We start from the raw sequence: 57,021 nt of genomic DNA on the forward strand, positions 1-57,021 counted from the left end.
CGCCGGCCAAAGCCAGGCCGGCCGCCGTGACGGCGAACGACCAGCCAAAGGTTCTCAGGAGCACTGCCTAACCCAATCCCTCGCTGTATGGGGTCCCCCGCGCGCAGTGCGCGGCGCTTTACGAAACGTTGACCCCGAAGTCTAGAGCGATGCCTCGCAACCCCGACGCGTACCCCTGGCCCACCGCGCGGAACTTCCATTCACCGCTGTACCGGTAGACCTCACCGAAGATCATTGCGGTTTCGCTGGAGGCGTCCTCGCTGAGGTCGTAGCGCGCCAGCTCGCTGCCGTCCGCCTGGTTGACCACCCGGATGAATGCGTTGCTGACCTGGCCGAAGCTCTGGCCGCGGACATCCGCCTCGTGGATCGAGACAGGAAAAACGATCTTGTCGACCTCTTCGGGGACCGTGCTGAGGTCCACGAGAATCGACTCGTCGTCCCCTTCACCCTCACCGGTGAGATTGTCGCCCGTGTGCTCGACCGAGCCGTCCGGACTCTTGAGATTGTTGTAGAAGACGAAGTACTCGTCGCCGAGCACCCGCCCCGACCTGCACAGCAGCGCGCTGGCATCCAGGTCGAACGGCGCTCCCGTGGTCGAGCGCGCGTCCCAGCCGAGACCGACCATGACCTGCGTGAGATTCGGAGCGGCCTTGGAGAGGGAGACGTTGCCTCCCTTTGCGAGCGTGACGCCCATGGTGTTCGCATCCTCCCCGGTGACGGTGGTGCCGCGGTTGCCCACGGCTTTCATACGGGTTCGTACCTGGCCCGTACGGCACGGACACGGCCCCGGATACGCCATCCTTACGGCTCTCACCTGGACTCCGTGCGGTGCGCGTCCGCCGCGCGCCGGGATCCGGGTACCGCACGGCCTGCGTACGGGCTTCAAGCGCGCCCGGCGTCGTACTCCCCGGACAGGGGGCACGACGCCGGGCGCGAAAGGGTGATGACTCGGGTCAGACGTTGACGCCGAAGTCCTGCGCGATGCCGCGCAGGCCCGAGGCGTACCCCTGGCCGATGGCCCGGAACTTCCACTCCGCGCCGTTGCGGTACAGCTCGCCGAAGACCATGGCGGTCTCGGTCGAGGCGTCCTCGCTCAGGTCGTAGCGCGCGAGCTCGTTGCCGTCGGCCTGGTTCACGACGCGGATGTAGGCGTTGCGGACCTGGCCGAAGCTCTGCTGGCGGTTCTCGGCGTCGTAGATGGACACCGGGAACACGATCTTGGCGACGTCGGCGGGCACGCCGGCGAGGTTCACCTTGATGGCCTCGTCGTCGCCCTCGCCCTCACCGGTGGTGTTGTCGCCGGTGTGCTCGACCGAGCCGTCCGGGCTCTTCAGGTTGTTGAAGAACACGAAGTTCTGGTCGTTGGCGACCTTGCCCTGGTCGTTGGTCAGCAGCGCGCTGGCGTCCAGGTCGAAGTCCGTACCGGTGGTGGTACGGGCGTCCCAGCCGAGACCGACGAGCACCGCGGTCAGATTGGGGGCTTCCTTCGTCAGCGAGACGTTTCCGCCCTTGCTGAGGCTGACTCCCACGAGTCCTCCCTGGGTTCGAGGGGTACGAATTGCTTTGCGCCCCCATCGTGCATGGCATCAGATCAACGATTTGATCCTAGTGACCGGTTCCCACCGATTACAGGTAGCGGTACGGACACCGCGCCGATGTCGTGGCGGGAGCCGGTCGCGGCGGGAATCAGAGGGTGCCGAGCGCCTTGAGGTAGTCGTTGAGGTCACGGGCGTCGGGCAGGCCGTTGACGACCGTCCAGCGCACCACGCCCTCCTTGTCGATGATGAAGGTCCCGCGCACCGCGCAGCCCTTCTCCTCGTCGAAGACGCCGTACGCGCGCGAAGCCTCACCGTGCGGCCAGAAGTCCGACAGCAGCGGGTACTCCAGGCCCTCCTGCTCGGCGAAGACGCGCAGCGCGAAGGGCGAGTCGTTGGAGACGGCCAGGAGCTGCACGTCGTCGTTGACGAACTTCGGCAGCTCGTCGCGCAGGGCGCACAGCTCGCCGGTGCACACGCCGGTGAAGGCGAAGGGGTAGAAGAGGAGGACCACGGCCTTCTCGCCGCGGAAGTCGGAGAGCTTGATCAGCTCACCGTGCTGGTTCTTCAGCTCGAACTCCGGAGCCTTCGAGCCGACCTCGATCGCCATGGGGACCGTTCCCTTCGCAGACACCGTGCGCGGACGCCTTTGCCGTGCCCGGCGCCGTCACCGGCGTGCGGCGCGGGGCACCGCCGGCAGCGTCCGCTCCGGCGGATTCCAACAGGTTGCGGCCAACCCTACGCGCCGGGGCGCACACGCCGAGCCCCCCACCGGATCATCCGGCGGAGGGCTCGGTACGGAACGTGGGGGGCGCGGCTCAGCGCTTGCCCGACTTGGCGCCCTTGGGGGTGACCAGGCGGCTGCCGCTCCAGTCCTTGCCGGCGTTGATGCTCCTGGTCTGGGACAGGCCTGCGGTCTGCGCGGCTTCGTTGATGTCGCTCGGCTCGACGTACCCGTCGCGGCCGGTCTTGGGCGTCATCAGCCAGATCTCGCCGCCCTCGTCGATCAGACCGATGGCATCCACCAGCGCGTCCGTGAGGTCGCCGTCGTCATCGCGGAACCACAGCACGACGACGTCGGCGACGTCGTCGTAGTCCTCGTCAACGATCTCCTGGCCGATCACGGCCTCAATGGCTTCGCGGAGCTCCTGCTCGACGTCGTCGTCGTAGCCGATCTCCTGGACCACCTGTCCGGGCTCGAACCCCAGCTTGATGGCCGGGTTGGTCCGCTCCTCCGCGTGGTCCGCGGTCGCGCTCACGGATTGCCTCCTGTCATGTTTCGGTAAATGACGTGCACCCACGCGTGCGCGGGGCATTGGGCGTAGTCCACACGGGCCGGGCGGATCGCGCAAGTACCCGGCGGCCGAGACCGTCGAAACGGTGACGTTTACCGCCGTCTCGCCGCAACTGCGACCCCGCACACACGGCAAGAAGTGATTCACCCCACACCCTTTTATTGCCTTTATTACGTTTTGGCGGGGGACTGGGCTCTTTGGGGGGCGGCGCCCGTCACACGTACTTCTTCTCGGGGGTCGCACGACCGTACGGCAACCGGTTCCGGCGTGGGCGTATGGTTGCGATTTGGCCGACCTCAAAAACCGGCCTGCGAGCGCCCGTCTCTTAGGGGGTGGTTACCCACCGGTAGAGATGACGTATCCCGGTGAGCCGGTACACGATGGAAGACGGCGCGACACCAAAGCAGAGCAAGACCGAACAGCGAAGGAACAGCGTGGCTTCCGGATCCGATCGCAACCCGATCATCATTGGCGGCCTTCCCAGCCAGGTCCCGGACTTCGATCCCGAAGAGACCCAGGAATGGCTCGACTCGCTCGACGCAGCCGTCGATGAGCGAGGCCGGGAACGTGCCCGCTACCTCATGCTCCGCCTGATCGAGCGGGCCCGCGAGAAGCGCGTGGCCGTGCCCGAGATGCGCAGCACGGATTACGTCAACACCATCGCGACCAAGGACGAGCCGTTCTTCCCCGGCAACGAGGAGATCGAGCGCAAGATCCTGAACGCGACCCGGTGGAACGCCGCGGTCATGGTGTCGCGGGCGCAGCGCCCCGGTATCGGCGTCGGCGGCCACATCGCCACCTTCGCGTCCTCCGCCTCCCTGTACGACGTGGGCTTCAACCACTTCTTCCGGGGCAAGGACGACGGCAAGGGCGGCGACCAGATCTTCTTCCAGGGCCACGCCTCGCCCGGCGTGTACGCCCGCGCGTACCTCCTGGACCGGCTCACCGAGAAGCAGCTCGACGCCTTCCGCCAGGAGAAGTCGAAGTTCCCCGACGGCCTGTCCAGCTACCCGCACCCGCGGCTGATGCCGGACTTCTGGGAGTTCCCGACCGTCTCGATGGGCCTCGGCCCGCTCGGCGCGATCTACCAGGCCCGGATGAACCGCTACATGGAGGCGCGCGGCATCGCCGACACCTCCGACTCGCACGTGTGGGCCTACCTCGGCGACGGCGAGATGGACGAGCCCGAGTCGCTCGGCCAGCTGTCCCTCGCGGCGCGTGAGGGCCTGGACAACCTGACCTTCGTGGTCAACTGCAACCTGCAGCGCCTGGACGGCCCGGTCCGCGGCAACGGCAAGATCATGCAGGAGCTGGAGTCGCAGTTCCGTGGCGCCGGCTGGAACGTGATCAAGCTGGTGTGGGACCGCAGCTGGGACCCGCTGCTGGCCCAGGACCGCGACGGCATCCTGGTCAACAAGCTGAACACGACCCCGGACGGCCAGTTCCAGACGTACGCGACCGAGACCGGTTCGTACATCCGCGAGCACTTCTTCGGTGACGACCACCGCCTGCGCGCGATGGTCGAGAACATGACCGACCAGCAGATCCAGCACCTGGGCCGCGGCGGTCACGACCACAAGAAGATCTACGCGGCGTACGCGGCGGCCAAGGCCCACAAGGGCCAGCCGACGGTGATCCTCGCGCAGACCGTCAAGGGCTGGACCCTCGGTCCGAACTTCGAGGGCCGCAACGCGACCCACCAGATGAAGAAGCTGACGGCCGAGGACCTCAAGCGCTTCCGCGACCGGCTGCACCTGCCGATCTCGGACAAGGAGTTGGAGGACGGCAACCCGCCGTACTACCACCCGGGCCGCGACTCCGAAGAGATCCAGTACATGCACGACCGCCGCAAGGCGAACGGCGGGTACGTCCCGACCCGTGTCGTGCGGGCGAAGCCGCTGCCGCTGCCGGACGAGAAGGCGTACGCGGGGGCAAAGAAGGGCTCCGGCCAGCAGAAGATCGCCACGACCATGGCGTTCGTGCGGGTCCTGAAGGACCTCATGCGGGACAAGGAGATCGGCAAGCGCTTCGTGCCGATCGCGCCGGACGAGTACCGCACCTTCGGTATGGACGCGTTCTTCCCGTCCGCGAAGATCTACAACCCGCTGGGCCAGATCTACGAGTCGGTCGACCGCGAACTGCTGCTCGCCTACAAGGAGTCGCCGACCGGCCAGATGCTGCACGACGGCATCTCCGAGGCCGGCTGCACCGCCTCGCTGATCGCGGCGGGCTCCGCCTACGCCACCCACGGCGAGCCGCTGATCCCGATCTACGTCTTCTACTCGATGTTCGGGTTCCAGCGCACCGGTGACCAGTTCTGGCAGATGGCCGACCAGCTCGCGCGCGGCTTCGTGCTGGGTGCGACCGCCGGTCGTACGACCCTGACCGGTGAGGGCCTCCAGCACGCGGACGGCCACTCCCAGCTGCTCGCCTCGACCAACCCGGCGTGTGTCGCCTACGACCCGGCGTTCGGGTACGAGATCGCGCACATCGTCAAGGACGGTCTGCGCCGGATGTACGGCGAGAACAGCGAGGACGTCTTCTACTACCTCACCGTCTACAACGAGCCGATCCAGCACCCGGCCGAGCCGGCGGACGTGGACGCCGAGGGCATCCTCAAGGGCCTGTACCGCTTCAAGCAGGGCGAGAAGGGCGAGCACGCGGCCCAGATCCTCGCGTCCGGCGTGGCGGTGCCGTGGGCGCTCGAAGCGCAGCGGATCCTGGCCGACGAGTGGAACGTCAAGGCGGACGTCTGGTCGGCGACCTCCTGGAACGAGCTGCGCCGCGACGCGGTGGAGGCCGAGGAGCACAACCTGCTCCACCCGGAGGAGGAGCAGCGCGTCCCGTACGTGACGCGGAAGCTCGCCGACGCCGAGGGTCCGAAGGTGGCCGTCTCCGACTGGATGCGTGCCGTTCCCGACCAGATCGCGCGCTGGGTGCCGGGCACCTACCAGTCGCTGGGCGCCGACGGCTTCGGCTTCGCGGACACGCGGGGCGCGGCCCGCCGCTTCTTCCACATCGACGCGCAGTCGATCGTGCTCGGTGTGCTCACCGAGCTGGCCAAGGAGGGCAAGGTCGACCGTTCGCTGCTGAAGCAGGCGATCGACCGGTACCAACTGCTGGACGTCGCGGCCGCGGAGGCCGGCGAGGCGGGCGGCGACGCGTAGTCGCCCCCAGGACAGCTGACACCGAGGCGCCCCCGGCCGGAGAGATCCGGCCGGGGGCGCCTTTTCGCGTCGCTGTCACCGGTCGGCCCGGCCCCTCGGTGGCTCCGGGGGCGGGCAGGTGATCACGTACGCCTGCCGCGGGGCCCGCTCAGAACGGTGCCCCGACGGCCGTGGTGGTGATCCGGATGATCGCCAGCACTGTGTCGATCACACCGAGGACGACGGCCACCAGTGCCGGGAGCGCGCTCCCGCTGTTCCACCGGCGGCCCATCGCGAGCCAGCCGAGGAGCACGGACACCGGCCCGAGCACGATGCTCAGGATGAAGAATCCGGCGACCGCGCAGATCAGTCCGATCACGCCCAGCGTCGCGCGGTCCGGCCCGGTCCGAGGCCCCGTCCGGCCTCGTGAGCGGGGGTTGCTCCGCAGGTGGGTCCGCCATCGGGTGCGGCTGTGCTGTCCGAGGCCCGCCATCATCCCTCCCGAGGGTCGCGTGGTTCGGGCTCGGGCTCCGAGTACCCCGCGTCGCCGTACCCACTCCCCCGGTCAGCTCTCCCAGATTTTGAACGCCCTGACCTGGTAAGGGGATTCGGGCACCCAGCTACCCCCGCCCGGGTAGGTGTCGTACTCCCCGGTCTCCTCGCACTCGGCGCTCTGGTACGTGGTGACGGGCCGGCCGGTGCGGTTGGCGAACGAGGCGCCGCGGATGCCGGCGGGCAGCGTGACGCAGCTTTCGATGTCGGTGCCGGACAGTTCGTAGCTCTGCCGCTTGCCGCCGAAACCGCGGCCCGGCCAGACGCAGAACTGACCGGTGGCGCAGTCGCCCGCGGCCGGTCCCGGGTGCGCCCGGGGCCGTTGCTGCGGTGCTCCGTGCGCGGTCGGGACGCCGAGGTGGGCGGCGGCCAGCGCGGCGGCTCCGGTCAGCAGGGCGACGGCGTGGATCGTACGCATGTGCATCACTCCCCCGTGGAGTACGAAGTGGTCTGCCGCGGCGGGGTGGTCCGCCGCGGGCCGGTGATCCGAGCTTGGCCGCGTGCGGGTGCCGGAGCCAAGCCCGCGCCGGGCGTCCCACCCTGATAGGCGACGCGCTGCTGCCGGGCCGTCAACGGACGTACGGCGGCGAGCCGTTGACGTCACTTCGTCTGCGCGCGGCCGGGCGTCGTACGCCGGGGTGCGGTAAGCCTCAGGCCCGTACGGAGGACGGCACGCCTGTGGAGAAACGAAACGCGCGGCCGGCCGGAGCGGGAAGCTCCGGTCGGCCGCGCGTCGAGGCGCCCCGGCCGCCCGGCGGACGGCCGGGCACTCAGGCAGTCGGACGGCAGACGTCAGATGTGTCCGACGCCCGCGCCCGCCTCCGCGTTGGCGCCGCGCTTGGTGAACAGCGCGACGACGGCCGCGACGACCGCCACGGCACAGGCGACGGTGAAGGACAGCCCCATGCCCGACACGAACGTGTCGTGCACCGCGGTGCCGATACGGTCGACGATCTGCGGCGTCATGCCCGGGGCCTGGGCCACCTGCGGCGGCACCGCGCCGACCTCGGCGGCGGCCTTGAGCGCCGGGTCCGGCGCGCCCGGGAGCCCGGCCTTGCTCCAGTTGCCCGCGAAGTCCGAGCTGACCTTGCTGGACATCACGGCGCCGAGCACCGCCGTACCGAGGCTGCCGCCGACCTGCATGGCGGCCTGCTGGAGGCCGCCCGCCACACCGGACAGCTCCAGCGGCGCGTTGCCGACGATGACCTCGGTGGCGCCGACCATGACCGGTGCGAGGCCCAGGCCCAGCAGCGCGAACCACAGGGACATCGTCAGCGTGCCCGTGCCGGTGGACAGGGTGGTCATGCCGAACATGGCGACGGCGGTGAAGACCATGCCGCCGACCAGCGGGACACGGGGGCCGAACTTGGTGATCAGCGCGCCCGCGGCCGGCGAGCCGACGATCATCATCGCGGTCAGCGGCAGCAGGTGCAGACCGCTGTCGACGGGGCTCAGGCCGTGCACGTTCTGCAGGTAGAAGGTGACGAAGAAGAGGCCGCCCATGAAGGCGAAGGCCATCAGCACCATCAGGATCGTGCCGGCCGTCAGCGGTACGGACCGGAACATCCGCAGCGGGATCAGCGGCTCGCGGACCTTGGTCTCCAGGACCGCGAAGGCGGCGAAGACGACGACCGCGGCGGCCAGGAAGCCCAGCGTCTTCGCGTCGCCCCAGCCCCACTCACCGGCCTTGATCAGGGCCCAGATGAGGCAGAACATGGCACCGGAGAGCAGCACGATGCCGGGGATGTCGAAGGAGCGCGGGGCGTTCACGGCGCGGTGGTCCTTGAGGATCACCAGGCCCAGTACGAGGGCGAGGACGCCGACCGGCACGTTGATGAAGAACACCGACTGCCAGTTCACGTGCTCGACGAGGAGACCGCCGACGATCGGGCCGCCGGCGGTGGAGGCGCCGATGACCATGCCCCAGATGCCGATGGCCATGTTGAGCTTCTCGGCCGGGAAGGACGCGCGCAGCAGTCCGAGGGCGGCGGGCATCAGCAGCGCGCCGAAGATGCCCTGCAGCACACGGAAGGTGATGACCAGCGAGACCTCGCTGGACAGCCCGATGGCTCCGGAGGCGATGGCGAAGCCCACCACGCCTATGAGGAACGTCTGCCGGTGGCCGAAGCGGTCACCGAGCTTGCCGGCCGTGATCAGCGAGACGGCGAGCGCCAGCAGATAGCCGTTGGTGATCCACTGGACGTCGGCGAGCGACGCTTTCAGGTCCGCCTGGATGGCCGGGTTGGCGATGGCGACGATGGTGCCGTCGAGGGCCACCATCATCACGCCGATCGCGACGGAGAACAGGGTCAGCCACGGATGGCCCCGGAGTCCCTTGCGAGGCTCCGGTACGGAAAGGTCCGGCGCGGCTTGGGCAACCGGGGTCTGAGAGCTCATTCCACGAGGCTAATGTCAGCCACTGACAGTTGACAAAATAATTCAACAGTCGGTAACTGTCATTTAGCTCACAGGTATTCTGAGCAGCGGCAACAACGAGAAAGGCGGCGCAGGATGACCGGCTCCACGCCGCAGGTGACCCGACCTGAAACCGTCTGGACCGGCGGAGGTGAACCCTCCGGCGGCACCGGGACCGGCGGCCTGCGTGAGCGCAAGAAGCAGCGCACCCGCGACGCACTGATCCGCTCCGCCCTCGAACTCTTCACGGCGCACGGCTACGACGAGACGACGATCGACGAGATCGCCGAGGCCGTCGACGTATCGCAGCGCACGTTCTTCCGCTACTTCGCCAGCAAGGAGGAGGTCGTCTTCGCCGTCCACGAGATGGTGGAGGCGCGCTTCGTCGAGGAACTGGAACGGCGCCCGGCGGCCGAGACCCCCCTGGAGGCGCTGCACAGCGCCGTGATGACCTCGTGGGACGACCTCGGCGGCGTGATCCAGTCGGTGATTCCGCTCGAACTGCACATGCGGACGTACCAGATGATCGAGTCGACGCCCGCGCTCATGGCCGCCCACTGGCGCCGCTACTCGGAGCTGGAGGAGCAGATAGCCCGGCTCGTCGCGCGGCGCGAGGGCGTGGACGTGGCGACCGACCCGCGGCCGCGGGTGGTGGTCGCGGCGTTCAGCGGCGTGATGCGGGTCGCCGGGAAGGTGTGGGGCGAGGGCGAGGACGTCAGCGTGGAGTCGATCCGCGAGATCACCGAGGAGTACCTGGCGCAGATCGGACCGGCCGTGTGCGGCGACTGGCGCGGCTGAACGGAGAGCCGAGCACCCTCCGGAAGCGACGCGGCCGACCGGAAAGCCGACGCGCGCCCCGGGAGCAGCGCGGCCGACCGGAGAGCCGAGCCCTCCGAAAGCGCGCCCGTCGGAAGCGGCGCGCCCGTCGGCCGCCGAGTGCCTGCCTGAGTCCGTTTCCGCACGTCTGAGCGACGCCCGTTACCGCACCGTGTCCGAAGTGGTCCCATATGACCAGCGTGAAACGTGATATCCCTCACCCCCTCGGCGGGCACCCCGTCACGTCTCCTAGGGTGGCCCGCGGTGACTTCTTCCTTTCCGGGCCTCGGTGCCCCCTCCTTCGGTTTCCTGCAGTCCACCGCCTGGCGTGCCGCGCTCGCCCTGCTGGTGGTGTTCGTGATGCTCGCGATGACCGGCTGGACGGCCGTCAGAGGCAGCAAGGACGACGCCAACCCGCTGGCCACCGCGCGGTCCGCCTGGGAGCACGCCTCCTTCCGCGGCCACCGGCTGCCGGACACCGACTCCGCGCCCGGCGCGCTCGCCGCCTTCTTCCGGAAGCTGAGCCGTGCCGACCGGGCCACGCTCGCCGACCGCTACCCGCTGGTGGTCGGCAACATGGGCGGAGCCCCCGTCGACCTGCGCTATCAGGCCAACAAGCAGGCGTTGCGGCAGGCCGGTGAGCTGGAGCGGAAGCGGATGCACGACCGGCGGCTGACGCCGGTGGGCCGCCGGGAGGCGAGCCGGCTGATGCACCGCTTCGCGTCGATGCGCGGCCCCGGCCGGCAGATCCTCGCGTTCGACCCGGCCGGCGGCGGCCGGGCCGCCGAGGTCTTCGGCGACCTGCGGCAGGCCCGGCACGTCTCGGTGGTGGTGCCCGGCGTGGACACCAACCTCGCGACCTTCGAGCGCACCGCGCGGGCGACGAGCGCGCCCGCCGGCATGGCCAAGTCGCTCTACGACGCCGAACGGTCCGTACGCGGCGGCGACTCCCGTACGGCCGTGATCGCCTGGGCCGACTACACCGCGCCCGCCGGGCTCGGTGTCGGCGCGGCCACCGGGCAGCTCGCCGAGGCGGGCGCCGTACGGCTGAACGCGCTGGTGCGGGCGCTGCCGAAGTCGGCTTCCGTCTCACTGATGTGCCACAGCTACGGCTCCGTGGTGTGCGGCGTCGCGGCCCACCGGCTGCCGTCCGGTGTCACCGACATCGCGGTGGCGGGCAGCCCCGGGATGCGGGCGGAGACCGCCGCGGGGCTCGGTACCGGCGCCCGGGTGTGGGCGATGCGCAACCCCGACGACTGGATCCAGGACGTGCCGTACCTGGAGGTCGGCGGGCTCGGCCACGGCGCCGACCCGGTCACCGAAGCCTTCGGTTCCCGGGTGCTGTCGGCCGCCGGCGCCCAGGGGCACGCCGGGTACTTCGTGCCCGGCACGGAGAGCCTGCGCAACTTCGCGAAGATCGGGGTGGGCGCGGTCTCCTCGGTGGACTGCGCCGCGCAGGACCGGGAGTGCTCGGCCGACCTGGCCTGAGTGACGGCACGCGCTGCCGCGCCCGGGTTCGCACCGGTCCCCGGGTCCGGTTCCGTACGGCGTGAACCGGACGCGCCGGGCACGGGGGTGACATGGGGCAAAAGCGGCTTGACGCGCGTAGCGCATGATGTCCGGAAGGGGGACGGGCGGGCGACCGCCGCTTACGATGAGCCGCATGGGTGATGTGCTGGCCGGTTTTCACGCCGTCTGGGAGTTCGACACGGACTCCGTGCTCATCCGCTTCGAACGGGGGATACGCAGGCCGAAGCTGTTCCAGGCGCTCGGCGAGCGGCGCGTCCCCTACGAGGCGCTGAGGTCCGTCGAGCTGTCGCCGGGCAGACGCGGCACGGTGGTGCTGCGCGCGGTGCCCCGGCCGGGCGCCGACCCGCTGATGGAGGCTGCCGACGGCCAGCTCAAGGACGATCTCGACCCGTACCGCCTGGCGCTGCCGGCCGACCGGGAGACCCTCGCCGAGTACTACCGCGACGAGCTGCGCACCGTGCTCGGGCCCGCCGCCGCGCTCCCCGCCGACGAGCACCTGGTGGCCGCGCCGGAACCGCCGCTGACCTTCAAGGCGTACGACGGCAAGGCGTCCTTCGACGGCAGTTCGGTGGCGTTCCGCTGGTTCTGGACGGGAGCGTCGTCGGCCAAGTGGAAGTGCGGCGACCAGCACTTCCCGGTCGGCGGGCTGACCGGGGTGGAGTGGCGCTCGCCGGAAAGCGGCGCCGGGGTGCTGTCGGGCAACGGGTACCTGCGGCTGGTGGAACGCGGCGCGGAGGACCGGCGGCCCGGCGAGGCGGACCAGGACCCGGCTTCGGTGGTCTTCGGGCTGGGATACGGGCCGGTGCACGAGTCGCTGCCGTTCGCCGCCTCGGTGCTCCAGGCGGTACGGGCGGCCACGCCCGGCGCCGACGCGGGCGTCCGCCGGCCGGTGCGGACCCGCGCCGACGACCGCCGCGACCCGGCCGACATCGCCGACCGCATCCGGCAACTGGGCGAGCTGCACACGGCGGGCCTGCTGACGGACGCCGAGTTCACGTCGAAGAAGGCCGAGCTGCTGGCGGAGCTGTAGCGGCACGGGGCGGAGCTGTAGCGGCACGGGGCGGAGCTGTAGCGACGCCGGGCCGGGAGGGGCGCCCGCAGTCCTGCCAGGGAACGCCACCCGGGCTCCCGCCACCGGGGCGGGCCCCGGCCCCCCGTACCGGGGTATGACGGCGGAGGCCACCCCCGGTATGACGCCCCGGCCCCCGGCCGCCGCTTACGCTGATCAGGTCATGCAGACCACACCACGCCCCACCGGCGACCGCCCGGCCACCCGCACCCGCGTCCTGCGGGCCGGGCGGCAGGCGCTGCGCACCCTCGCCGAGGACCTCGGGAGGCCGACCGGCCCCGGCGCCGCGCTCTTCGGCCAGGTGCACAACCGCTGGCTGCGCCTGCTGCCTTACGTGGTCGCCTTCACCTTCATGGTCTCCCTGCTGCCCTCGACGGTGAACGTGCTCACGCACGACTACGGGCTCAGCGGCGGCCCGGCCGGAGCGCTGGCCACCGCTCAGACCGTGCCGCTGCTGCTCGCGGTGACCCGACCGCTCCAGGCATGGTGGGTGATCTTCGCGGCGGACGTCCTCGGAGGCATCGCGCTGGCCGCCGCGCCGGCGGGAGAGGGCCGCGCCTGGCCCTGGCCGGCCACGGTCATCATCGGCTACCTCGTGCTGATGCTGGCGCTCTCGCTGCGCGAGCGGCGCCGCACGCTGATCGCCGTCTGGGGGGCGACCGGCGCCGTGAGCGTCCTCTTCGAGCTGGTCCGGCCGGCCCGCAGCGACGGCACCTGGGTGCTGATGTTCGTCCTCTCCGGCCTCCTTCTGCTGGTCGGCGGCGCGCTCCGGGAGCGCGGGGCGGCCCAGCGCAAGCTGATCGAGCAGGAGAACATCAGCGAGGCGGAGCGTGCCATGCGCACCCTGCTGGAGGAGCGCACCCGGATCGCCCGCGAGCTGCACGACGTCGTCGCCCACCACATGTCGGTGATCACGGTCCAGGCCGCCAGCGCGCCGTACCGGATCAGCGGCATCCCGGAGGCCGCCCAGGAGGAGTTCAGCACGATCGCCGCCACGGCGCGCGAGTCGCTGGCCGAGATGCGGCGGCTGCTGGGCGTGCTGCGCAGCGAGGAGACGGAGCGGCACGGCGGTCCGGAGAAGGCGCCGCAGCCCGGTCTGGCGCAGTTGCCGAAGCTGGTCGAGGGGACGGTGCGGGCGGGGGTGCCGGTCGAGTTGGCGCTGCCCGACGGGCCGGTGGCCCTGGCACCCGCGGTGGACCTGTCGGCGTACCGCATCGTGCAGGAGGCGCTGGCCAACGTCGTACGGCACGCGCCGGGCGCGCAGACCCGCGTCTCGGTCACGGCCGACGAGGCCGGCGGCCGGCTGACCGTCCTGGTCGTCAACAACGCCCCGCCGCGCGTCGCCGCGCCGCTGGAGACCTCCGGTACGGGACACGGTCTGGTCGGCATGCGCGAGCGCGTGCGGCTGGTGGACGGCACCCTGGACACCGGGCCCCTGCCCGACGGCGGCTTCCGCGTCGCCGCCCAACTCCCCATGACAGCAAAGGACCGCCATCCCGCATGACCACTCGGGTGATCATCGTCGACGACCAGGCCATGGTGCGCGCCGGCTTCGCCGCGCTGCTCGCCGCGCAGAGCGACATCGACGTCGTCGGTGACGCGCCGGACGGCGTGCAAGGCGTCGAACTGAGCCGCCGTACGCACCCGGACGTGGTGCTGATGGACGTACGGATGCCGGAGATGGACGGGCTGGAGGCGGCCCGGCAGCTCCTGGACCCGCCGCCCGGCGTCGTGCACCGGCCGAAGGTGCTGATGCTCACCACGTTCGACGTGGACGACTACGTGTACGAGGCGCTGCGGGCGGGGGCGTCGGGGTTCCTGCTGAAGGACGCGCCGCCGGCCGACCTGATCTCGGCGGTACGGGTGGTGGCGGCGGGTGAGGCGCTGCTCGCGCCGTCCGTGACGCGGCGGTTGATCGCCGACTTCGCCCGGCAGCGGCCCGCACCGCGCAAGGACCGGACCGCGCTGCGGCTCAACGGGCTGACCCCGCGCGAGACCGAGGTTCTGGAACTGATCGCCCGCGGCCTGTCGAACCAGGAGATCGCGGAGGCGCTGGTGCTCGCCGAGCAGACCGTGAAGACCCACATCGGCCGGGTGCTGGCCAAGCTGGAGCTGCGCGACCGCGCGCAGGCCGTGATCTTCGCGTACGAGTCGGGGCTGGTGTCACCGGGCGTGAACTGACCGGACTCCGCCACGCCCCCAGGGCGGTCCCGCCGGAGTACGGGCCGATGGGGGCGGGCGGGGTGGGGGTAACCCCCTCAAGGTCCTGGGGGTGGCCGGTCGTGCTGAAGGACGAGCAGGTCAGGCACCCCCTACCCCGGTATCAGCGGACAGTTGGCCCCGCGGTGTGACGCCGTGTCACCCACCCGCTTTCTACGTTTCCCTCCGTCACGCCAACGGAAGAGGGAGACCCCACCATGTCCTTGCTGCGCCGGTTCACCCCACGCGGTAGGCGCACGCTCGTCGCGCTCACGCTGGCGGCGGTGGTCGTCGGCGGCACCGGCGGCTGGGCGGCGGGGTCCACCCAGGAGGCCGTCACCGGGCCCGCGCCGGGCGCCGCCGCCTGGCGCGCCGACCACACGCTGGGCAAGCGGCTGCCGGACCCGGCGACCGCCACCCCGGCGCAGGTCGCCCGCTTCTTCGCCGCGCTGAGCGAGGCCCAGCGGCAGGAGCTGGCGGCCCGTCACCCGTTGACCGTGGGCAATCTGGACGGCGCGCCGGTGGCCCTGCGCTACCGCGCCAACGCCCTCGCGCTGACGGCGGAACGCGACCGGCAGGCGGCCCGTGCCACCGATCCGGCCGGCACCCTCCAGGACCACCAGGAGGCCCGCCGGCTGGCCGACCGGTACACCGAACTCTCGCGCCCCGGCCGCCAGATAATCGCCTTCGACCCGCGCGGCCGCGGCCAGGTGGCCGAGGTGTTCGGTGACCTGGTGGCGGCGCGGCGTACGTCGGTGTTCGTGCCGGGCTCGGACATCGACCTGTCCTCGTCCGACCGCGCACGCGACCCGTACGGCACGCCGTCCGGCATGGCGAAGTCGCTGCGGGCCCGGATGGCCGCCGAAGCACCCGGTGTCCGTACGGCCGCGATCGCCTGGACCGGCTACACCACGCCGGTCGGTCTGGGCCCGGACGCCGCGACCGGCCGCCTGGCGGAGGCCGGTGCCCCGCGCCTGGCCCGCTTCCTGGACGGGCTGGCCGCCGCCGGCGTCCGGGCTCCCGCCCTGCTGTGCCACAGCTACGGCACGGTGGTGTGCGCCCAGGCCGTACCGCTGCTGGAGCCGGGGCGGATCGCGGACCTCATCGTCTTCGGCTCCCCCGGGATGCGCACGGACAGTGTGGCGGCCCTGCACACCACCGCCCGGGTGTGGGCCGCCCGGGACGCCTCCGACTGGATCGGCAACGTGCCGAACGTCGAGTTCCTGGGCCTGGGGCACGGTACGGACCCGACGGACCCGGAGTTCGGCGCGCGCCGGGTGCCCGCCAGGACGGCCGAGGGGCACACCGGCTATCTCGCGCCCGGCACCGACTCGCTGCGCAACTTCGCCGACATCGCGCTCGGCCGCTACGACCGGGTGCGCTGACGGCCGGTGCCGTACGCGCCCCGCCCCCACCACGCTTCCTCCCCGACCGAACCTCCTCCGAAGGAGGCCCTCATGGCCGCCCCACTCCTGGCTCCCGTCCGCAAGGCCGTCCGCACCATCGAGGGCCGCACCCCCGCCCACCGCGACCGTGCCGTCGACGGCCTGCGCGCCCTCGCGCTGCTCGCCGTGCCGACCGGGCACTGGCTGCTCGGCGGTTTCACCCTCGACCCCGGCGGCGCATTGCACAACGCGAGTCCCCTGTCCTCCTTCGCCGGCCTGGCGCCCGCGAGCTGGGTGCTCCAGATGCTCGGCATCTTCTTCCTGGTCGGCGGGTACGCCTCGGTGCTGTCCTTCCACCGGGCCGCCGCGCGCGGGGAGTCGACGGGGCACTGGCTGCGGGCCCGGCTGGCCCGGCTGGGCCGCCCCGTCCTCGGGGTGACCGCCGTCTGGGCGGCGCTGATCCCCGTACTGTCCACGCTCGGCGTGCCCGAGGCGACGCTCCGTACGGGCGCGACGCTGGTCATCCAGCCCCTGTGGTTCGTCGGCGTCTACGCGGGCATCACCGCGCTCACGCCGTACTGCGTCCGCGCGGCGCGCCGCCTGGGCGTCTGGGCCGCGGCGCCGCTGCTGGGCGCCGTCGCCGTCGTCGACTTCCTGCGGTACGGGCCGTACGCCGACGCGATGCCGTCGTGGCTGAGTCTGCTGAACCTGCTGCCGGGCTGGATGTTCGCGTACCAACTCGGCGTCGCCTGGGGGGAGAAGCGGCTGGGCAGGCGGGCCGCTTGGATGCTGCTGCTCGGTGGTACCGCCCTGTTCGCCGCGCTGCTGCTGTTCTTCCACTACCCGGCCAGCATGGTCGGCGTCCCGGGCCAGGACCGTACGAACTCGCACCCGCCGTCGCTGCTGGTCCTCGCGCTGGCCGCGGCCCAGTCCGGCGCCGCGATCCTGCTGCGCGACCGTATCGCCCGGCTGCTGCGCCGTCCTGCTCTCTGGGCGCCCGTGGTCGTCGTCAATCTCTGTGCGATGACGGTGCTGTGCTGGCATCAGACGGCGATGTTCTCGGCGGCCGTCCCCGCGTCCTTCCTCGGTGCCGTGCCCGGTCTCACCACCGCGCCGGACACCGCCGGCTGGGTCCTGGCCCGCCTCGCCTGGCTGCCGGTCTTCGCCGTGGCGCTGCTGCTCATCGGCCGCCTGACCCGCCGTTTCGAGGCGCCGTGGACCGGCGTCACGGCGGCCCGGCGGGCCGTGGCGGGGACCCTGGCGGCGGCCTTCGCGGTGTTCGCGCTGGGGCTCGCCTAGGGCGCGTCTTTCGGAGCAGCCTGGGCCCGCGGCGCCTGGCTGCTCCACACGACACGACCTGAGCCCCGGCGCGGGCGCGGGAGACGCGGCGGGCGGAGCCGATCGGGGGACGGCTCCGCCCGCCGCGCGTGCGGGGTTACTCCCGGCCCGCCGAGGTGAACGACATGTCCGCGTACCGGTCGCCCGCGACCTTGCCCGCGACGGGCGCCAGCAGCGCCAGCTCCGCCTCGGTGAGCACGAGGTGCGTGGCGGCCGTGTTCTCCTCGACCCGGCTGCGCTTGCGCGTCCCCGGGATCGGCACCACCGCCAGGCCGTGCACCTGCGCCTGCTGCTGCACCCAGGCCAGCGCGACCTGCCCGAGCGAGGCCCCGTGGGCCGCGGCGACCTCACGGACCGGCTCCAGCAGAGCCGCGTTGGCCTTCGCGTTGTCGCCGGTGAAGCGGGGCTGCCGGCGGCGGAAGTCGTCGTCGGTCAGTTCCTTGTCGGCGCTGACGAACGAGCCGGTCAGGAAGCCGCGGCCGAGCGGCGAGTACGGCACGAAGCCGACGCCGAGTTCGCGCGCGGCCGGCACCACGCCGTTCTCCACGTCCCGGCTGAACAGCGACCACTCCGACTGCACGGCCGCGATCGGGTGGACGCCCTGGGCCGCGCGCAGTTCGCCGCCGGTGACCTCGCTCAGGCCCAGGTGCTTGACCTTGCCCTCGGCCACCAGCTCGGCCATCGCGCCGACCGTGTCCTCGATGGGGACGGCCGGGTCGCGGCGGTGCATGTAGTACAGGTCGATCACGTCGACGCCCAGGCGGCGCAGGCTCGCCTCGACGGCCTCGCGGATGTAGGGGCGGTCGTTGCGGATGACCCGCTTGGCCGGGTTCAGCGGGTCGGCCGGGTCCGCGGTGATGGCGAACTTCGTCGCCACCACGACCTCGTCGCGGTGCGCCCGGACGAACGGGGCTATGAACTCCTCGTTGCGGCCCATGCCGTACATGTCGGCGGTGTCGTAGAGCGTCACGCCCAGTTCGAGCGCCCGCTCCAGCGTGGCCCGCGCCTCGCCCTCGTCGTCCGTCGGGCCGTACGCGAAGCTCATGCCCATGCAGCCGAGCCCCTGGACACCGACCAGCGGTCCGGAGGCGCCCAGCTGAACGGTGCCGATGTTCTCTGTGGTCATGCCGTCCTCAGACTCTCTCCGACGCCCGGCGGGCGTCGGCGTAAACGTCGATCTTGTAGTCGAGGACCTGGAGCGTGCTCTGCAGCTCGGCGATCCGCTGCCGTACGTCCTCACGGTGCGCGGTCAGCAGCCGTTCCCGCTCGGGGAAGGTGTGCCCGCCCTCGCGTACCAGTTCGGCGTAGCGGACCATGTCCGCGACCGGCATGCCGGTCAGGCGGAGCTTGGTCACCAGGTCCAGCCAGTCCAGGTCGCGGTTGCTGAAGCGGCGCTGGCCCGTGTGCGTACGGTCCACGTGCGGCATCAGCCCGATCCTTTCGTACCAGCGCAGGGTGTGGGCGCTCAGGCCGGTGTGCTCGGCGACCTCGCTGATCGTGTACTGGTCGCGGCCGGTCGGCCGCGGGTGCAGAACCCGTCCTTTGCAGGCCGTCGGCCGTACCGGTTCCGCCATCGTCCGGTCCGTCGCCGTCACTGTCATGCCGCGCCTCCCGTAGTTGCCGGTCGTCCCGTCGCCGGAACGTTTTCTCCGGATCTCTCACGACGGCTTCAACGCTAGAGACTTGGAGTGCACTCCAAGCAAGCGAAGACTTGACCCGGTCTTGAGGAGATCCGCGGCCGGTCGCCCTCCCGCCCCCGTCCGTCCCGGCCCCGCCACCCGGAGCGTTAGGCTCGTGGCCATGCCCTTGCAGAGCCTTCGGATGATCGAGAACTGGCCGGTGCCGACCGCGGCCGTCGCTGTCGTACGGACCGACGGGACGGTGGCCGGATCGTACGGTCCCCAGGAGCACCGCTTCCCGCTGGCCTCGGTCACCAAGCCGCTCGCCGCGTACGCCGCGCTGCTCGCCGTCGAGGAAGGGGCGGTGGAGCTGGACGAACCGGCCGGGCCGCCGGGCTCGACCGTCCGCCACCTGCTCGCGCACACCGGCGGGCTGGCCTTCGACGAGGACCGGGTGCAGGCCGCGCCGGGCGAGCGCCGGCTGTACTCGAACGCGGGCTTCGAGGCGCTCGGCGACCACATCGCCAAGGCCACCGACATCCCCTTCCCGCAGTACCTGCGCGAGGCGGTCCTCGAACCGCTCGGCATGGCCGCCACCGACCTGCCCGGCTCGCCCGCCAAGGACGGCGTCTCGACCGCCGCCGACATGGCCCGCTTCGGCGCCGAACTCCTCGCGCCGCGGCTGCTGGCGCCGCAGACGCTCGCCGAGGCGACGTCGGTGGTCTTCCCCGGCGTACGCGGTGTGCTGCCCGGCTACGGGATGCAGAACCCGAACGACTGGGGCCTGGGCTTCGAGATCCGGGACGGCAAGTCGCCGCACTGGACGGGCGCTTCGTCCTCGCCGCGCACGTTCGGGCACTTCGGCCAGTCGGGCACGTTCCTGTGGGTGGACCCGGACGCGGGCGCGGCCTGTGTCGCGCTGGCCGACCGGGCCTTCGGCCCCTGGGCGATCGAGGCGTGGCCGCCGCTCACGGACGCGATCCTCGCCGAGCTGCGCTGAACACGCGCAGCGATGCCGCGGGGGCCCGGCTCGTACGGCGGCCCGCCGCCCCCTCAGCCGTACGACGGTTCGCCCGGCATCTCCCACAGCAGGCACTCGGCGGCGCCCTCGGCGGCCAGTTCCAGATCCGCCGCGTCCGTGATCCGCGCCGCGTCGCCGGCCGCCAGGCGCTCGCCGGCCAGCCGGACCGCGCCGCGCACGACGTGCACGTACATCCGCGGCGCGTCCGGTACGGCGGACCGTTCGCCGTCGGCCAGCCGTCGTACGTGCAGCATCGACGCGGCCCCGGGCAGCGCGTACGGCGTGCCGTCGGCGATGCCGCGCACCACCTCGTACTCCGGCTCGCCGCCGGGCGCGGTGGGCGCGAGCCACATCTGCACGAACCGCAGCGGCCCGGCGCCGCCGTTGCGCTCCTCGTGCCGCACACCGCCCGCCGAGCTGAGCCGCTGCACGTCGCCGGGCCGCACCACCGTCTCGTGGCCGGTGGTGGAGTCGCGGTGGGTCAGCTCCCCCTCGACGACCCAGGTGACGATCTCGGTGTCGCGGTGCGGGTGCTCGTCGAAACCGGCGCCGGGCGCCAGCCGTTCCTCGTTGCACGCGACGAGCGGGCCGAAGCGCAGATTGTCCGGGTCGTAGTGCGGGCCGAAGGAGAAGGCGTGCCGGGTCTCGATGCCGGCCGCCGCGTCACCGCCCGGATAGCGTTCGTCGCCTCTGTGTACCTGGATCACCCGACCACCGTAGCCCCCGCCCCCGAGAGCCCACCGCGCCATCACACCGCCCCGATAAGGCAGGCTTGTCCCCGTGTCTGAACCCGCATCGCGCGACCCGCACCCGCATCCGCACACCGCGACCCTCCGCCGCCTGGAGAAGTCGTCGGGAAAGCTGGCTGCCAACGCCATCGCCCGCATGGACGCGCAGCTGCCGTGGTACCGCGCCATGCCGCCGGAGAACCGCTCCTGGATCGGGCTGGTCGCCCAGGCGGGCATCGCGGCCTTCACCGAGTGGTTCCGGCATCCGGAGACGCCGCAGGCCATCAGTACCGACGTGTTCGGAACGGCGCCGCGCGAGCTGACCCGGGCGATCACTTTGCGCCAGACCGTCGAGATGGTCCGTACGACCATCGAGGTCATGGAGGCGGCGATCGACGACGTGGCGGCCCCCGGGGACGAGGGCGTGCTGCGCGAGGCGCTGCTCGTCTACGCGCGGGAGATCGCCTTCGCCACCGCCCAGGTGTACGCGCAGGCCGCCGAGGCCCGGGGCGCGTGGGACGCGCGGCTGGAGTCGCTGGTGGTCAACGCGGTGCTCTCCGGGGAGGCGGACGAGGGGGCGATCTCGCGGGCCGCCGCGCTCGGCTGGAATTCTCCCGAACATGTGTGCGTTGTGCTGGGTACGGCCCCCGACGGGGACAGCGAGCTGACGGTGGAAGCCATCCGCCGCGCGTCCCGGCACGCCAAGCTCCAGGTGCTCACCGGCGTCCTGGGCAGCCGTCTGGTCGTCATCGCGGGTGGCTCGGACGACCCGCTCAAGGCGGCGAAAGCCCTGATCGGGCCATTCGCCGCGGGCCCGGTGGTGGCCGGGCCGGTGGTGGCCGACCTGCTGGCCGCGACCCGCTCCGCGCAGGCCGCCGCGGCGGGACTGAAGGCATGTGCCGCTTGGCCGGACGCTCCCCGTCCCGTACTGTCCGACGACCTGCTGCCGGAGCGGGCGATGGCGTCCGACCCGGCGGCGCGTGAGCAACTGGTGGAGGAGATCTACAGACCGCTGGAGGAGGCAGGCTCGGCGCTCCTGGAGACGCTGAGCGTGTATCTGGAACAAGCCAGCAGCCTGGAGGGCGCGGCGCGGATGCTCTTCGTGCACCCCAACACCGTGCGCTACCGGCTGCGACGTGTGACCGACGTCACCGGATGGTCACCTTCGGACGTACGCTCCGCCTTCACGCTGCGCATCGCGCTGATCCTGGGGCGTCTGGCCGACAGGGACGGCCAACTCTAGACTTTTGTAGAACACCGACAATTCCCCTGATGGTTCTTCGTCCCTGTCCCCACGGGCGGGCGGGACCTCCCACAAGAGAGAGTGTGAGGGTGCTCGTACTCGTCGCTCCCGGCCAAGGCGCTCAGGCGCCCGGCTTCCTGACCCCCTGGCTCGACCTCCCCGGTGTCGAAGACCGGCTCCGCGCGTGGTCGGCCGCCATCGACCTGGATCTGGTCCACTACGGCACGAACGCGGACGCGGACGAGATCCGCGACACCGCGGTGGCACAGCCGCTGCTGGTCGCGGCCTCCCTGGTGTCCGCCCGGCAGCTCTTCGCGACCCCGGGGGACGTGTCCCGGCTGGTCGGCGCCGCCGCCGGGCACAGCGTCGGCGAACTGGCCGCCGCGGCCCTGACCGGCGTGCTCTCCGAGGACGACGCGCTGACGCTGGTACGCAAGCGGGGCCTGGCCATGGCCGAGGCCGCCGCCGTCACCGAGACGGGCATGGCCGCCCTCCTCGGCGGCGAGCAGGACGTCGTCCTGCCGCACCTGGAGAAGCTGGGCCTGACCCCCGCGAACGTCAACGGCGCGGGCCAGATCGTCGCCGCGGGCACCGCCGAGCAGCTCGCCGCGCTGGCCGCGGACAAGCCCGAGGGCACCCGCCGCGTCGTACCGCTGAAGGTCGCCGGCGCCTTCCACACCGAGCACATGGCCCCGGCCGTGACGGCCCTGGAGGCAGCGGTCGCGCAGGTCACCCCGGCCGACCCGCACACCCGGTACGTCTCGAACAAGGACGGCCGTGTCGTCACCGACGGGCAGGACGTCGTGCGCCGCCTGGTGGGCCAGGTGGCCAACCCGGTGCGCTGGGACCTGTGCATGGAGACGTTCAAGGAGCTGGGCGTCACCGGCATCATCGAGGTGAGCCCCGGCGGCACCCTCGTCGGCATCGCCAAGCGCGCGCTGCCCGGTGTGCAGACCCTCGCGCTCAAGACCCCGGACGACCTCGACGCGGCCCGCACGCTGATCGCCGAGCACTCTGCCCAGGCCGAATAGGAGCCCCGAGAGCATGACCTCGAAGATCAAGCCCGCCAAGGGCGCCGCGCACGCGCGCATCATGGGTGTCGGCGGCTACCGCCCGACCCGTGTGGTGCCGAACGAGGAGATCCTCAAGCACATCGACTCCTCCGACGAGTGGATCCGCTCGCGCTCCGGCATCGCCACCCGCCACTGGGCCGGCCCGGACGAGACCGTGGCGGCCATGTCGGTGGAGGCGGCCGGCAAGGCCATCGCGGACGCCGGGATCACCCCCGAGCAGATCGGCGCGGTGGTCGTCTCGACCGTCTCGCACTTCAAGCAGACCCCGGCCATCGCGACCGAGATCGCCCACAAGGTCGGCGCGGGCAAGCCCGCCGCGTTCGACATCTCCGCAGGTTGCGCCGGATTCGGCTACGGTCTGACGCTCGCCAAGGGCATGATCACCGACGGCAGCGCCGAGTACGTGCTCGTCATCGGCGTCGAGCGGCTCTCGGACCTGACCGACCTGGAGGACCGGGCCACCGCGTTCCTCTTCGGCGACGGCGCCGGCGCCGTGGTCGTCGGCCCCGGCAAGGAGCCCGCGATCGGCCCGACCGTCTGGGGCTCGGAGGGCGACAAGGCCGAGACGATCAAGCAGACGTTCGGCTGGGACATCTACCGCCGCACCCCGGTGCCCGGCGGCAACGGCCCGGACGCCCAGGTGGCGCTGGACGAGATCCGCTACCCCGCCATCACCCAGGAGGGCCAGGCGGTCTTCCGGTGGGCGGTGTTCGAGATGGCGAAGGTCGCCCAGCAGGCGCTGGACGCGGCCGGAGTCAGCCCGGACGACCTGGACGTCTTCATCCCGCACCAGGCCAACATGCGGATCATCGACTCGATGGTGAAGACTCTGAAGCTGCCGGAGAGCGTCACGGTCGCCCGTGACGTGGAGACCACCGGCAACACCTCGGCCGCCTCGATTCCGCTCGCCATGGAGCGGCTGCTGGCGACCGGTCAGGCCAAGAGCGGGGACACCGCGCTCGTCATCGGCTTCGGGGCGGGTCTCGTCTACGCCGCGACGGTCGTTACCCTCCCCTAGGCGAGTTTCGCGCGACACCACCGGTGACCTTGTGTCCCGGTGACCGCGCGGAGCCTGTCCACATCCCCGGAACTGCAGACTTTCTACCGTTCCCCCGACCCATTACCGAAGGAGCGCCATCATGGCCGCCACCCAGGAAGAGATCGTCAAGGGTCTCGCCGAGATCGTGAACGAGATCGCCGGGATCCCCGTCGAGGACGTCAAGCTGGACAAGTCCTTCACCGACGACCTGGACGTCGACTCGCTGTCCATGGTCGAGGTCGTCGTCGCCGCCGAGGAGCGCTTCGACGTGAAGATCCCCGACGACGACGTCAAGAACCTCAAGACGGTCGGCGACGCGACCGATTACATCCTGAAGCACCAGGGCTGATCCAGCCCCGGCGCATGTCGCCACCCCGCGGTGGCGCCGTCGATTCTCAACCCCTCAACCTGTGGAGTAGGAATTTCCGTGAACGCGACCAATCGCACCGTGGTCGTCACCGGTATCGGCGCAACCACACCGCTGGGTGGCGACAGTGCCTCGACCTGGGAAGGGATGCTCGCCGGACGTTCCGGCGTGTCCGCCCTCGACCAGGACTGGGCGGCCGACCTCCCGGTCCGCATCGCCGCCGCGGCGGCCGTCGACCCGGGCGAGATCATCCCCCGGGCGCAGGCCCGCAAGCTGGACCGCTCGGCACAGCTCGCGCTGATCGCGGCCCGTGAGGCGTGGGCGGACGCCGGTTTCGAGGCCCGGGCCGGCGAGGACTCCTCGGTGGACCCGGACCGGCTCGGCACGGTCATCGCCTCCGGCATCGGCGGCGTGACCACCCTGCTGAACCAGTACGACATCCTGCGGGAGAAGGGCTCTCGCCGCGTCTCCCCGCACACCGTGCCGATGCTGATGCCCAACAGCCCGTCGGCCAACGTCGGCCTGGAGGTCAACGCGCGGGCCGGTGTGCACACCCCGGTCAGCGCCTGCGCCTCCGGTGCCGAGGCCATCGGCTACGGCATCGAGATGATCCGTACGGGCCGTGCCGACGTCGTCGTCGCGGGCGGTACGGAGGCGGCCATCCACCCGCTGCCGATCGCCGCGTTCGGCAACATGATGGCGATGTCCAAGAACAACGACGACCCGCAGGGCGCGTCCCGCCCCTACGACGCGGACCGCAACGGCTTCGTGCTCGGCGAGGGCTCCGGCGTGATCGTCCTGGAGTCGGCCGACCACGCCGCCAAGCGCGGTGCGAAGGTCTACGCCGAGGCCGTCGGCCAGGGCATCTCCGCCGACAGCCACGACATCGTGCAGCCCGAGCCGTCCGGTAACGGCATCGCGCACGCGCTGCAGAACCTGCTCGCCAACACCGACCTCAAGTCGGCCGAGATCGCGCACGTCAACGCGCACGCGACCTCGACGCCGCTGGGCGACCTGGCCGAGATCAAGGCGCTGCGCAAGGTCTTCGGCACCGACGTCGACCACATGGCGATCTCCGCCACCAAGTCGATGACCGGCCACCTGCTGGGCGGCGCGGGCGGCGTGGAGACCGTCGCCTCGGTGCTGGCGATCCACCACCGGGTGGCGCCGCCGACCATCAACATCGAGAACCTCGACCCCGAGGCCGACGCGGACATCGTCCGGGACGAGAAGCGCGCGCTGCCCGCCGAGGGCACGATCGCGGTGCTGAACGACTCGTTCGGCTTCGGCGGTCACAACGTGGTGCTGGCCTTCCGGACCGTGTGACCGGAGCCGGACCCGCCGGTCCGTGAGGTGTGCGAAGGGGCCATGCCGTGAGGTGTGCGAAGGGGCCGTGCCGTGTGGCGCGGCCCCTTCCGCGTACCCGGGGGCGGGCGTACGGTCTCTGCCGCGTGCCCGGGGACCCGGGACCGCGTACGCCTCAGAAGCTGGCGTAGTACGCCGCCGCGCCGTCCTCGTCGCCGTGCCCCTGCGCCTCCGCCCGCCGGAAGCGCTCCGCCGCGGCCGCCGCCAGGTCCATGTGCACCCCGCCCGCCACGGCGGCCTCCTCGACCAGCCGGGCGTCCTTGCGCGCGGCGGAGACCGTGAAGCTCGCCGGGTACGCGCCGGACAGGATCAGCTCCGACTTCATCCGGAGGTAGGGCAGGTCGAGCGGTCCGCCCTCGACCGCTTCGAGGAAGGAGCGGGGATCCACGCCGAGTCCCTGGGCGAGGGCCAGCGCCTCGCCCGTGCCGTTGATGACGGTGAGCACCCAGCTGTTGACGACGAGCTTGAGGCGGCTGGCCGCGCCCGAGGACGCGTCCTCGTCGACCCACAGGGTGCGCTGTCCGACGACGTCGAGGATGCGCGCCGCCCGCTCCCGTACGTCCTGCGGCCCGGCCGCGAGAACGGTCAGCAGGCCCTCCTCCGCGGGTTCCTTCGTGCCGACCACGGGAGCGTCCACGAGGTCCAGGCCGTGTTCGCGGGCGAGGGCGGCGAGCGGGGCGGTTCCGTCGGCGCCCACGGTGCTCATCTGGAGCCAGAGGGTCCGCGCGCGCAGGGCGGGGGCGCTCGCCCGTACGGCGTCCAGGACGGCCGGTCCGTCCAGCAGGACGGTCAGGACGGCGTCCGCGCCGTCCACCGCCTCGGCCGGGGTGTCCACGACCCGTACACCGTCGGCGGCCAGGGGTTCGGCCTTGGCGCGGGTGCGGTTCCAGGCGCGGACGTCCAGGCCGGCGCCGGCGAGATTGCGGGCCATCGCCGAGCCCATGATTCCGGTGCCGAGCACCGCCACTGAGGTCTTGTCAGGCATGTCCGCACGCTACGGCCTGGAGCGGGCTCCAGGGCAAGGGCGGCGTCGGCGCGCCGCCGCGGCCGCCCGCGGCCTGGTGCGGCGGGTCAGACGACCTGGTGCAGCCAGCGGACCGGGGCGCCCTCACCCGCGTACCGGAAGGGCTCCAGCTCGTCGTCCCAGGGCTTGCCGAGCAGCTTGGCGACCTCGGCCGCCAGCTCGGTCTCGCCGCCCGCCGAACGGGCGAGCGCTGCGCGCAGCCGGTCCTCGGGGATCAGGATGTCGCCGTGGATGCCGGTGACGGCGTGAAAGATGCCCAGCTCGGGCGTGGCGCTGTAGCGCTCGCCCTCGGCGGTGGCGCAGGGTTCGGCGGTCACCTCGAAGCGCAGCAGGTGCCAGCCGCGCAGCGCGGAGGCCAGCTTGGAGGCCGTGCCGGCCTCGCCCTGCCAGGAGAACTCGGCTCTCCAGGTGCCGGGGGACGCCGGCTGGCGGATCCAGTCGAGGTTGACGCGCACACCGAGGACGCCCGCGACGGCCCATTCGACGTGCGGGCACAGCGCGCGCGGTGCGGAGTGGACGTACAGAACTCCACGTGTCGTCACCGGGACCTCCAGTACGGTTCGAGGTTCGCCTTCCCCAGCGGCCTCGTGCCCGTTCCGGTCGCGGCCGGGACAGCTGCAAGCATTCTGCCCCAGTGATCACGTCGGCACCAGCATCCGAGGTTACCTACAGTAAACACCATGAGCCCCAATTTGCCGCAAAAGGGACAGTAAATGACGTGATGTAATACACGCGTGCCGACTGTGCCGGTGCCGTCGGGCGAGGACCCTACGGGTCACGGCACAAGCTACCGCGCGGCAGGCGTCAGGGGGTGACGTACCGTCGGTACCGGAACAGATATCACTCGCACGCCGGAGGGGGACAGGGGATGACCGCGGTCAATCAGCCCTTTCGGCCAAACCGGGCCCGTACCGCCGCTGCCGCCGCCCTCACGGCGGCCGCGCTCGCCGTCTCCCTGACGGCCTGCGCCGGTGATCCCGACGACGGCGGCCGGACGGCCCCGAGCCGCTCCCCCAAGCCCTCTCCCGCCTGGCGCACCGACCCCGCCTCGGTGGCCGCGGTCGGCGACTCCATCACCGCCGGGTTCGACGCCTGCTCGGTGCTGTCCGACTGCCCCGCCGTCTCCTGGGCCACCGGCACGGACCCGGGAGTGAACAGCGTCGCCCGGCGGCTGGTGAAGGATCCCGCCACGCAGAGCTGGAACTTCGCGAAGACCGGCGCGCTGATGCGCGACCTGCCCGCCCAGGTCGAGCAGGCCGTACGGAAACGGCCCGAGCTGGTCACCGTCCTGGTGGGCGCCAACGACGCCTGCCGCACCGACGTCGGCGCGATGACCACGACGACCGCCTTCCGCGCCGACTTCGAGGCGTCGCTGCGCGCGCTGCGGCGCGCCCTGCCCAAGACGCAGGTGTACGTCGCGGCCGTGCCCGACCTGATGCGGCTGTGGTCGCAGGGGCGGCAGAATCCGCTGGGCAAGGAAGTGTGGAAGCTCGGGATGTGCGGCTCGATGCTGCGCGACCCCGACGACCTGTCGAAGGCCGCGGACACCCGCCGGCAGAGCGTGCGGGACCGGGTGGTGGCCTACAACAAGGCCCTGGAGTCGGTCTGCGAGCGCGACACGCTGTGCCGCTTCGACCGGTCCGTCTTCGACTTCCGCTTCACCGGCGCGGAGTTGAGCGCCTGGGACTGGTTCCACCCCGGCCGGGAAGGGCAGCGGGAGCTGGCCCGGATGGCGTTCCGGGAGATCACCCGTAAGGGGACGTAGCAGCCCTGACGGGGCGGCACGGACACCCTTAGGGGGAAGGCCGGGCAGATCGTTCCTGCTGGGGATCCGGCGGAAACACGGGGCGCGGGAGGATGGCAGTCGGCCCGAACCACGGTGCGCCCGGGGCCCGTACACCGCTCCGCACGCCCGCACACCGCTTTCCGTACCCGGGGGGACCCACCATGACCGCACGCCGTACGACCAGGCCGGAACACCGCACCACCAGACCGGGGCACCGCACCACCCGTGTCGCCCTCGCCACGGCCGCCCTCGTCACGGTGACCGTCGCGGTCACCGGCTGCGAGCTGACCGAAAAGGTCACCGAGACCGAGCGCAGCTACACCGTCGAGGGCAGAACGACGACGCTGGACGTGACGACGCCGGGCGGCAACATCACGGTCGTCGCGGACGACACGGCCGGTGACCGGGTCAAAGTGACGGAACGGCTGGCGTACGGCGAGCGGAAGCCCGGCACCCGGCACGCCCTCGAAGGCGGCAGCCTGAAGCTCACCGCGGACGACTGCGCGGGAATCCGGGGCAAGTGCAGCGTCGCCTACGAGGTCAGGGTCGCGCGGTCGGTCGCCGTGAAGCTGCGGACCGAGGGCGGCGACATCCACGTCGAGGGCGCCTCGGGGGCCGTCGACGCGAAGACCCACGGCGGCGACATCGACCTGCGGGACTGCACGGCGAAGCAGGCGACGGCGGACACCGACGGCGGCGAGATCGACGCCCGCTTCACCGGTGTACCGGACCGGGTGGACGGCCGGAGCAGCGGCGGCGCGGTCACGGTCCGGGTCCCGCAGGGCCGTTACGCGGTGGACGCCACCACGGACGGTGGCAACCGCCGGGTCACCGGCACCGTGGACAACAAGTCGCCGCACAAGATCAAGGTGCACAGCGACGGGGGCGACGTGGAGGTACGGGCCGGGGGCTGAGGTGCCGCGGGCGCCGCGCGGGCAGGCCGTCGCGCCCCGCGCAACCGGAGCGTGGTGGCCCGCGCGGTCGGACCGTCGTGACCCGCGCGGTCAGGCCACGGTGACCTGCGCGGCCAGCCGCCGGTCGGTGACACTGCGGGCCGCCTCGATCGCGTACGTACCGTCCACGAAACGGCGGGCACCGGCCGCCTCGTCCCAGATCTCGAAGGCACGGCGCGGCAGCACGATCTCGGCCTCGGCCGTCTCGCCCGGGGCCGCCTCCACCGTCGCGAACCCGGCCAGCCATCGGTCCGGGCGGTCCGCGGGCGCCAGGCCCGCGACCCGGTCCAGGGGCGCGAGGTAGACCTGTACGACCTCACGGCCGTGGCGGGTGCCGGTGTTGCGCACCCGGACCCGGGCGCGGGCCGGGGTCGCCTCCAGGGACTCGTAACTCCAGTCGGTGTAGCCCAGTCCGTGCCCGAAGGGGTACGCCGGTGCCGGGCCCGCCTCCTCGCGGGCCCGGCGCTGCCAGGCCCGGTAGCCGATGAAGACGCCCTCCTCGTACGCGATCCGGCCGTCGGCCGGGGTGACCTGGGTGACCGGGGCGTCCGCCAGGCAGGCGGGCCAGGTGGTCGGCAGGCGGCCGCCCGGCTCGTGCGTCCCCAGCAGGACGTCGGCCAGTGCGGCTCCCGCCTCCTGCCCGGGGAACCAGCCGAGCAGGACGGCGGGCACCTCCGCGCGCCAGGGCAGCTCCACCGGGGAACCCGCGTTGACGACCACGACGGTGTACGGGTTGGCGGCGGCCACCCGCGAGACCAGCTCGTCCTGGCGCCCCGGCAGGGCCAGGCCCGTACGGTCGAAGCCCTCCGACTCGGTCTCCTCGGTGGTCGCCACGACCACGACCACGGCGTCCGCCGCCGTGGCGGCCCGTACCGCCTCCTCGATCTCCGCGTCCGGGTCGGGCCGCGGCTCCGCGTGGCCGAGCGCGAAGGTCAGTACGGGCAGGTCGGCGCCGAGACCGGTGCCGCGCGGGACGAACCGCAGCGCCACGTGCAGGGTCTGTCCGGCCGTCAGCTCCGCCTGCACGCGGTGCTCGGCGGGGTTCATGAACGCCTCGAACGGGTCGTCCGTGTCCGGGGCACAGGGGGCGTCGAACAGCACCCGGCCGCCGACGGTCAGCCGGAGCTCGCCGGTGCCGGAGACGGCGAAGGTGTGCGCGCCGTCGGCCTGCGGGGTGAACGTGCCCGCCAGCTCCACGGTGTGCAGGTTGCGCTGTGTGACACCGTCCGGGAACCGGCCCATGGCCTGCACCTTGCCGTCGAACTGCGGCTGTTCGGCGAGCAGCGCGCCGTCCGCGCCGTAGTAACGGGCGCACAGCTCGAAGCCCGCGCGGGCGTGCGGGACCTTCGTGCGGGGGTCGGCGCCGGCCGAGAAGGTGACGTCGGTGTCCGGCAGGGCGGCGCGCAGGCCCTCCAGCGGGGAGACGATCCGCTCGGGGAAGACGGTGGCGGAGCCGCCGCCCAGCACCCGGGCGTCCTTGGCCGCGGCACCGATGACGGCGAGCTTGCGGAGGGAGTGGGGGGTGAGGGGGAGGGCGCGGGGCGGGGTGTCGTTCCGGGTGGGTGCGGGCTCGTCGCGTACGGCCGGTTCGTCGCGTGCGACCGGTTCGTCGCGTGCGACCGGTTCGTTGCGTACGAGGACGAAGGCGCGGCGGGCGATCTCGCGGGCCAGTGCGCGGCCGTCGATGTGCCGCGGTACGTCCTCGGGGGCGACGGCGGCCGGGACGCCCTCCAGGCAGCCCGTGCGGGCGGCGAGCAGGAGCACGCGGCGCACCGCGTCGTCCACCTCGTCCTCCGTCACCCGCCCGTCCCGGACGGCCGCCGCGAGCGGTGCGCCGAAGACCGTGTGCGGCCCCGGCATCGCGAGGTCCAGGCCGCCGCGCAGCGCGCGTACCGTGTCGCGGGCCGCCGTCCAGTCGGAGACGTTGACCCCGTCGAAGCCCCACCCGCCTCGCAGGACGCCGTCGACCAGCTCGCGGTGTTCGGTCATCGTCACGCCGTTGACCTGGTTGTAGGCCGTCATGACGGCCCAGGGCCGGGCGGTTTCGACGATGTGCTCGAAGGGCGCCAGGTACAGCTCGCGCAGCGGCCGGGGAGCGATCCGGTTGTCGACGGTGAAGCGCTCGGTCTCGGCGTCGTTGCCCACGAAGTGCTTGACGGTCGCCCCCACCCCGCCGTCCTGGACCCCGGCGACGTACCCCGCGCCGATCACACCGGTCAGGTACGGGTCCTCGGAGAAGCACTCGAAATGGCGGCCGCCGAGCGGGGAGCGGTGCAGGTTGACGGTGGGGGCCAGCAGGACGTGCACGCCCTTGCGGCGCGCCTCCTGGGCGAGCAGCCGGCCCGCGCGGCGTGCCAGCTCCCGGTCCCAGGTGGCGGCCAGCGCGGTGGGGCTGGGCAGGGCGACGGACGGATCCTCCGCACCCCATCCCTGGCCGCGCACGCCGATCGGTCCGTCCGACATGACCAGGGACCTCAGCCCGATCTCCGGTACGGCGGGCAGCGTCCAGACGTCCTGCCCGGACAGCAGCCCGGCCTTGGTGTCGAGGTCCAGCTTCCCGAGGGCCTCCTCGACGGCCACGGCGGCTGCCGCGGTGTGGGCGCTTCGGTGGTCGGTCATACGGCTCTCCCTGGCGTGACGAGCGGCTCCGGGCCCCTGAGCCCGATTGTGACCGGTTCACCTGGCAAGTGGTAGGTACTGTTATCTTCTGGTTACCTTATGACCGGGGCGGGCGGGGTTACGCTCGCCCGGTGACTGCACGGGACCAGGTACGGCCGGGCGGCCGCCGGAGCGGCGGTGGACGCGAGGCACAGCGCGCGGAGCGGCGCGAGGCGATCCTCCAGGCCGCCATGGAGCTGATCGCCGAGCGCGGCTATCGCGGTACGTCACTCGCCGCCGTCGCCGAGCGCGCCGGACTGACCCAGCAGGGCCTGCTGCACCACTTCCCCAGCAAGGAACTGCTGCTGGTCGGCGTCCTGGAGGCGCGCGACCGCTGGGACACGGCCGCGGCGGCGGCCACCGGCGCCTGGCGCACGGACACCCTCGCCGGGCTGGTCGAGTACAACGCCGGGCGGCCCGGGGTCGTCCAGACGTACACGGTCCTGGCCGGGGACAGTGTCACCGAGGACCACCCGGCCCGTGACTTCTTCGAGCGGCGGTTCCGGCGGGTGCGGGAGGCGCTGGCCGGGGTGCTGCGGGCGGAGTACGGCGACCGGCTGCCGGGCGGGCTGACACCGGAGCGGGCCGCGCCGCTGCTGGCCGCCGTGATGGACGGCCTCCAGTTGCAGTGGCTGCTGGATCCGGCGGAGGTGGACATGCCGGCGGCGTTCGGGGACTTCCTGTCGCTGCTCGGGGCGGCCGACGGGGAGGGTGGCGCTCCGGCGGCCGGCGAGGGTGCGGTCGAGGGCTGACGGCGGCCGGTCCGCGCGGGAAGGAAGAGGATCAACCCCTTCCGCGCACGGTACGGCGCCGCTTTACTCACCCCATGAGACGCATACGCACCAGGATGGGTGTGCTCGGCGCCGCGCTGCTGACCGCGGCCCCGCTCGCCCTCACCGCCCCTTCCGCCACAGCGGCCTCCCCCGCCGCCGCCACCGCCCGGCCGGCGTCGGCCGCACCGACCGTCGAGGCGCAGCGGCTGTCGCAGCGCGCGCCGCAGGAGATCCTGCGGCGCAGCGGGTTCGCCGACGTGGCCGGGACGTTCGGCGACGGGCTCGCACGGGTGCACTCGTACGGGGCGGCGAAACGGTACGTCACGGAGGCCGGACGCGGCCTGTGGCGACGCGCGGTGGACCGCGTCCAGGGGCGAGGGCCGCAGGGCGGCGACCTGAGCCGGGACGACGACCGGCCGCTGTACTGGGCGCGGCTGGGCATGACCGAGGCGCTGCGCGAGTGGAAACCGCCGTTCCGGTTGACCGTTGGCCAACGGAACACACTGGCGGGGGCGCTGGAGCGCGGGTCGCGGGGGCAGGACTCGATCGACCTGCCCGGCGGCGGGCACGCCGGGAAGCGGACCCTGCGCGTCGTCGTGACCGGCTTCGACCCCTTCCAGCTGGACGCGGACTCCCGCCGCAGCAATCCGTCGGGGGCCGCGGCGCTCGCGCTGGACGGTACGACGGTCCGTACGTCCTCCGGGCGGCTCGCGCGGATCGAGACCGCCGTCTTCCCCGTACGGTGGGCGGACTTCGCGGCGGGCACGGTGGAGCGGACACTGCTGCCGCACTTCCGGCGCGGGCCGCGGCAGGTGGACCTGTTCACCACCGTCAGCCAGGGACGGCCGGGGCGGTTCGACCTGGAGCGGACGAACGGCGCCTGGCGGGGCGGCTATCCGGACAACGCGCGCGTGTCCCGTACCGGGACGGTGCCCGTGCCGAAGGGCGTGCCGACCGTACGGCCGCAGCCGCAGTGGACCACCACGACCCTCCCGTACGCGCAGCTCACCACCACCGCCACCGGGCCGTTCCCGGTACGGGACAACACGGAGGTGACCGAGATCCCGGCGGGCGGCGGGGCACCCGTCGAGCGGCCGGACGGGCCGACGCCGGGCTCCACGGCCCGCGCGGGCGGCGGCGGTGACTACCTGTCCAACGAGATCGGCTACCGGGCGACGCTGCTGCGGGACGCGCTGAAGCTGAAGGTGCCGGGCGGCCATCTGCACACGCCGGTCCTCCAGTTCGGCGCCGGGAACACCGATCCGGCGACCGGCACGGTCACCGATCCCGACTTCGTACGGAACCGGACGGCCATCACCGGGCAGGTGCGGAGCCTCCTGGCCGCCGCGTTGTCAGTGGCACCGGGCATCATGGAGAAATGATCGTCGCAGCAGCGCAATTCCCGTCCGCGTCCCGGGACATCGAGGGCAACGCGGCGCGGATGGCCACTCTGCTCGCCGAGGCCGCCGGCCGCGGCGCCGAGCTGGTCGTCTTCGCCGAGCTGGCCCTGACCAACTACGAGCTCGACGCGATAGCCGCCGCCCCGGAGCGGTACGCCCTCGCGCCGGACGACCCGCGGCTGGCCCCCGTCCGGGACGCGTGCCGGACGGCGGGCGTCGCCGCGGTGGTCAACGGCCCGGGCCGTGGCCCGGCGGGGACGGCGGACGGCATGACCATCGCTTCGTTCGTGTACGGACCGGACGGCGCGCTGCTGACCCGCTACGACAAGCACCACCTGTACGGCCGGGAGAACGGCCTGTTCACGGCGGGGACGGACGCGGGCGGCCGGTTCACCTTCCGCGGCCTGAAGTTCGCCCTCGCCACCTGTTACGACAACGCCTTCCCCGAGGTGGCGGAGCAGGCCGCGGCCGACGGCTGCCAGGTGTATCTGGCCAGCTCGTTCCACGACTCGGTGGAGCGCACGGAGCAGTACGCCGCCAAGGCGCGGGACACCGGGCTCGACGTACTGCTCGCCAACGGCGTCGGCCCGGGGAGCGAGAGCGTGGCCTGCGGGTACAGCGGCATCTGGGCGGCGGACGGGACAGGCCTCGCGCGCCTGGCCGACGAGGCCGGGCCGGCCGTGGCCGAGGTGGGCCGGGCCGCCGGGCATGTGGCGGCGGGTGCGGAAGGCATACGGGAGCGGGTGAACGACCGGTGATCCGTGACCGGGACAACGTCCGGCGGCGGTCTGCGGAAGGCGGCTCCACATCGCTGACGAGGCACCACAGGTGAGCGGGCGCGGGCGGGACGGCCTGCGTACGGCCGCCCCGCCCGCGTCCCCGCGGCCGTGCCCGCCGGTCAGGACGGCAGTTCGTCCAGCGTCGGGTAGGACGGCTGGGCGCCCGGCTTGGTGACGGCCGCGGCGCCCACCCGTACGGCGAAGCGGGCGGCGTCCGTGAGGGAGGCGCCGCCGGCCAGGCGGGTCGCGAGGGCGCCGGTGAACGCGTCGCCCGCGCCCGTGGTGTCGACGGCCTCGACCTTCACGCCGGGGACCCGGCCGGTGCCGCCCTCGCCGTCCACGACCAGCGCGCCGTCGCCGCCGAGGGTGACCACGACCGAGCGGGCGCCCTGCTCGCGCAGCGCCCGGGCCCAGTCCTCCGGGGTGCCTTCGGTGCGGCCCGCGAGCTGCTGCGCCTCGTGCTCGTTGACCACGAGGGGGTCGGCGGCGGCGAGCAGCTCCGGGTCGAGGCTGTCGGGGGTGGGGGACGGGTTGAGGACGACCCGGGTGCCGGTCTCCGTGGCCGTGGCGGCGGCGGCCCGTACCGTCTCCACGGGCACCTCCAACTGGAGGGAGACGGCGGCGGACGCGGCGATGACGTCGCGGGCGGCCGCCACGTCCGCGGGGGTGAGCGCCGCGTTGGCGCCCGGGGAGACGACGATGCTGTTGTCGCCGTCCGGCCCCACGATGATCATCGCGGTGCCGGTGCGGGTGCCGGACTCGACGATCACGTGCGCGACGTCCGTGCCCGCGGCGCGCTGCGCGTCCAGCAGCAGTTCGCCGTACGCGTCGTCGCCGACCCGGGCCAGCAGGCCGACCCGGCCGCCGAGCCGGGCGGCGGCGGCCGCCTGGTTGGCGCCCTTGCCGCCCGCCGACTCGACCAGGTCGGAGCCGTGCACGGTCTCGCCCGCGCCGGGCCGCCGCGCCACCCGGACCGTCAGGTCCGCGTTGGCCGAGCCCACTACCAGTACGTCGTACATCTGCTTCTCACCCATCGAATTCCGCCGCGTTCTTGCCGGTCACCAGGACCACCGGCACCTTCACCTGCTTCGGCAGCCGCTCGCCGCGCGCCGCCCTGAGCGCCTGCGCCACGGCCTGCCTGCCCAGCAGCTTGGGCTGCTGGGCGACCGTGGCGGTCAGCGTCCCGCCGCGTACCGCCGCGACGCCCTCCGGCGTCCCGTCGAACGCCACGATCTTCACGTCCTTGCCCGCCCGGGCGCCCAGCGACTTGGCGGCGCCGAGCGCCATCTCGTCGTTGGCCGCGAAGACGCCGCCGATGTCCCGGTGTACTTGGAGCATATTGGACATCACGTCCATGCCCTTGGCCCGGTCGAAGTCGGCGGGCTGCCGCGCCACCACCTGGATGCCCGGGTACGCCTTGATGCCCTCCTCGAAGCCCTGCCCGCGCTCCCGGGCGGCCGAGGTGCCGGGCTGGCCCTCCAGGAAGGCCACCTTGCCCTTGCCGCCGAGGGACTCGGCCAGCGTCTTCGCGGCGAGCCGGCCGCCCGCGACGTTGTCGGAGGCGATGGCCGAGCCGACCCGGCCGCCGTTGACGCCGCGGTCCAGGGAGATCACCGGCACGTCCGCCCGGTTGGCGACCCCGACGGCCGGCACGGCGGCGTCGGAGTCCACCGGGTTGATGATCGCCGCCTTGACGTCCTGGCTGGTGAACGTCTCCATCTGGTTGATCTGCTGCATCGGGTCGTTCTGCGCGTCGGTGATGTTGATGTGCAGGCCGCGCCGGTCCGCCTCGGCCTGCGCGCCCTCACGGACGGCGACGAAGAACGGGTTGTTCAGGGTGGAGAGGGCCAGGCCCAGGTCGGTGTCGCCGCCGCGGTCGCAGCCGGACAGGGCGAGGGCACCGGCCAGGACAGCCGCGCCGAGCAGGCCCGTACGCCTGCGGAGCGAGTCGGTGCCCCTGCCGGGCGTACCGCTGTCGAGCGGCTCCGTACGCCGCTCGCGGAACGAGCCCGTACCCCCACCGGGCGCGGCCCTGCCGGACGTACTCTTCCCGGGCGTACCCTTCCCGGGCGTACCCGTCCTGTACGTACCCGTCCTGGGCGTACCGCCGTCGAGCGGTCCCCTGGGCCACCTCATCGCGCGCTCCGGCGCCGCAGCGTGTCCAGGAGCACCGCCAGCGCGATGACCAGACCGGTGGCCACCTGCTGCCAGAACGCCGAGACGCTCAGCAGGTTCAGGCCGTTGCGCAGCACGGCGAGGATCAGGGCGCCGATGAGGGTGCCGGACGCCTTGCCGGAGCCGCCGGAGAGGCTGGCGCCGCCGATCACGACGGCGGCGATGGCGTCGAGTTCGTAGCCGACGGCGGCCTGCGGCTGGGCGGAGGTCAGCCGGGCCGCGAGGACGATGCCCGCGACCGCCGCGAACAGTCCGGACATCGCGTAGATCACCAGCTTGCGGCGCTTGACGTCGATGCCGGAGAGCCGGGCGGCCTCCTCGTTGCCGCCGATCGCGAACATCGCGCGGCCCGCGTACGTCCGGTTGAGGACCAGCGCCGCCACGAGCCCCATCGCGATCATGACCAGGACCGGAACGGGCAGCCAGCCGCCCAGCGTGTCCCCCAGCTTGCTGACCGAGGCGGGGAAGGCGATCGGCGTACCGCCGGTGATCACCAGAGCGAGGCCGCGGCCGACGGAGAGCATCGCGAGGGTGGCGATGAAGGCGGGCAGCTTCCCGTACGCGACCAGCGCGCCGGAGACCAGGCCGGCCGCCGCGCCGAGCGCGAGCCCCAGCAGGACGGCGGCCCACACCGGCAGGCCCGCGTCGGTCGCGGCCCAGGCGACCACGGTGGCGCTGAGGGCGGCCACCGAGCCGACCGACAGGTCGATGCCGGCCGAGACGATCACGAAGGTGACGCCGAAGGCGAGGATGGCGGTGACGGACGCCTGGACGCCGACGTTGAGGAGGTTCTGCCCGTTCAGGAAGTCCCCGGACAGGATCGCCATGACCACGATCAGGGCGATCAGGCCGCCCAGCGGGCCGTTCTTCAGGACCGCCCGGGTGAACCAGGGGCCGAAGCCGTCGTCGGGCGGGGCGGTGCCGACCGCCTCGGCGGCCGCTCCCGTCTTCACATCAGCGGACATCGGAGCCCTCCTTCGCGCTCTCGTTCGTCGTCGGGTGCGGTGACGTGCGCGACGCCGTCCCGTGCGGTGCCGTCCCGTGCGGTCCGGACGCGTCGGCGTCGGACCGCACCGCCAGTTCCATCACCGCGTCCTGCGTCGCCTCGTCGCCGGAGAGTTCACCGGCGAGCCGCCCCTGGGCCATGACCAGCACCCGGTCGCTCATACCGAGCACCTCGGGCAGGTCGCTGGAGATCATCAGCACCGCGCGGCCGGCTGCCGTCAGCTCGTTGACGAGCTGGTAGATCTCGACCTTCGCGCCCACGTCGATGCCGCGCGTCGGCTCGTCCAGGATCAGCAGCCGGGTGTCGGCCAGCAGCCACTTGCCGATGACGACCTTCTGCTGGTTGCCGCCGGACAGGGTCCGGGCGTGCTGCCCCAGGCCGCTCATCCGTACCTTCAGCCGGGCGGCCACCTCAGCGGCAGCGCGCCGCTGGCCGCGCCGGTCGACCAGGCCGCCGCGGGTGTCGCGGTCCAGCCGGGCCAGCGTCAGGTTGTCCTGGAGCGAGGCGTCCAGGACCAGCCCCTGGCCCTTGCGGTCCTCGGGGACCAGGCCGAGCCCGGCGCGCATCGCGGCCCGTACGTCGCCGGGGGCCAGCACCTGCCCGTCGACCTCGACGCTCCCGGCGTCGTAGTGATCCACGCCGAAGACCGCCCGCGCGACCTCGGTACGGCCGGCGCCGACCAGGCCCGCGAGGCCGACGACCTCACCGGCCCGCACCTCGAAGCCGATGTCCTCGAAGACGGGCGTGCCGTTGAGGCCGTGCCTCGTCAGGCCGCGGACGCGCAGCAGCGGCGCGCCGGGCTCGTCCGGGCGCTGCCGCGGGTACTGCTCGGCGATGTCCCGGCCCACCATCAGGCGGATCAGCTCGTCCTCGTCCGTACCGGCCGGCACCTCGGCGACCGAGCGGCCGTCGCGCAGTACGGTGACGCGGTCGCCGAGGGCGCGGATCTCCTCCAGGTGGTGGGTGATGAAGATGATCCCCACGCCGCCGGCGCGCAGTTCGCGCACGATGGTGAAGAGGGTATCGACCTCATCGGAGGTCAGAACGGCGGTCGGCTCGTCCATGATCAGGACGCGGGCGCGCAGGCTCAGCGCCTTGGCGATCTCGACCATCTGGAGCCGGGCGATGCCCAGTTCGGCGACCGGGGTGTCCGGGGAGACGTCCAGGCGTACCCGGCGCAGCAGTTCGGCGGCGCGCGCCCGCATGGCCTTCTTGTCGATCAGACGGAGCGCGGTGCGGGGTTGCCGGCCCAGGAAGATGTTCTCCGCGACGGTCAGGCGGGGGACGAGATTGAACTCCTGGTAGATGGTGGCGATACCGAGCCGTTCGGCGTCCTGCGCGGTGCGGATGTGCACCTCGTGGAGAGCGTCGGGAGGGGTGGCGCGTGAGGTGCCGGGGGCTGGAGTGGTGTCGGGGGCACCGGGGCCGACGTGATCGCCGGAACGGCTGAGGCCGCCGTTGCCGACGTGGCCTACGGTTCTGCTGTGGTCGCCGGGCCCACCGGGACCGTTGTGTTCGCCAGGGCCGCCGGGGCCGCCGGATCCACCGGGGCCACCGATCGGGCCTGGACCGTCGGCCACGAGGATGCGGCCCGCGTCGGGGCGGTGGGCGCCGGAGAGCATCTTGATCAGGGTGCTCTTGCCCGCGCCGTTCTCGCCGAGCAGGACGTGCACCTCGCCCGCGCGCAGGCTCAAGTCCACGCCGTCCAGCGCGCGCACGCCGGGGAACGACTTCGTCACCCCCTCCATGCGCAGCAGTTCGCGGCCGGCCGGTGCGTCGTCCCGAACGTCGTCGTTGACGTCGGTCATGCGCTGCCCTCCTCCTCTTGGGTTTCCTCGCGGGTGGTGCCCGGTTCGCCGCAGGAGCGGCGGGTGACGAGGCGGGCCGGCAGCAGCACGGAGCCGGGCGCGCGCCCCTCGATCCGTTCCAGCAGGGTGTGCAGGGCGGCCCGGCCCAGCTCGCGGGTGGGCTGCGCGATGGCGGTGAGCGGCGGGTCGGTGTGTGCGAACCAGGGCACGTCGTCGTACACGACCAGCGCCATGTCGTCGGGGACGCGCAGTCCGCGCGCGCGGATCTCGTCCATCGCGCCGAGCGCCATCAGGTTGTCGGTGGCCAGTACGGCGTCGGGCGGCTCGGGCAGGTCCAGGAGGCGGCGCATCACCGCGCGGCCGCCGGTGGGCTGGAGGTCGGGCGTGGAGCCGACGCGCTCGTCCGGCAGCGCTATGCCGTGCGCGGCCAGCGCCGTACGGAAGAGTTCCAGCCGCTCGTCGCCGGTCGGCGTACCGGCCGGAGCCACGATGACCGCGGGGCGCCGCCGGCCGAGGGCGGCGAGGTGGGCGGCCAGGTCGGTGAGCGCCGCGGCGCCGTCGGCCCGTACGCACGGCGCGTCGACGCCCGGCACGATCCGGTCCAGCAGCACCAGCGGCGTGCCGGAGGCGACGACCTCGCGCAGCATCGCGGAGCCGGCACCGGCCGAGCTGACCAGCAGGCCGTCGATACGGCGGTCCAGCAGCGTACGGATGTAGTCGTCCTGCTGAGCGGTGCGTTCGGCGGCGTTGCCGATGATCAGGCTGTAGCCGAGGCCGCGCGCGGCGTCCTCGACGGCGTCGGCCAACTCGGTGAAGAACGGGTTGGTCAGGTCGCTGATGACCAGTCCGAGCGTGCCGGTACGGGCGGTGCGCAGGGCGCGGGCGACGTTGTTGGGCCGGTACCCCAGCTCCTCGACGGCGGCGAGCACCCGCTCACGCGTCTCGGTCACCGGACTCCGCCCGTTCAGCACCCGGGAGACGGTCGCCACGGACACCCCGGCCCGCTCGGCCACATCCTTGATCTTCGCCATCCCGCCCCAGCCCTTCCATGCAGGTCCGCGCAGGCAGGTCGAGGACACCACGGCGCAGGGCGTCTCGATCGCACAACGGCGTGTAATCGATTTCGTGTGGGCTTACGTAATCGATTACACGACTCCGCCGTCAAGACGGCGCGAGAGTGGCCTGCGTCACAGGAGAGTCCGATAGGGGTGACGGCAGGCGGTGGTACACCGCTCGGCTCGCCCGTCACTCGACCCCTCGGACGCCTCGCGCCACCACGTTAGCCATCGCCCGCACGACACCCCAGAGCGTTTACGGCATTGGCGCGAACCTGACACCGGGTGGGCGCCGCTCCGGCCCTGGGGCGGGTTGCCCCTGGGGCCGCGGAACGCCTCTCGGGGCGCCCAAGGAACCGCTCCTGGGCGGGCCGCTCCAAGACAGCCCGCCCCCTCCGGAGCACTCCGGGGAGACCGGCGCCCGGGTAGATCACCCAGGGGAGGCCGCCCGGGGAAGGCCGCCCCAGGACAGAAGCCCCCGGGAGAAGCCCCGACAGAGGCCGCCCCTCGGGGGACAGATTCTGGACAGGCCGCCCCGGGGGCCAGTTCCTGAGACAGACCGTGCCCGGGGGCAGTTCCTGAGACAGACCGCCCTTCAGGTGACTCCCCTAGGACAGGCCACCCTTCAGGTGACTCCCCTAGGACAGGCCACCCTTCAGGTGACTCCCCTGGGACAGGCCACCCCTCGGAGACTTTCCGGCGGCAGGCCACCCCTTGGGGACTCCCCCGGGACAAACCGCCCCTCGGGGACTCCCCTCGGGACAGGCCACCCCTCGGGGCCCCGGGACAGACCACCTCTCGGGACCCCGGGGACAGACCACCCTCAGGGCAGACCGACACCCAGGCCAGGCGCCCCCGCAGCAGACCGTCCACTCTCCCACGCAAGCCGCCCTCGAAGGAGCAGGCCCGGGGCAAGCCGCCCCCCGAAGGAGCAGCCCACGGGGCAGGCCGCTCCGAGCAGACCACCTCCCCGGGGTAGCCCCCCAGCCCATCCAGCCCATCCATCCCATCCAGCCCCTTCAGCCCTTCTCCACCGGCAGCCCACAAAGGGGCTCCCGACCCCGGAGCAGGCATGACTCTCTCCCCGCCGGACGCGTGGCCCAGAGGTGATGTCCCCGGCTCCATAAGCATCGACTGGCCGCCGGCCAAGAGCATGACCAGCGGCCTTTCCGCAGACCGGAAGGCCGCTCATCATGCGGATGGGGCGATCGATCGCTGCCGTGGGACGGCCGGACGGGGACGAGCAGAGGATGCACGCGGCCGGCGATCAACGGCATCGGTGACACCGGCGCCTTCCTCGGCCTGGCCACCCCCGCCTTCCGGACCTGACCTCCTCCTACGACAGGTCGGTCGCCCAGGGAAAACGCCGCACCCAAGCCCTCCCCTGCCTCGCTGGCCCAAGCCGACGTCCCGCCCGCGACACTCCGTGACGGGACCTCCTACGGCCCGCAGCCACCGGCCTCAGTCACCTGACCTGCGGGTCTGCGAGGAGAACGACTCGATCGGTCTCGACGTCGAAGCCGAGCACCGGATGGCCGTAGTCGCCTGCCGGGTCCATCGGCACGGGCTTGCGCAGCCACCGCCCTATCTCCCGAAGGAAGCCACGGAACACCCCAAGCCGCTTCCGGCCCTGCAACTCCCGCAGGTCGACGACGAAGACGACCTCGTCGTCGGCGCGGGATCGGAAGATCGCCAACACCTCGGCAGTCATCCGCACCCGCAGTTCCGGGCACTCGGCGTACGCACCCGCGGGGCGGGACAGCACAGACTCCGCCCGGGGCACGGGGAGCACCGTCTCCCCCTCGGAGCGCCGGCGCCGCCAGCCCCTCTCCGCGATGAGATCGAGGGCCGCCTGCCAACCCTCTGCCGAAGCACTCGCGACACGCACGTACGGCAGCGACCCCACCAAGTCCAGGCCGAAGCAGGAACGACCAAGGGCCGCACCCCCTCCAGGAGTGCGGCCCTCAGCCCGAAGCCTCGCGTCAGCCGACGGCCAACCGTCGCCGGACACCCAGTCGCCAGCCGATGCCCGACCGCCGGTCGACACCCGAACGTCAACTGCCGGTCGACGCCCGGCTGCCGGTCGATCGACGCCGGCCGATCGACACCAGCCGTCAGCCGACGCTGAGCTTGACGTCGATGTTGCCGCGGGTGGCGTTCGAGTACGGGCACACCTGGTGGGCCTTTTCGACCAGGTCCTTGGCGGTGGCCTCGTCCACGTTCGGGATGGTGGCGTTGATCTCGACCGTGAGGCCGAAGCCGCCGGACGGGGTCTTGCCGATGCCGACCTTGGCGGTCACCCGGGAGCCGGAGACGTCCGCCTTCTCCTGGCGGGCGACGACGCTGAGCGCGCCCTGGAAGCAGGCGCTGTAGCCGGCTGCGAAGAGCTGCTCGGGGTTGGTGCCGGCGCCGCTGCCACCCTGCTCCTTGGGCGGGTTGACGACGACGTCCAGCTTGCCGTCGTCGCTGGCGACGCGGCCGTCCCGGCCGTTCTCCGCGGTGGCGACGGCGGTGTAGACGACATCTACGGGCTGGATGGACATAGAGATCCTCCTGTGGTTCGCCGCGACTCGCGCCCACGATCGCGACGGCTTGGGGCCGAGCCTAGTGGCCCGGCGGAACCGGCTCCGTAAGGGGTCAGTCCGTGAGATCGACGATCATCTTGCCGGTGTTGTCACCGCGCAGCAGGCCGAGAAACGCCTCGAAACCGTTCTCGATGCCGGCGACCTTCGTCTCGCTGAACTTCAGCTCTCCCGAGCGCACCCAGGCCGAGACCTCGGAGACGAACTGCTCCTGGAGGTGGGAGTGGTCGGCGACGAGCATGCCCTGGATGCGCAGCCGCTTGCCGATGACCAGCGCGAGGTTGCGCGGCGCCGGGGTCGGCTCGGTGGCGTTGTACTGCGAGATCATGCCGCAGACGGCGACCCGGCCGTGCAGGTTCAGCGAGTCGATGGCGGCCTCCAGGTGGTCGCCGCCGACGTTGTCGAAGTAGACGTCGATGCCGTCGGGGGCGGCGTCCCTGAGCTGCTCCTTGACAGACCGGTCGGACTTGTAGTTGAAGGCGGCGTCGAAGCCGTACTCCTCCGTCAGCAGCTTGACCTTCTCGTCGGAGCCCGCGCTGCCGATGACGCGCGAAGCGCCCTTGAGCTTGGCGATCTGGCCGACCTCGCTGCCGACCGCACCGGCCGCGCCGGACACGAAGACGGCGTCGCCCTCCTTGAAGGAGGCGACCTCCAGCAGGCCCGCGTAGGCCGTCAGGCCCGGCATGCCGAGCACGCCCAGGTAGGCGGAGAGGGGCGCCAGCGAACCGTCCACCTTGGCGATCTTGGCGGCGTCCACCACGGCGTACTCGCGCCAGCCCTTGAAGTGCAGGACGTGGTCACCGACCGCGAAGCCGTCGGCGTTGGAGGCGACGACCTCGCCGACCGCGCCGCCCTCCATCGGCTCGTCCAGCTTGAAGGGCGGGCTGTAGGACTTCACGTCGTTCATCCGGCCGCGCATGTACGGGTCGACGGAGAAGTACAGATTGCGGACGAGGAGCTGCCCCTCGCCGGGCTCGGGGACCGCGGCCTCGCGCAGCGCGAAGTCCTCCGGCTTCGGCCAGCCGTGCGGACGGGCGACGAGATGCCATTCGCGGGCGGACGTGGGCAGTGCGGACATGGGCTGCTCCTCCTCGAAATGCTTCAGGTGCTGAAACAACCATGCTCCTAGATATTTCATGTTGTCAAGCAATTCGCTACCCTGGTGCCATGACTCCTCGCGCAGACCACCTGACCGCCGAGGTCGTCGAGCTGATCGGCACCGTCGTGGCCCGTTATCACGAGGAGTACGAGCACGCGGCGGCCGAGCATTCCCTGACCGGTGCCCAGGCGCGCGTTCTCGGCCTCCTCGCCCGCGAGGCGATGCCGATGCGCCGGATAGCCCTGAGCCTGAAGTGCGAGCCGTCGAACGTGACCGGGATCGTGGACCGGCTGGAGTCCCGCGGCCTGGTCGAGCGCCGCCCGGATCCGGCCGACCGCCGGGTCAAGCTGGCCGCCCCCACCGAGACGGGCCGGGCGACGGCGGCGCAGCTGCGCGACTCGCTGGACTTCGCGCGCGAGCCGCTCGGCGAGCTGTCCGTGGCGGAGCGCGCGCTGCTCAAGGAGCTGCTCCAGCGGATGCTGGGCGTCACACCGGAGTAGCGCCGCGAGCCGGGCGGACGAGAACCGGCGTCCGCCGGCCGGCGGACGCGTCCCGGAAGCCGCCCGTCCGGATGCCGCGCCTCCGGAAGCCGCCGCTCTTACTCCCGGCCGGAAGTTGTGAAGCGAACTATCGTGGCGTCATGACTGCTCAGAATGCGTCTTCCCCGAACACCACCCGTCACACAGTCGACTTCTACTTCGACCCGCTCTGCCCGTTCGCCTGGATCACCTCGCGCTGGATCCTGGAGGTGGAGGCCCACCGCGACATCGACCTGCGCTTCCGCGTGATGAGCCTGGCCGTCCTCAACGACGGCCGTGAAGGGCTGCCGGAGCAGTACCAGGAACTGCTGGCCAAGGCGTGGGGGCCGGTGCGGGTGTGCATCGCCGCCGCCCAGAAGCACGGCGAGGAGGTACTGCGCGACCTGTACACCGCGCTCGGCACGCGCTTGCACAACGACAGCCGGGAGGACTACGCCACCGTCATCGAGGAGGCGCTCGCCGAGGCGGGCCTGCCCGAGGAGCTGGCCGGCGCCGCCGACAGCACGGAGTACGACGACGCGCTGCGCAAGAGCCACCACGAGGGCATGGACCCGGTCGGCGAAGAGGTCGGCACGCCCACCATCCACATCGACGGCGTGGCCTTCTTCGGCCCGGTGCTGACGGCGATCCCGCGCGGCGAGGATGCCGTACGCGTCTTCGACGGCGCCCGGCTGCTCGCCGGTTACGACAAGTTCTTCGAGCTGAAGCGGACGCGGACGGGGGACCTGGACTTCAGCTGACCCGAAGCCGGTTGTCAGTGGCGGGACTTACCGTGGCGTCATGAACGCTTCGACGTACGACCGCCACTGCTCCGAAATCGTCGAGCAGACCGACCTGTTGAGGTCGCTCGTGCGGGGCGCGGCCCGGCTGAGGACCCCGGTGCCCTCCTGCCCCGGCTGGAACGTCGGCCAGTTGCTGCGGCATCTGGGCGGTGCGCACCGCTGGGTCGAGGAGGTCGTGCGCACCGGTACGGAAAGGCCGCCCCCCGACGGGCACTTCCGTGATCTGTCGCCGTACGCCGACGAGGACCCGGCCGTACTGGACGGCTGGCTGGGCGAGGGGGCCGCCCTGCTGGCCGAGACCCTGCGGACCGCCGGGCCGAGCGCGGAAGCCTGGGTGCCCCTCCCCCAGCTCGGCCCGGCGGCCGCGTTCTTCGCCCGCCGGATGGCCAACGAGACGGCGATCCACCGCGCCGACGCGTTCCTGGCCGAGGGCGCGCCGTTCACCCTCGGCGAGGAGACCGCCGCCGACTGCTTCGGCGAGTGGCTGGAGCTGGCCGCGCAGCCGCAGACCCTCGATCACCGCCCGGAGCTGCGGGAACTTCTCGGCCCCGGCCGCACGCTGCGCTTCCGGGCCACCGGCACGGCACCGGGGACGGCGGCCGACTGGCTGGTCGACCTCACCGGTGCGGCGATCTCCTGGCGCCACGCGCCGCGCGAGGAGGCCGCCGTCACCGTCAGCGGTCCGCTGACCGACCTGCTGCTGGTCCTCTACCGCCGGCTGCCCGCCCGCAGCCCCGGCATCGTGATCGGTGGTGATGCGGAACTGCTGGACTCCTGGCTGGAGCGGGTCAGCTTCGGGTGACGGGGGCGCTGACGGAAGCGGTATCGGCGGAGGCGCCGTCGACGGAAGCGGCGTCGACGGACTCGCGCTCGCCCGCGGCCGGCCCGCACCCGGTCGCCTTCTCCCCCGGCTCCGGAGGCTGTGTCCGTACGCCCCTGAGCAGCGCCGCCGCCAGCAGCGCGCCCAGGACCATGACGGCCGCCGCGCCGAGCATCGCCGCGTGCAGACCGCCGAGGAACGCCGTACGGGCCGCCGTGAGAAGCGCCTCGCCCGCCCGCCCCGGCAGTTCTCCCGCGACTGCCGCAGCTCCGGCCAGGGTTTCCCGTACGGTGTCCGCCGCGCCCGCGGGCAGCCCGCCGGGGACGACGCCGTCGATGTCGCCGCGGTAGACGGCGTTGCCGAGGGTGCCCAGGAGTGCCAGGCCCAGGGCGCCGCCCAGTTCGGAGCCGGATTCCAGGAGGGCGGAGGCCGAGCCCGCGCGCTGCGGCGGGGCGACGCCTAGGGCCAGTTCGGTGCCGAGCGACATCACCATGACCAGACCCGCCGCGTAGACACTGGCGCCCAGGAGCACGATCCACAGCGGGGTCTCCGCCGCCGTCCGGGACACCCACACGAACCCTCCCGCGGCGGCCAGGAAGCCGCCGGCGATGACGAACGCCCGGTCCACGCGGCGGGCGAGGGCGGTGGCGGCCGGGGCCGTGCCGCCGACCACGACGGTCGGCACGACGTTCCACAGGGCGGCCTCCAGCGGGCTCATGCCGCGTACGGACTGGAGGTACTGGGTGAAGAAGACCGCGCTGCCGACCAGCGCGAACATCGCCAGCAGGTTCATCAGGACGGAGCCCGAGTAGCCGCGGTGGCGGAAGAGTTCCAGGTCCAGCATCGGGTGCCGGGCGGTGCGCTGGCGGCGTACGAACGTGGCGGCGACCAGCAGTCCGGCCGCGACGGCCAGTGCGGGCAGCACCTCGAAGCCGTTGCGGGCCATCTCCTTGACGCCGTAGACGACCGGGAGCATCGCCGCCAGGGAGAGCAGCGCGCCCGGCAGGTCGAACCGGCCCGCCGCCGGGTTCTTGAACTCGGGCAGCAGCAGGGGCCCGGCCACGAGCAGCAGCACCATCGCCGGGGCGTTGATCAGGAAGACCGAGCCCCACCAGAAGTGCTCCAGCAGCACCCCGCTGAGCACCGGACCGAGCGCGATGCCGCCCATCATGCCGCCGGACCAGATCGCGACGGCCTTGCCGCGCTGCCCGGCGTCGTGGAAGAGGTTGCGGATCAGGGCCAGGGTGGACGGCATGAGGGTGGCGCCGCCGACGCCGAGCACCGCGCGGGCGGCGATGAGCATCTCGGCGCTCTGCGCGTAGGCGGCCAGGGCCGAGGCGACGCCGAACAGGACGGCGCCGGTGAGCAGCAGCTTGCGGCGGCCGATGCGGTCGCCGAGCGCGCCCATGGTGATCAGGAGTCCGGCCAGGACGAAGCCGTAGACATCGAGGATCCACAGTTGTTCGACGCCGCTGGGCGCGAGTTCGGCGGAGAGGAACGGTACGGCGAAGTAGAGCACCGAGACGTCCATCGAGACCAGCAGGCAGGGCAGCAGGAGCACCACGAGCGCGGTCCACTCGCGGCGCCCGGCGCGCGGAGGAGGTGCGTACGGAGTAAACATCATAGCAAGGAAGGTAGACAGGGCGCGCTTACAGCGCAAACCATAGGCACTGCAAGGGAATTGGAGGTGCATCACACTAGTGCACCCCACCTGCCGCCACCGGCGCTGTCGCGACCTTGCTACCCTCGCAGGCCCTTGGTGCACTAGTACGGAGAACCGGAGGCCGCCACCATGGACCGCCCAGTCACCCCCGCCACGGGCCCTTCCGCCACCCCCGCGACGAACCCTTCGGCCGCCCCGCCGTACCGCCGCATCGTCGCGGAGATCCGGCGGCGTATCGATACCGGCGAACTGGCCGCGGGAGACCGTGTGCCGTCGACACGGCGGATCACCCAGGAGTGGGGGGTGGCGATGGCGACCGCGACCAAGGTCCTCACCACGCTGCGCCAGGAGGGCCTGGTCAGGGCGGTGCCGGGGGTGGGCACGGTGGTGGCGGAGGCGGCTACGGAAACGGGGACGCGCGCGGACGGTGGGCCCGCGCCCCGGCCGCGCGGCAGCAGCGCTTCCGGCAGCAACGCCTCCGGCGACGGCCACCGCCCCCTCCCCGACGGTGATCACCAGCCCCCCGGCCTCAGCCGCGACCGCATCGTGCGGGCCGGCGTCCGGATCGCCGACGCCGAAGGGCTGCGCTCCCTGTCGATGCGCCGCGTGGCCGCCGAGTTCGGCGCTTCCTCCATGGCGCTCTACCGTCATGTGGCGAACAAGGACGAGCTGGTCATGCTGATGGCGGACGCCACCTTCGCCGAGATCGAACTGCCCGCCCCGGCGCCGCGGCACTGGCGCGCGCGGATGGAGGCCGGGGCCCGTCTCCAGTGGCAGCTCTACCAGCGGCATCCGTGGGTCGCCCAGTGGCTGTCGATCACCCGCCCGCAGCCGTTGCCGCACGCGATGACCCTCATCGAGTGGACCATGGGCTCGGCGACCCAGTTCGACCCGCTGACCAAGCTGCGGCTGGCCCTGACGCTGCTCAACCACGTACGCGGCACGGCGGTGGCCCTGGAGGAGGACCTGGAGGCCGAGCAGCAGACCGGCATGGACCAGGACCAGTGGATGGCGTCGCTGGAGCCGGAGTACGAGCGGATCATGGAGTCCGGTTCCTTCCCCATGTACGCGGGAATCGACGACATGGACGACGGGGGGACGCTGCGGCTGGACGCCATGTTCGAATTCGGGCTGGCCCGGCTGCTGGACGGCTTCGAGGTGTTCAGCGACGGCTGGACGGGCCGCCCGGCACACTGAGTTCGCCGCGCAGCCGCCGGGCCCGCAGCACCAGTTCCAGTTCGAAGCGGCGGTCCGGGTCGTCCACCTCGTCACCCCACAGCTCGCGTATCTGGCGCAGCCGGTAGCGGACGGTCTGCGGGTGGACGCCGAGCCGGGCGGCCACCTCGGGCGCGCCGCCGCGCGTCTCCAGCCAGGCGAGGAGGGTCTCGGCCAGCCGGCGTCCATGGGTGGGGCCGCAGTGCGCCAGGGGCTCCAGCCGCCGCCGGGTCAGGTCCTCGATGAGTTCCTCGGGCGGCAGGAGGACCAGCGCCTCGGTGTGATCGGTGCAGTGCAGAAGCTGCCCGGCGGGCAGCAGGCCCCGCTCGATCAGATCGACCGCGGTGTTCGCCCAGCGCAGCGACTTGGCCGCGTGCGCCAGCGGTACGGCCGGGCCGAGCGCGCCCGACCACCCCGCCGTGGCGCGCTGGAGCAGTTCCCGGCGCCCGGCGGCGTCCGGCTCCGGCACCACCATGCGGGGCCGCTCGCACTCCATGTCCAGGAGGACGTCCGTACCGACGGCGGGCGCGACGGACTCACGGGCGGGGCGCAGCAGTACGGCCACGGCGACCTGTGCGGGCAGCGCCCAGCCGATCCGGGCGGCGCGGTCGGTGAGCGCGGGGGCCGTGTGTGCGCGTGCCCCGGCCGCGAACAACTGGTCCATGAGGCGGCGTTGGTGCCGCAGCCGTTCGCCCGCCTGGCGGGCCGCGGCCTCGGCGAAGCCGCGTACCGATTCGGCGACCAGCCCGTCCAGGTACTCGAAGCCCGATTCAGCCAGTTCGTACATGGCCGGGGCCGGAATCGCCACCTGCTGGCCGATCTCGGCCAGCCGCCGCCAGGCCAGCCGTACGCCCAGCCGGTAGATGGCTTGCAGGGCGTCCAGACTGCGGCCCTGGATGCCCGCGCCCCGGCCGAACTCCTGGAAGATGCGCGGGTGGACGTGCGGGCTGTCCAGGCCGGCGGACATGTGCTCCACGAAGTGCTCCAGCGACTGCCGGATGCCGACCAGCGCGCGCGGCTCGCCGTACTCGTCCAGCGCCAAGGGAAGTTGCGGGTATTCGCGGCGGATCTCCGCCAGGATGCACTGGGCCAGCGCCGGGACCTCGTCCAGAGCGCGCGCGGCGAACTCCCTCACCTGCGCCGGGGGTACGTCGCGCCAGGCCGAGCGGACCGTCTCCACCACGCCTGCGGCCTCCCCTAAGGCGTCCGGTCGAAGGTCACCAGGGGCACGTTCGGCTGTTCCGGCGTGGCGTCCAGGGCGGCGACGATACCGAGGGAGGCGCCTACGGCCAGGGCGGCGGCGCCCAGCGAGGTCAGTACGGCGGCGAGCAGTCTGTGCATGGCGCGGCGGGCCCCTTCGGTGGCAGGTACTTCGAGGGTTGCGCGGCGCACCGGCCCGGTCCGGCCCGGTCCGCGGACGGCCTCGGGCGCACGCGGGACCGCACGGTGGCGGCCGCGGTGCCCTACCGCGCCGGCGGAGCGCCGGGCCGCGGCGGCCGCGGTGCCTGCCGAGTGTGTGGGGGCATTGACGGCATGTCAAGCATTCCCCTACGGTTCCCGCCCGTTCACCCGGACCACCGCCACGCCGCACGTGCACTGCCCCCGCCGCCCTCAGGAGTGCTCGTATGCGTAAGACCGCCTCACCCTTTTCCCTGGTCCTGCTGGGCCTCGGCGTCTTCCTCCTGGCGCTCGCCCCGATGCTCGCCTGGTACGTCGCGCCGCGCGCCCAGCGCACCCCGGTGGACGTCGACGTGACCACCGTCTTCACCGGCACCGGCAGCTACTTCGACACCGGGACGCTGCGCACCAGGAACAAGCAGAAGATCACCATCACCCGGCACGTACTGGGGGACGTGGCGGAGAGCGAACGCAGCGGGCGGGCCGTGTGGGACGTGTCCACGACCGTCGACACCCCGGTGACACTGGAGCTGAAGGACCCGCGCAAGGCGTTCCAGTGGACGCTGGAACGGTGGGTCACCGACCGTCGCACCAACGCCCCGGTGCACTGCTGCAAAGAGGCGCCGACCCGCTTCGAAGGGGACGCGTACCTGAAGTTCCCCTTCGACGTGCAGCGCCGGACCTACCGCTGGTGGGACAACACCCTGGGCGCCGCGGTCCCGCTCCGCTTCGCCGGCACCAAGCACGTGCAGGGGTACGAGGGCTATCGCTTCACGGGGACCGTCGCACCCACCAGGACGGGCAGCCGGCAGGTGCCCGGCCGGCTGGTCGGGCGGCCCGCGCAGGGCCAGGTGCAGGCCGAGGAGTGGTACGCGAACAGCGGGATCGAGCTGGTCGTCGAGCCGCGCACCGGCCGGATCATCAACGCCTCGATCTCGCCGCACAAGACGCTGCGGGCGCCCGGCGCGCGCACCGACGCGGTGACGCTGCTGCGCGGGTCGGGGCTGGAGTTCACACCCGCCACCCGGCGCAAGCAGGTGGCGCTGGCGGACGCGGACAGCACCAAGCTCAAGACGGTCGGCGAGACGGCACCGCTCGCGGCCGCCGTGGCGGGCGGCGGGGCGACGCTTTTCGGGGTGGTGCTGGTGGTGCGCGGGAGGCGGCGGTTCAGCTGATCCTGCGCGAAGTGATGAGGCGTCAGGCGGAGTCGGGGCGGAAATTGTCACGCCGGTGAGTAGCCGCATCGAACAGGGCGGCGAAAACTATCGAGCTCACCCACCCGCGTCCCCGTCCCCGGAGCACCGGTCCCGCACCGGCCCCCCTACCGGTCCTCGTCACCAGACCCGCACCCGCACCCCGTCCCCCGTCCCCGTCCGCAGCCCCATGCCGGCAGGTCCGCACGACTCAGTACGCAGTACGTCCCCCCACACCACTGGTACCGCACCCTGAGACGAGTTGGAGCGCACATGCCCCAGCACGTACGACCGTCCTTGTCCGCCGCACCGCCCGCACGCCATGCACCGTCCGCACGCCACGAACCGCCCGCACGCCCTGAAACGTCCGCCCGCACCACCCCACCAGTCACCCCCGACCCCTCCGAACACTCCGACCGCCCCGCACCCCCACTCCCCCACCGCATCGTCTTCCTGGCCCGCCGCGACCTGGGCAACCCCGCCGCCGGCGGCTCCGAACTGCTCGTCGACCGCATCGCCGAGGGCCTGACCGCGCACGGCCACGAGGTCACCCTGCTGTGCGGCGGCCCCGCCGCCGACCGCGGCTACCGGGTGGTCTCCGCGGGCGGCGACGCCGGTCACTTTCTGCGGGTGCGACGGCAGTTCAGCCGCCGGGTCGGCGCGTGCGACCTGCTGGTCGAGGTCTGCAACGGGATGCCGTACCTGGCGCCCCTGTGGCACACCGGACCCACGCTGTGCCTGGTCAACCACGTCCACACGGACCTGTGGGGCCTGCGCTACCCCGCGCCCGCCGCCCGGCTCGGCCGCCGGCTGGAGCACTGGGCGCTGGCGGGTACCCACCGCGGCAACCTCATGGTCGCCGTGTCGGGCTCGACCGCCGCCGCGCTGCGCGGGCTCGGTGTGGAGCGGGAGCGTATCCGGCTGGTGCACAACGGCGTGGAGGAGCCGGGGCCGCTGCTCCCCGAGGCGCCGGAGCCGCTGTTCCTGGCCATGGGGCGGCTGGTCGAGTACAAGCGCGTCGATCTGCTGCTGCGCCTGTGGGAGCGGGTGCGGCCGGTCACCGGCGGCCGGCTGGTGATCGTCGGTGACGGTCCGGAGCGCCACCGGCTGGCGGCCATGGCCGGTCCCGACGTGCACTTCACCGGCCGGATCAGCGAGCAGGACAAACACGAACTCCTCTGCCGCGCCTGGCTGCTGCTGCACCCGTCGCTGGTCGAGGGCTGGGGCCTGGTCGTCATGGAGGCGGCCGCCCGGCACACCCCGGCCGTCGGGTTCGACATCCCCGGCCTGCGCGACTCGGTCGACGACGGGGTGACCGGGCTGCTGGCGCGCGGCGAGAGTTCCTTCGCCGCGCACTGGTGCACGCTGGCGCTCAGCCGTCCGCGCCGGCAGGCGCTGGGTGCGGCAGCCGCGCAGCGCGCCGCGCGGTTCCGGTGGAGCGCCACGGTCCGCGGCTTCCGGGCCGTGGCGGCCGAGTCGTACGCCGAGGCGCACCTCGACCTCCCCGCCGGGCGGTGATGCTGAGGTGCGGGACCCTTCCCTGCGCAGATCTCTCACCCTCTTCCGCGCCTTCCTGCGCGAACAGCACGACCCCGAGCACTGCTACGGCCTGCTCGCCCGGGACGCCGCCGACCAGATCGAGCGGTACGAGCCGCTGAAGGGCCGGGTCGTGGCGGACGTCGGCGGCGGCAGCGGACACTTCACCGAGGAGTTCCGGCGCCGCGGCGCGCACGGCTACCTCTTCGAGCCCGACCTGCGCGAACTGGCCGCGCGCGGCGGTCCTTCCAGTGGCGCGGTGCTCGCCGACGGCTACCTCCTCCCCCTGGCCGACGGCACCGCCGACATCTGCTTCTCCTCCAACGTCCTGGAGCACGTGGCGGACCCGCAGACCTTCCTCAGCGAGCTGGTACGGATCACCCGGCCCGGCGGCCTGATCTACCTGTCGTTCACCAACTGGCTGTCCCCCTGGGGCGGGCACGAGACGGCGCCCTGGCACTACCTGGGCGCCCGGCGGGCCCGCGAGCGTTACCGGCGGCGTACCGGCCGGGCCGCCAAGCACACCTTGGGCGAGAACCTGTTCGCCCTGCACGTCGGCCGGACGTTGCGCCAGGTCAGGGCGCGGGACGACGTGTGGATCGTGACGGCCCGCTCCCGGTACGCGCCGTTCCTCGCCGAAACGATCCCGCGCCTGCCGGGCGTACGCGAAGTAGCCACCTGGAACCTCCTCCTCATCCTGCGGCGGTTGCCATGACCCAGACGCTCGTGTCCAGCTCCCCCGGATCGCCGGACGCCGGAGGCACCCCGGCGTCCGCGCCGGGCGCGCCGCCGCCCGGACCGCCGCGGTCCCGGCGCTGGCTGCTGGCGTTCTGGGCCGTCACCTTCGTGCTCTTCCTCGCGCCCTCCGCCGGGAAGATGACCTTCGAGACGAAGCTGGGGGTGAGCACCGACCCCTGGCGGTTCCTGAGCGACCTGGGGCAGTTGTGGCACGACCGGGCGGGCTTCGGCGGCATCACGGACCAGTACGTCGGCTACGCGTTCCCGTCCCTGCCGTACTACGCGCTGACGGACCTCGTGCACCTGCCGGTGTGGCTCGCCGAGCGGCTGTGGATGTCGCTGATCGTCACCACCGCCTTCTGGGGCGCGCTGCGGCTGGCGGAACGGCTGCGCGTCGGCACGCCCCCAGCCCGGCTGCTCGCCGCCGCCGCGTACGCGCTGTGGCCGACGTTCACCATGGTCATCGGCTCCACGTCCGCCGCCGCGCTGCCGGGCGCGCTGCTTCCCTGGGTGCTGCTGCCGCTGACGAACCACCGCGCGTCGGCGCGCTTGGCCGCCACCCGCTCCGCGCTGCTCATCCCCTTCATGGGCGGCGTCAACGCAGCATCGACTCTGGCGTCGCTGCTGCCCGTCCTGCTGTATGTACTGTCGCGTACGGGCGCCCGGCGCAGAGCGCTGCTCGTGTGGTGGATACCGGGCGTCGTCCTGGCGACCGCGTGGTGGGCCGTACCGCTGCTGCTGCTCGGGGTGTACGGCGAGAACTTCATGCCGTACATCGAGCAGGCCACCACCACGACCGGCACCATGTCGGCGACCGAACTGCTGCGCGGCGCCGGGAACTGGACCGGCTACCTCAACTTCGGCGAACCCTGGCTGCCGGCCGGCTGGACCATGGCGGCGGGCGCCGCCGCGATCCTCGGCTCGGCGCTGGCCGCCGCGCTCGGCCTGGCCGGGCTGGCCCGCCGGGACACGCCGGAGCGGCGCTGGCTGCTGCTGACGGTGCTGGTGGTGGCCGGGATCTGCCTCACGGGGTACGCCGGGGCGCTGGGCGGCCCGTTCCACGGGCTGTGGCAGGACTGGCTCGACGGCTGGCTGCGACCGTTCCGCAACATCTACAAGTTCGGGCCGGGCCTGGCGCTGGCCCTCGCGTTCGGCCTGGCGCACCTCGTCGGAGTGGCCGGTGAGCGGCGCGGTACCCGGCGCGTCCCCGGGCGCCGCCACCTCCCGCTGGTCGTCGCGCTGCTGACCGTGCCCGCGCTCGCCCTGCCGTTCCTCGACGGGACGGTCCTCCAGCCCGGCGCCTTCAAGAAGCTGCCGAGCGCCTGGGAGCGGACCGCCGACTGGCTCAAGAAGAACACCCCCGACAACCGCGCCCTCGTCGTCCCCGCCACCGCGCACGGCATCTACACCTGGGGCTCCCCCATCGACCAGCCCCTGGACGTGCTCGCCCGCTCCCGGTGGGCGCAGCGCGACTACGTGCCGTTCGGGACACCCGGCGTACGGCGCGCCCTGGACGCCGTCGAGCAGGCGCTGCTGTCCGGCTCCGAAGTACCGGGGCTGCGCGACTTCCTGGGCCGGGCGGGCCTGTACGACGTCGTCGTACGCAACGATCTCGACCCGGACCAGATCGGATACGTGCCGACACAGACCGTCAAGCGCACCCTGGAGGCGTCCGGCTACCGCCGGGTCGCCGCGTTCGGGCCGCTGACCACGGACGGGAAGATCGCCCCCGACACCCCCGTACAGATCCAGGGCCTGTACCCGCGCCAGCGCTCGGTGGAGATCTACGAACCGGTGGACACCCCGCGCCCCGGCCCGGTCACCGCCCGGCCCGTGTCGGACACCGCGCAGGTCAGCGGAGGGCCGGAGGCGCTGCTCCCGCTGTCCGCCGACCCCACGCTGCGCCACCGGCCGGCCGTGCTGACCGGTGACAACCACCCGGGCGTCGGCACCCCGCCGCTCCAGTTGACCGGCGACGGGCTGCGCCGTGCCGACACCCGGTTCGGACTGGTCAACTCCAACACGTCGTACACGTACGCGCCCGGGGAGCGGAATCACCCGGACAGCGTCCAGGACCCCGGGCGCCCGCCCCGGCAGATCCTGCCGGCCGAGGGCATCGACCACCAGACCACCGGGGTGCTGCGCGGCGCCGCCTCCGTCACCGCCTCCAGCAGCGGCAACTGGCTGTTCCACCTGCCGCAGTACGACCCGGTGCACGCCTTCGACGGCGACCCGGACACCGGCTGGGCCGAGGGCAGCGCGGGCGAACCGGTCGGCCAGTGGCTGCGGATCGGCTTCACCCGG

General features: G+C 72.5%; 50 protein-coding genes and 1 pseudogene (2 of these 51 running past the window's edge). 27 read left to right on the top strand and 24 right to left on the bottom strand.

The window, feature by feature from the left end:
• From AB0A97_RS03290 to AB0A97_RS03310, 5 genes are all read right to left on the bottom strand, one after another.
• Window positions 1–64 carry the 5' portion of a DUF475 domain-containing protein gene (locus AB0A97_RS03290; protein WP_361143740.1) on the bottom strand. It extends 1,127 nt beyond the left edge of the window, so the window shows 64 of its 1,191 coding nt (coding positions 1–64); its start codon is at window positions 62–64; its stop codon lies beyond the left edge, outside the window.
• 54 nt (window positions 65–118) lie between these two features.
• Entirely contained in the window at window positions 119–694 is a 576-nt protein-coding gene (locus tag AB0A97_RS03295) for a TerD family protein (RefSeq protein ID WP_030023140.1), read from the bottom strand.
• 259 nt (window positions 695–953) lie between these two features.
• A complete protein-coding gene (locus AB0A97_RS03300) occupies window positions 954–1,529 on the bottom strand; it encodes a TerD family protein (protein WP_030023139.1) in 576 nt (191 codons plus the stop codon).
• Between the two features lie 157 nt (window positions 1,530–1,686).
• Window positions 1,687–2,145: a peroxiredoxin gene (locus tag AB0A97_RS03305; RefSeq protein WP_031003511.1), complete on the bottom strand. Its 459-nt coding sequence runs from the start codon at window positions 2,143–2,145 to the stop codon at window positions 1,687–1,689.
• A gap of 208 nt (window positions 2,146–2,353) precedes the next feature.
• A complete protein-coding gene (locus AB0A97_RS03310; RefSeq protein WP_003979717.1) occupies window positions 2,354–2,794 on the bottom strand; it encodes a DUF3052 domain-containing protein in 441 nt (146 codons plus the stop codon).
• Between the two features lie 470 nt (window positions 2,795–3,264).
• Between AB0A97_RS03310 and aceE the strand changes: the two genes are divergently transcribed.
• Complete coding sequence (gene aceE, locus AB0A97_RS03315) at window positions 3,265–5,997, top strand: pyruvate dehydrogenase (acetyl-transferring), homodimeric type (RefSeq protein ID WP_361143744.1); 2,733 nt, start codon at window positions 3,265–3,267, stop codon at window positions 5,995–5,997.
• A 148-nt stretch (window positions 5,998–6,145) separates the two neighbouring features.
• On the opposite strand, the gene AB0A97_RS03320 is transcribed toward aceE, so the two are convergent.
• From AB0A97_RS03320 to AB0A97_RS03330, 3 genes are all read right to left on the bottom strand, one after another.
• On the bottom strand, window positions 6,146–6,472 hold the full coding sequence (locus tag AB0A97_RS03320) for a small hydrophobic protein (protein ID WP_361143747.1): 327 nt from the start codon (window positions 6,470–6,472) through the stop codon (window positions 6,146–6,148).
• Window positions 6,473–6,541: 69 nt separating this feature from the next.
• Window positions 6,542–6,946, bottom strand: a complete 405-nt coding sequence (locus AB0A97_RS03325; protein ID WP_361143750.1) for a peptidase inhibitor family I36 protein — start codon at window positions 6,944–6,946, stop codon at window positions 6,542–6,544.
• A gap of 374 nt (window positions 6,947–7,320) precedes the next feature.
• Complete coding sequence (locus tag AB0A97_RS03330) at window positions 7,321–8,925, bottom strand: MFS transporter (RefSeq protein WP_361143753.1); 1,605 nt, start codon at window positions 8,923–8,925, stop codon at window positions 7,321–7,323.
• Window positions 8,926–9,039: 114 nt separating this feature from the next.
• Between AB0A97_RS03330 and AB0A97_RS03335 the strand changes: the two genes are divergently transcribed.
• From AB0A97_RS03335 to AB0A97_RS03365, 7 genes are all read left to right on the top strand, one after another.
• Window positions 9,040–9,741, top strand: coding sequence for a TetR family transcriptional regulator (locus tag AB0A97_RS03335; RefSeq protein ID WP_361143756.1), 702 nt, complete (start codon window positions 9,040–9,042; stop codon window positions 9,739–9,741).
• A gap of 282 nt (window positions 9,742–10,023) precedes the next feature.
• Window positions 10,024–11,247: an alpha/beta hydrolase gene (locus tag AB0A97_RS03340; protein WP_361143759.1), complete on the top strand. Its 1,224-nt coding sequence runs from the start codon at window positions 10,024–10,026 to the stop codon at window positions 11,245–11,247.
• A gap of 175 nt (window positions 11,248–11,422) precedes the next feature.
• Window positions 11,423–12,319, top strand: a complete 897-nt coding sequence (locus tag AB0A97_RS03345; RefSeq protein WP_361143762.1) for a DUF4429 domain-containing protein — start codon at window positions 11,423–11,425, stop codon at window positions 12,317–12,319.
• Between the two features lie 202 nt (window positions 12,320–12,521).
• The gene (locus AB0A97_RS03350; RefSeq protein ID WP_361143764.1) at window positions 12,522–13,862 is read left to right on the top strand and encodes a sensor histidine kinase; all 1,341 of its coding nucleotides are present in this window, start codon (window positions 12,522–12,524) and stop codon (window positions 13,860–13,862) included.
• Window positions 13,859–14,539: a response regulator transcription factor gene (locus AB0A97_RS03355; protein WP_030023125.1), complete on the top strand. Its 681-nt coding sequence runs from the start codon at window positions 13,859–13,861 to the stop codon at window positions 14,537–14,539. Before AB0A97_RS03350 ends, AB0A97_RS03355 begins: the two co-directional genes overlap by 4 nt.
• 236 nt (window positions 14,540–14,775) lie before the next feature.
• Complete coding sequence (locus tag AB0A97_RS03360) at window positions 14,776–15,942, top strand: alpha/beta hydrolase (RefSeq protein WP_361143768.1); 1,167 nt, start codon at window positions 14,776–14,778, stop codon at window positions 15,940–15,942.
• Between the two features lie 72 nt (window positions 15,943–16,014).
• On the top strand, window positions 16,015–17,241 hold the full coding sequence (locus AB0A97_RS03365; protein WP_361143771.1) for an acyltransferase: 1,227 nt from the start codon (window positions 16,015–16,017) through the stop codon (window positions 17,239–17,241).
• 136 nt (window positions 17,242–17,377) lie between these two features.
• Here AB0A97_RS03365 and AB0A97_RS03370 read toward each other — a convergent pair whose 3' ends face one another.
• Window positions 17,378–18,406, bottom strand: coding sequence for an aldo/keto reductase (locus tag AB0A97_RS03370; protein ID WP_361143774.1), 1,029 nt, complete (start codon window positions 18,404–18,406; stop codon window positions 17,378–17,380).
• A 7-nt stretch (window positions 18,407–18,413) separates the two neighbouring features.
• A complete protein-coding gene (locus AB0A97_RS03375) occupies window positions 18,414–18,854 on the bottom strand; it encodes a MerR family transcriptional regulator (RefSeq protein WP_361145219.1) in 441 nt (146 codons plus the stop codon).
• A gap of 226 nt (window positions 18,855–19,080) precedes the next feature.
• On the opposite strand from AB0A97_RS03375, the gene AB0A97_RS03380 reads away from it, so the two are divergent.
• Entirely contained in the window at window positions 19,081–19,899 is an 819-nt protein-coding gene (locus AB0A97_RS03380; protein WP_361143777.1) for a serine hydrolase domain-containing protein, read from the top strand.
• Between the two features lie 53 nt (window positions 19,900–19,952).
• Here the strand turns inward: AB0A97_RS03380 and AB0A97_RS03385 are convergent, their stop codons facing one another.
• Window positions 19,953–20,627, bottom strand: coding sequence for a pirin family protein (locus AB0A97_RS03385; RefSeq protein ID WP_361143780.1), 675 nt, complete (start codon window positions 20,625–20,627; stop codon window positions 19,953–19,955).
• Window positions 20,628–20,700: 73 nt separating this feature from the next.
• Between AB0A97_RS03385 and AB0A97_RS03390 the strand changes: the two genes are divergently transcribed.
• The 5 genes from AB0A97_RS03390 to AB0A97_RS03410 all read left to right on the top strand — a co-directional run bounded on the left by AB0A97_RS03390 (window position 20,701) and on the right by AB0A97_RS03410 (window position 25,696).
• The gene (locus tag AB0A97_RS03390) at window positions 20,701–21,891 is read left to right on the top strand and encodes a helix-turn-helix domain-containing protein (RefSeq protein ID WP_361143783.1); all 1,191 of its coding nucleotides are present in this window, start codon (window positions 20,701–20,703) and stop codon (window positions 21,889–21,891) included.
• A gap of 89 nt (window positions 21,892–21,980) precedes the next feature.
• On the top strand, window positions 21,981–22,922 hold the full coding sequence (locus AB0A97_RS03395) for an ACP S-malonyltransferase (protein WP_361143786.1): 942 nt from the start codon (window positions 21,981–21,983) through the stop codon (window positions 22,920–22,922).
• Between the two features lie 13 nt (window positions 22,923–22,935).
• Window positions 22,936–23,982 carry a ketoacyl-ACP synthase III gene (locus AB0A97_RS03400; protein ID WP_361143789.1) on the top strand — a complete coding sequence of 349 codons (1,047 nt, stop codon included), beginning with the start codon at window positions 22,936–22,938 and terminating at the stop codon, window positions 23,980–23,982.
• A 121-nt stretch (window positions 23,983–24,103) separates the two neighbouring features.
• Window positions 24,104–24,352 (top strand): acyl carrier protein, encoded by a 249-nt coding sequence (locus AB0A97_RS03405; RefSeq protein ID WP_361143792.1) that lies wholly within the window; start codon window positions 24,104–24,106, stop codon window positions 24,350–24,352.
• Between the two features lie 78 nt (window positions 24,353–24,430).
• The gene (locus tag AB0A97_RS03410) at window positions 24,431–25,696 is read left to right on the top strand and encodes a beta-ketoacyl-[acyl-carrier-protein] synthase family protein (RefSeq protein ID WP_361143794.1); all 1,266 of its coding nucleotides are present in this window, start codon (window positions 24,431–24,433) and stop codon (window positions 25,694–25,696) included.
• Between the two features lie 154 nt (window positions 25,697–25,850).
• Here AB0A97_RS03410 and AB0A97_RS03415 read toward each other — a convergent pair whose 3' ends face one another.
• Both AB0A97_RS03415 and AB0A97_RS03420 read right to left on the bottom strand, forming a co-directional pair.
• Complete coding sequence (locus tag AB0A97_RS03415) at window positions 25,851–26,720, bottom strand: NAD(P)-dependent oxidoreductase (RefSeq protein WP_361143797.1); 870 nt, start codon at window positions 26,718–26,720, stop codon at window positions 25,851–25,853.
• Window positions 26,721–26,806: 86 nt separating this feature from the next.
• Window positions 26,807–27,301, bottom strand: coding sequence for a DUF3145 domain-containing protein (locus tag AB0A97_RS03420; RefSeq protein WP_030597503.1), 495 nt, complete (start codon window positions 27,299–27,301; stop codon window positions 26,807–26,809).
• A 326-nt stretch (window positions 27,302–27,627) separates the two neighbouring features.
• Here AB0A97_RS03420 and AB0A97_RS03425 point away from each other — a divergent pair, with 326 nt between their 5' ends.
• The gene (locus AB0A97_RS03425) at window positions 27,628–28,524 is read left to right on the top strand and encodes a GDSL-type esterase/lipase family protein (protein WP_361143800.1); all 897 of its coding nucleotides are present in this window, start codon (window positions 27,628–27,630) and stop codon (window positions 28,522–28,524) included.
• 182 nt (window positions 28,525–28,706) lie between these two features.
• Complete coding sequence (locus AB0A97_RS03430; RefSeq protein WP_361143803.1) at window positions 28,707–29,459, top strand: DUF4097 family beta strand repeat-containing protein; 753 nt, start codon at window positions 28,707–28,709, stop codon at window positions 29,457–29,459.
• A gap of 90 nt (window positions 29,460–29,549) precedes the next feature.
• Here AB0A97_RS03430 and AB0A97_RS03435 read toward each other — a convergent pair whose 3' ends face one another.
• Window positions 29,550–32,117, bottom strand: a complete 2,568-nt coding sequence (locus tag AB0A97_RS03435; protein WP_361143806.1) for a glycoside hydrolase family 3 C-terminal domain-containing protein — start codon at window positions 32,115–32,117, stop codon at window positions 29,550–29,552.
• Window positions 32,118–32,248: 131 nt separating this feature from the next.
• On the opposite strand from AB0A97_RS03435, the gene AB0A97_RS03440 reads away from it, so the two are divergent.
• The 3 genes from AB0A97_RS03440 to AB0A97_RS03450 all read left to right on the top strand — a co-directional run bounded on the left by AB0A97_RS03440 (window position 32,249) and on the right by AB0A97_RS03450 (window position 35,087).
• Window positions 32,249–32,908, top strand: coding sequence for a helix-turn-helix domain-containing protein (locus AB0A97_RS03440; RefSeq protein WP_361143809.1), 660 nt, complete (start codon window positions 32,249–32,251; stop codon window positions 32,906–32,908).
• A 74-nt stretch (window positions 32,909–32,982) separates the two neighbouring features.
• The gene (locus AB0A97_RS03445; protein WP_361143812.1) at window positions 32,983–34,311 is read left to right on the top strand and encodes a pyroglutamyl peptidase; all 1,329 of its coding nucleotides are present in this window, start codon (window positions 32,983–32,985) and stop codon (window positions 34,309–34,311) included.
• Window positions 34,308–35,087 (top strand): carbon-nitrogen hydrolase family protein, encoded by a 780-nt coding sequence (locus AB0A97_RS03450; protein WP_361143815.1) that lies wholly within the window; start codon window positions 34,308–34,310, stop codon window positions 35,085–35,087. Before AB0A97_RS03445 ends, AB0A97_RS03450 begins: the two co-directional genes overlap by 4 nt.
• Window positions 35,088–35,227: 140 nt before the next feature.
• Here the strand turns inward: AB0A97_RS03450 and rbsK are convergent, their stop codons facing one another.
• The 7 genes and pseudogenes from rbsK to AB0A97_RS03485 form a co-directional block, all read right to left on the bottom strand.
• Complete coding sequence (gene rbsK / locus AB0A97_RS03455; protein WP_361145222.1) at window positions 35,228–36,127, bottom strand: ribokinase; 900 nt, start codon at window positions 36,125–36,127, stop codon at window positions 35,228–35,230.
• A 7-nt stretch (window positions 36,128–36,134) separates the two neighbouring features.
• Window positions 36,135–38,248: pseudogene (locus tag AB0A97_RS03460) on the bottom strand (substrate-binding domain-containing protein).
• Entirely contained in the window at window positions 38,238–40,097 is a 1,860-nt protein-coding gene (locus AB0A97_RS03465) for a sugar ABC transporter ATP-binding protein (protein ID WP_361143818.1), read from the bottom strand. Before AB0A97_RS03465 ends, AB0A97_RS03460 begins: the two are co-directional and overlap by 11 nt.
• Window positions 40,094–41,128 carry a LacI family DNA-binding transcriptional regulator gene (locus AB0A97_RS03470; RefSeq protein WP_361143821.1) on the bottom strand — a complete coding sequence of 345 codons (1,035 nt, stop codon included), beginning with the start codon at window positions 41,126–41,128 and terminating at the stop codon, window positions 40,094–40,096. Before AB0A97_RS03470 ends, AB0A97_RS03465 begins: the two co-directional genes overlap by 4 nt.
• A 1,489-nt stretch (window positions 41,129–42,617) precedes the next feature.
• Complete coding sequence (locus AB0A97_RS03475; RefSeq protein WP_361145225.1) at window positions 42,618–43,067, bottom strand: hypothetical protein; 450 nt, start codon at window positions 43,065–43,067, stop codon at window positions 42,618–42,620.
• A 199-nt stretch (window positions 43,068–43,266) separates the two neighbouring features.
• A complete protein-coding gene (locus AB0A97_RS03480; protein WP_361143824.1) occupies window positions 43,267–43,695 on the bottom strand; it encodes an organic hydroperoxide resistance protein in 429 nt (142 codons plus the stop codon).
• Window positions 43,696–43,789: 94 nt separating this feature from the next.
• Window positions 43,790–44,812, bottom strand: coding sequence for an NADP-dependent oxidoreductase (locus tag AB0A97_RS03485; RefSeq protein WP_361143827.1), 1,023 nt, complete (start codon window positions 44,810–44,812; stop codon window positions 43,790–43,792).
• Between the two features lie 89 nt (window positions 44,813–44,901).
• Between AB0A97_RS03485 and AB0A97_RS03490 the strand changes: the two genes are divergently transcribed.
• The 3 genes from AB0A97_RS03490 to AB0A97_RS03500 all read left to right on the top strand — a co-directional run bounded on the left by AB0A97_RS03490 (window position 44,902) and on the right by AB0A97_RS03500 (window position 46,956).
• Window positions 44,902–45,333: a MarR family transcriptional regulator gene (locus AB0A97_RS03490; RefSeq protein WP_361143830.1), complete on the top strand. Its 432-nt coding sequence runs from the start codon at window positions 44,902–44,904 to the stop codon at window positions 45,331–45,333.
• 140 nt (window positions 45,334–45,473) lie between these two features.
• Window positions 45,474–46,112 (top strand): DsbA family protein, encoded by a 639-nt coding sequence (locus tag AB0A97_RS03495; RefSeq protein WP_361143833.1) that lies wholly within the window; start codon window positions 45,474–45,476, stop codon window positions 46,110–46,112.
• 40 nt (window positions 46,113–46,152) lie between these two features.
• Window positions 46,153–46,956, top strand: coding sequence for a maleylpyruvate isomerase family mycothiol-dependent enzyme (locus AB0A97_RS03500; RefSeq protein WP_361143836.1), 804 nt, complete (start codon window positions 46,153–46,155; stop codon window positions 46,954–46,956).
• On the opposite strand, the gene AB0A97_RS03505 is transcribed toward AB0A97_RS03500, so the two are convergent.
• Window positions 46,943–48,598: an MFS transporter gene (locus tag AB0A97_RS03505; RefSeq protein ID WP_361143838.1), complete on the bottom strand. Its 1,656-nt coding sequence runs from the start codon at window positions 48,596–48,598 to the stop codon at window positions 46,943–46,945. The two genes, AB0A97_RS03500 and AB0A97_RS03505, sit on opposite strands and share 14 nt — an antisense overlap.
• Before the next feature lie 168 nt (window positions 48,599–48,766).
• Here AB0A97_RS03505 and AB0A97_RS03510 point away from each other — a divergent pair, with 168 nt between their 5' ends.
• A complete protein-coding gene (locus AB0A97_RS03510; protein WP_361143841.1) occupies window positions 48,767–49,834 on the top strand; it encodes a GntR family transcriptional regulator in 1,068 nt (355 codons plus the stop codon).
• Here AB0A97_RS03510 and AB0A97_RS03515 read toward each other — a convergent pair.
• Window positions 49,800–51,035, bottom strand: a complete 1,236-nt coding sequence (locus tag AB0A97_RS03515; protein WP_361143844.1) for a helix-turn-helix domain-containing protein — start codon at window positions 51,033–51,035, stop codon at window positions 49,800–49,802. The genes AB0A97_RS03510 and AB0A97_RS03515 overlap by 35 nt on opposite strands.
• 14 nt (window positions 51,036–51,049) lie before the next feature.
• Window positions 51,050–51,193, bottom strand: coding sequence for a hypothetical protein (locus AB0A97_RS03520; RefSeq protein ID WP_167515176.1), 144 nt, complete (start codon window positions 51,191–51,193; stop codon window positions 51,050–51,052).
• A 284-nt stretch (window positions 51,194–51,477) separates the two neighbouring features.
• Here AB0A97_RS03520 and AB0A97_RS03525 point away from each other — a divergent pair, with 284 nt between their 5' ends.
• The 4 genes from AB0A97_RS03525 to AB0A97_RS03540 all read left to right on the top strand — a co-directional run.
• Window positions 51,478–52,425, top strand: coding sequence for a DUF3068 domain-containing protein (locus AB0A97_RS03525; RefSeq protein ID WP_361143847.1), 948 nt, complete (start codon window positions 51,478–51,480; stop codon window positions 52,423–52,425).
• A gap of 291 nt (window positions 52,426–52,716) precedes the next feature.
• Entirely contained in the window at window positions 52,717–53,961 is a 1,245-nt protein-coding gene (locus tag AB0A97_RS03530; RefSeq protein ID WP_361143850.1) for a glycosyltransferase family 4 protein, read from the top strand.
• A 7-nt stretch (window positions 53,962–53,968) separates the two neighbouring features.
• Window positions 53,969–54,694 (top strand): class I SAM-dependent methyltransferase, encoded by a 726-nt coding sequence (locus AB0A97_RS03535; RefSeq protein WP_361143853.1) that lies wholly within the window; start codon window positions 53,969–53,971, stop codon window positions 54,692–54,694.
• A protein-coding gene (locus AB0A97_RS03540; protein ID WP_361143856.1) for an alpha-(1->3)-arabinofuranosyltransferase family protein crosses the window boundary here: on the top strand, window positions 54,691–57,021 show its 5' portion. 2,163 nt of this gene lie beyond the right edge of the window; 2,331 of the gene's 4,494 nt are visible here — the first part of the coding sequence; its start codon is at window positions 54,691–54,693; the stop codon falls past the right edge of the window. Before AB0A97_RS03535 ends, AB0A97_RS03540 begins: the two co-directional genes overlap by 4 nt.

The organism is Streptomyces sp. NPDC045470 (assembly GCF_040646595.1).
Lineage (GTDB): Bacteria > Actinomycetota > Actinomycetes > Streptomycetales > Streptomycetaceae > Streptomyces.

Bases quoted from the DNA above. Each gene is read 5' to 3' on its own strand.
- AB0A97_RS03415 (WP_361143797.1), bottom strand. From the start codon at position 26,720: ATGCCTGACAAGACCTCAGTGGCGGTGCTCGGCACCGGAATCATGGGC.
- AB0A97_RS03525 (WP_361143847.1), top strand. From the start codon at position 51,478: ATGCGTAAGACCGCCTCACCCTTTTCCCTGGTCCTGCTGGGCCTCGGC.
- AB0A97_RS03360 (WP_361143768.1), top strand. From the start codon at position 14,776: ATGTCCTTGCTGCGCCGGTTCACCCCACGCGGTAGGCGCACGCTCGTC.
- AB0A97_RS03400 (WP_361143789.1), top strand. From the start codon at position 22,936: ATGACCTCGAAGATCAAGCCCGCCAAGGGCGCCGCGCACGCGCGCATC.
- AB0A97_RS03450 (WP_361143815.1), top strand. From the start codon at position 34,308: ATGATCGTCGCAGCAGCGCAATTCCCGTCCGCGTCCCGGGACATCGAG.
- AB0A97_RS03495 (WP_361143833.1), top strand. From the start codon at position 45,474: ATGACTGCTCAGAATGCGTCTTCCCCGAACACCACCCGTCACACAGTC.
- AB0A97_RS03465 (WP_361143818.1), bottom strand. From the start codon at position 40,097: ATGACCGACGTCAACGACGACGTTCGGGACGACGCACCGGCCGGCCGC.
- AB0A97_RS03425 (WP_361143800.1), top strand. From the start codon at position 27,628: ATGACCGCGGTCAATCAGCCCTTTCGGCCAAACCGGGCCCGTACCGCC.
- AB0A97_RS03350 (WP_361143764.1), top strand. From the start codon at position 12,522: ATGCAGACCACACCACGCCCCACCGGCGACCGCCCGGCCACCCGCACC.
- AB0A97_RS03445 (WP_361143812.1), top strand. From the start codon at position 32,983: ATGAGACGCATACGCACCAGGATGGGTGTGCTCGGCGCCGCGCTGCTG.
- AB0A97_RS03355 (WP_030023125.1), top strand. From the start codon at position 13,859: ATGACCACTCGGGTGATCATCGTCGACGACCAGGCCATGGTGCGCGCC.
- AB0A97_RS03470 (WP_361143821.1), bottom strand. From the start codon at position 41,128: ATGGCGAAGATCAAGGATGTGGCCGAGCGGGCCGGGGTGTCCGTGGCG.
- AB0A97_RS03530 (WP_361143850.1), top strand. From the start codon at position 52,717: ATGCCCCAGCACGTACGACCGTCCTTGTCCGCCGCACCGCCCGCACGC.
- AB0A97_RS03405 (WP_361143792.1), top strand. From the start codon at position 24,104: ATGGCCGCCACCCAGGAAGAGATCGTCAAGGGTCTCGCCGAGATCGTG.
- AB0A97_RS03305 (WP_031003511.1), bottom strand. From the start codon at position 2,145: ATGGCGATCGAGGTCGGCTCGAAGGCTCCGGAGTTCGAGCTGAAGAAC.
- AB0A97_RS03370 (WP_361143774.1), bottom strand. From the start codon at position 18,406: ATGACCACAGAGAACATCGGCACCGTTCAGCTGGGCGCCTCCGGACCG.
- AB0A97_RS03295 (WP_030023140.1), bottom strand. From the start codon at position 694: ATGGGCGTCACGCTCGCAAAGGGAGGCAACGTCTCCCTCTCCAAGGCC.
- AB0A97_RS03505 (WP_361143838.1), bottom strand. From the start codon at position 48,598: ATGATGTTTACTCCGTACGCACCTCCTCCGCGCGCCGGGCGCCGCGAG.
- AB0A97_RS03430 (WP_361143803.1), top strand. From the start codon at position 28,707: ATGACCGCACGCCGTACGACCAGGCCGGAACACCGCACCACCAGACCG.
- AB0A97_RS03500 (WP_361143836.1), top strand. From the start codon at position 46,153: ATGAACGCTTCGACGTACGACCGCCACTGCTCCGAAATCGTCGAGCAG.
- AB0A97_RS03380 (WP_361143777.1), top strand. From the start codon at position 19,081: ATGCCCTTGCAGAGCCTTCGGATGATCGAGAACTGGCCGGTGCCGACC.
- AB0A97_RS03365 (WP_361143771.1), top strand. From the start codon at position 16,015: ATGGCCGCCCCACTCCTGGCTCCCGTCCGCAAGGCCGTCCGCACCATC.
- AB0A97_RS03435 (WP_361143806.1), bottom strand. From the start codon at position 32,117: ATGACCGACCACCGAAGCGCCCACACCGCGGCAGCCGCCGTGGCCGTC.
- AB0A97_RS03345 (WP_361143762.1), top strand. From the start codon at position 11,423: ATGGGTGATGTGCTGGCCGGTTTTCACGCCGTCTGGGAGTTCGACACG.
- AB0A97_RS03485 (WP_361143827.1), bottom strand. From the start codon at position 44,812: ATGTCCGCACTGCCCACGTCCGCCCGCGAATGGCATCTCGTCGCCCGT.
- rbsK (WP_361145222.1), bottom strand. From the start codon at position 36,127: ATGTACGACGTACTGGTAGTGGGCTCGGCCAACGCGGACCTGACGGTC.
- AB0A97_RS03330 (WP_361143753.1), bottom strand. From the start codon at position 8,925: ATGAGCTCTCAGACCCCGGTTGCCCAAGCCGCGCCGGACCTTTCCGTA.
- AB0A97_RS03490 (WP_361143830.1), top strand. From the start codon at position 44,902: ATGACTCCTCGCGCAGACCACCTGACCGCCGAGGTCGTCGAGCTGATC.
- AB0A97_RS03520 (WP_167515176.1), bottom strand. From the start codon at position 51,193: ATGCACAGACTGCTCGCCGCCGTACTGACCTCGCTGGGCGCCGCCGCC.
- AB0A97_RS03510 (WP_361143841.1), top strand. From the start codon at position 48,767: ATGGACCGCCCAGTCACCCCCGCCACGGGCCCTTCCGCCACCCCCGCG.
- AB0A97_RS03320 (WP_361143747.1), bottom strand. From the start codon at position 6,472: ATGATGGCGGGCCTCGGACAGCACAGCCGCACCCGATGGCGGACCCAC.
- AB0A97_RS03325 (WP_361143750.1), bottom strand. From the start codon at position 6,946: ATGCGTACGATCCACGCCGTCGCCCTGCTGACCGGAGCCGCCGCGCTG.
- AB0A97_RS03480 (WP_361143824.1), bottom strand. From the start codon at position 43,695: ATGTCCATCCAGCCCGTAGATGTCGTCTACACCGCCGTCGCCACCGCG.
- AB0A97_RS03335 (WP_361143756.1), top strand. From the start codon at position 9,040: ATGACCGGCTCCACGCCGCAGGTGACCCGACCTGAAACCGTCTGGACC.
- AB0A97_RS03375 (WP_361145219.1), bottom strand. From the start codon at position 18,854: ATGGCGGAACCGGTACGGCCGACGGCCTGCAAAGGACGGGTTCTGCAC.